The organism is Bacillus sp. FSL M8-0063, from assembly GCF_038005545.1.
GTDB classification, from domain to species: Bacteria; Bacillota; Bacilli; order Bacillales; family Bacillaceae_G; genus Bacillus_A; species Bacillus_A wiedmannii.
Genome location: NZ_JBBOTJ010000001.1, coordinates 766,964 through 824,634 on the forward strand (window position 1 = coordinate 766,964; position 57,671 = coordinate 824,634).

The following is a 57,671-nucleotide window of genomic DNA, read 5'->3' on the forward strand; positions in this document are numbered from 1 at the left end:
GCGATCATTGTAGTAGCGATGTTGTTTGCGTTGCTACATGTTGATTTCCTAGGCGCAGTTGTATTTAGCGTTGTACTATCGATCGTATATATTCGTACGAATAGTTTACTCATGCCAATTGCTATTCACATGTTAAACAATGCATTTGTAATCGGTGCTTCTTTTCTAATAAATAAAGAAGAGATAATGAGTTTTGCAGATTTCTCAAATTATACGACGTTCTTTCCAGGACTAATTATTTTTATAACGGGATTAAACTTAGTACTCATCTTTTTATTTGTTAACCGCAAATATTGGAGTAAAGAAATGCCAGCTATATATGTAGAGCAAGAAAAGAGTTTTTCAGATGTAGTGGGGGATAAAGTGAAACTATAATTAGCCATCATCAATCTGGCGTTTACGGACAGCTCGACTCTGACCTAACTTCTTTGCTCCAACTGAATTTTGATGTGGGAGTTTTACTGCCCGCAAATAGCGGGATAAATGAGATGAATAAGGCAATTGAAAGGGATGTATAAAATTATATGAATGAAACAATATCATCAAATAAGTTTTTTTATTTGATTTTGCTTAGTATTGTGCTGATAACGACAGTCAATGTTATTCTTCGCTGGGAGGAAGCTTATTTCTTTATGTATTTAGCACTCCATTTGTTAGGAATATTATGTATAAGCGGCGGAATAGTTGCTGAAAAAAAGAGTGAAGAAAGCATTAATTATATGTGTGTGACCGGTCTAATTTTACTTTTAGCTGTACAAGGTATTATGAAATATAGTTCTTTTTCTTTACAAGATTTTAGTCTATTGATGGATGTACTTCCTTAAGGGGGCACGTTATGTTATGTAAGAAGCAAATAGGATACGTACTAGTTTTAATTGGATTTTTTACGCTTATTGTAACGACGTTATTTTTTCAGGACTATGAATATATACGCTATATAAAAGGCGCTGGTTTCATATGTTGGGTTGTAAGTATATTTCTTATCCCAGATTATGAACCGAAGAAAGTGTCTAAAGGTAGGTAAAACTCTTCTTTTTGTAGAAGAGTTTTTTTATATAACTAGAAGGCTCTCGAGCAATTCGCGTAATAAGCTTGTTCTAATTTAGCATGTACGAACTTACAATAATAATAGACAGGCAGCATAGAGGAGGGAATAGCGTGAGGAAGGTTATTGGGTGGTCGCTTTTTTTGTACGTTGGGTTTGCATTGCTTATATATTGGTATTTATTTGGATGGAATCATGAACTTATTCCGGACATGTATAAAGGAACGAGTGCAGATCCAGAAACGTTTATGAATGCAAGAGAGCTTACGCTAAGCCAAGATTATTCGCGCGTGAAAAATTTACTGTACTTTTTAGCGACGCCTCTTGAATGGATTATTTTATTATTTGTACTTGTGCTCGGTGTTTCAAGAAAGTTTGAGAAATGGTCGAAGGAAACGACGAAAATAAGTGTCCTGCAAGTTGCGATTTATTTCTTTTATTTATCACTACTCACAACAGTTCTTGCCCTGCCGATGCAATGGATTAGCCGAAAAGTGTCCGTTGATTATGGCATTTCAACGCAAAGTACACAAAGCTGGATAAAAGATCACGTTATCGGTTTTTGGGAAAGTTATGCGACGATGTTAATTGTAGTTGCCGTTCTTCTATGGCTTATCCGTAAATTTCCGAAGAGATGGTGGCTAGCAGGATGGGCACTCTCTGTTCCATTTACAATCTTTTTAACATTCATACAGCCTGTCGTTATTGATCCACTGTATAACGACTTCTCGACGCTGCAAAATAAAGAATTAGAAACGAAAATTTTAGCGATAGCAGATAAAGCTGATATTCCAGCTAAACATGTATATGAAGTAAATATGTCGGAAAAAACGAATGCGTTAAATGCATATGTAACAGGAATTGGCCCTAACGCCCGTATTGTAATGTGGGATACAACGCTTAAGCAATTAAAAGATAAAGAGATTTTATTTATAATGGCCCATGAAATGGGACATTATGTTATGAAACATATATATTGGGGCGTAGCGAGTTATATGTTGCTATCGTTTATAGGGATGTATCTCATTAGCCGTATTATAAATATGTGTATTCGAAAATGGGGAGGTACGCTGCAAATTTCAAAAGTAGCATGTTTTTCAATTTTACCTTTATTTTTCTTAATTTCTTCTGTATTCTCTTTTGCATCACAACCAGCAACAAACTACGTTTCACGAATAGAAGAACGAGCGGCAGATCAATATGCTTTAAATATGACGAAAGATGGAAAATCTGGTGTGAGAACGTTTCAATATTTATCAAAAACAAGCTTAAGCCAAGTGAATCCACCTGCGTTAGTAAAATTTTTCTTATACACACATCCACCGATTTTCGAAAGAATTCATACGTTTGAACAATATGAGAAACAAAAAAAAAAGAAGTAGCGATTATGCTACTTCTTTTTTATAGAAATATAAGTTTGGTATTGGGAATATTTATCATTGCTTTTTATTGTGATTTTGTAAATAATAAGCTATAAAATTCTAAAAATCTATATATAAAGGAATAAAGGTGAAAAAATGTATTTTTTAAAAAATTTAAAAGTGAAATATAAATTATTATCGCTTATTTCATTAGCAGTATTGAGCATGGTAATTATGAGCTGCGTAGCAATTAATTCTATTAACAAGATTAAGCATGATACAGAGGTTGTAGTAGATGATTATCAACATTCTGTAGTTTTATTAGAAGGAATGCTTCGTACACAAAATTCACTAGAGTATAACTTACTAGAATTAATTACAGCGTCACCAAATGAGGGGACAAATAAAGAGGGGATTATTGGTAATATTGAAAAGGATCTTGAAAAATATGATTCTTTATTAAAAGAATATGATGATGGCTTCAATTTAAGTAAGCAAGAGGATGAACTGTTTCAGAAGATGAAGAAATCTTTGCCAAGTTATATGGAGACATATAAGAAGTTGTTTGACAAAGCGAAGGGAACAAATGAATCTCAAATGGTAAACGAATTTCATAAGGAATTAAAACCGAAGGGAGTAGAGTTAGCTAGTTATGCTGTAGATCTAGAAGCGTATGTTTCAAATTTAGCTGACCAAGTATTTAAAGATTCTCAAAAAATGATAGATCGGTCCGTTATTACTTTTATCATTCTTGTAGTAGTTACTACAATCATTATATGTATAGTAAGCTATATTATTAGCAAGCTTATAGTTGCTCCTTTACAAACGGTTAGTCGTATGATGGAAAGAGCAAAAGAAGGAGATTTAACTGTACATGGTGAGTATAATGCTAAAGATGAATTAGGTGTATTAGTAAGTGATTTTAACGAAATGATTGCAGGGCTAAGAACGAATATGCAAGAAATAGAGAATAATATTCAGCTTTTATTCCAACATGCAGACGGAGTAGTATCTGCATCGGAAGTATCTAGTGGTGCAGCGAAGAAAATCACTATAGATATTGAAGAAGTTGCAAATGGCGCAGAGAGTCAAATGCAAGCAATGGAGCAAACTGCGGGTGCGATGGAAGAGTTGACACAAGGAATGCAGAGCATAGTGAATACATCATCCTCTGTAAATGAATTGTCTGCTCAATCAGCATTAGATGCAGAGAGTGGTAACAAATTAATGAAACAAATGATTCAACAGATGGATACAATCCAAAATTCAGTACATAGCGGTGTGAAACAAGTAGAGACTATGAAAGAACAATCAGAAGAAATTGTTAAAATCATTGATGTTATGCAAGGTATTACCTCTCAGATTAACTTATTAGCATTAAACGCCGCAATTGAGGCTGCACGTGCTGGGGAAAGTGGTAGAGGATTTGCAATTGTGGCAGATGAAGTAAGAAAATTAGCAGAACAATCTAGTGATTCTGCAAAACAAATTGAGAAGCTTATTACTCAAGTTATGGGAACAACGAACCATACGGTACATATGATGGGGAAAGTAGATAATGAGGTACAGGCAGGTACACAAGTAGTAATGCATACAGAAAAAGTATTTGGAAAAATTACAGAAAAAGTACAGCAAGTATCTGAGCAAATTCAAACGGTATCTATGTCTACAGATGAAATTGCAGCGAGTAGTGAAGAGATTTCGGCTTCTGCAGAAGACATGGCTCAAATTTCCCAAAGATCATCTGACCGAACTGATAGGGTAAAAGAGTCTATTCAACAGCAAGAAAAATCTGTTCAAGAGATCTCGGTTTCAATTGAACATATGCATAATGCAGCCGGAGGATTAAAACAAATAGTTGCCCAATTTACTCTTCAAAAGTAGTAGTATATTTAAGTTTTAATATGGAAAAATTCTTCTCAATGAATAAAAAGATCATCCTATGTAAAAAAGGATGATTTTTTTATGGGAATTTTGTGCGGGTACTATTTTGTATATTCTAATTTTTTACAATTTTCAAATTCTAATATATAATAATACGTAATGTTTTGGAGATTTTTCGTTTGTAAAAGGTAGGTTATAGGAGGAGAGAAAGGGTGTTCAATAAAAAATCAATGCCGGCTATAAAAATGATCCTTTCGATGTCTATTTTCGGATCAATTGGATTTTTTTCTGTTCAAACAGGTTTACCGTCTTTTGAATTAGTATTCGTTCGTTGCATTTGTGCGACTATATTTTTAGCATTATGTTGGCTCGTAACAGGACAGTATAAAAGTGAGAAATGGAATAAAAAAGAAGTAATGCAAATATTAGCATGCGGTGTATTTCTCGTTTTTAACTGGGTATTTTTATTTAAAGCGTTTGAAGTGATGTCGATTACAATTGCGATTTCAGTTTATCATCTTGCACCCATTATCGTATTAATGATTGGTAGTATTGTATTTAAAGAAAGGCTTACAGTGTTTGCGGTTATGTCCATTGTCATTTGTTTTATCGGTACCGTTTTAGTAGCTGGAATAGATGGAAGTCTATCGCTCGAAAAACTGATGTCGTCTGGAATGGTATGGGCACTTCTTGCAGCTTTATTTTATGCTTTTACTACTTTATTAGGAAAAGGAATTCAGCATACGAGCGCATATGCAATGACCTTTTTACAAACATTTTTAGGTATATTTTTATTGCTACCATTCGTAGATTTTGGCAAGTTTCAAGGGTTAACAGAGATGAACTGGATGATGATCACAGCGACAGGACTTATACATACGGGATTTGTATATTACTTATTTTTTGACAGTTTAAGAGGTTTATCGACGAGATTAATTTCTGTATTGGTGTTTTTAGATCCTGCGGTTGCAATCCTATTAGATACAGTGTTTACAGGATTTAGACCAACTAGTATGCAAGTAGTAGGGATTGTTCTTATATTTGTAGGAATGGCATTTACTTTTCGAAAAACAAAGGACGAAAAAATAGCGGTAAAAGAAAGTTTGTATTCTTAATTGTAAATAATTAGGTGTATTCTATTGGAAATTTTTTTATTTTTTGTACAATATAAAAGATAGGAAAATAAAGGAAAAGGTAGATGAGAGAGATGAAAAAGCTAGTAAAGGTAGCGACATCGTTAACTTTAATGGGAGGAATATTTGTAGGTGCAAATGGCGTGTCTGCAAATACAGATGTTATCGAAAAATCTGGTCCTAATATTATGATAGAGTTTGATGATGTAACAACAGGTCATTGGGCATATGATGAAATTACGAATTTAGTATATCATCGCATTATGTATGGGTATGGAAATGGTAAGTTTGGGACAGAAGATAATATAACACGCGAACAGGCGGCGGCAGTATTACATCGTGCACTTCATTTAAAGCGTAGTGTGTTTAATGAAAATCCATATGGAGATATTAGTGGGAAATCGACAATGTTTCCTTACGAAATTTTACATTTAACGAATATTGGTATTTTTAAAGGAGATGAAAATGGAAATTTCCGTCCGAAAGATACACTGACTCGTGCAGAATTAGCACAAATTTTAACGAAAGCATATGAGTTGAAAACAAAGAGTCCACATACATTTACAGATATACCAGAAAACCATTGGGCAAGAGATGCAATTAGCGCATTACAGTCTAATAATGTAGCGGTAGGAACGGGAAATGGCAAGTTCGAGCCTGAAATGCTCGTTACACGCGGGCAATTTGCGAAGTTTTTACAACGATCAATTGATAATTCTCCAGGGAAAATGGAATAGATAAAGAGAAAGCTCATAATTTGTAGAGGAGACATCCTTCGCTCATTATGGGCTTTTATTAATAGATAGGTTCTTATTTTCGTATGTTGTAGTCCAGTGGATATTCTTTGTCGAAACGTCGATATATAAGGAGTAACAACATATATTTGCGTTTTTTGTCTAGAAAATGAACTTTTAAAATGTGAAGGATTTCTTTTTTAGAAAGTAGAATATTTAATGTATAGAAACACCTTTAAATGACCATAGGAAAGGGAAATGATTTGCGTACAATTCGGTATAAAAATTGAAATTGAGAGCGAATTGGCTCTCCTTTAGTAGTGATTTTCACAATAATAGATTTTTTAAATGTAATATATTGCATAATGGGTGCGAAGGCAACATATGTAATATTGGAAAGGATTGCAGTCTATTATTTTCCGTTTTTTCAAATGGAGATAAAGGGGAGAGGGCAATGAAGAAGAACATGTTACGTATAATGGCAACGGTAACTATTATGGGCGGCTTGTTTGTAAGTACAAATGTTCCAAACGTAAAAGCAGAAGAATATCCAGAAATGATTGTTTTTGATGATGTTCCAGTAAACCACTGGGCATATGACGATATAATGGACGTAGTATACAATAAAGTAATGTTAGGCTATGGAAATGGTAAGTTTGGTGTAGGAGATAATGTAACACGAGAACAAGTAGCAGCAGTACTCTATCGTACATTGAATTTGAAAAAAGAAGGACCTTTAAAAAATCCATACAAAGATATTTCTGAGAGGGCAACAATGTTTTTAGATGAAATTTTAGTATTAACAAAGCATGGTATTTTTGAAGGTGATGAAAAAGGAAACTTTAGACCAGCCGCACCTGTGACACGTGCAGAAATGGCGCAAATTCTTACGAAGGCATTTACATTTGAGGTAAAGAAAAACCATACATTTAAAGATGTACCAAATAATCATTGGGCAAAAAATGCGATTAGTGCACTGCAGTCTAATCATGTCATAGTAGGAACAGGAAATGGGAAATTTGAACCGAATACAGTTGTAACACGTGAGCAATATGCAACGTTTTTAAATAAAGCTGTTTTTTATTTTCCTGTAAAAGATGAAGATTATGAATAAAAGTTAAAATATATCAATATAATATAAAACAAGAAAAAAGCGCGGAAATCCCACGCTTTTTTCTTGTTTTATATTATTTATAAGTATATCGATTTTCTGTTCATAATTTATTTGTTGGAATTTAGTGGATAAGAAGAGATAGAATAAAGTAACTTTTTCTTGCTTAAATATACGATTTAGTAACTTTATTATTAATAGAGTGTAAATAAAAGTATATGAAATATAGTTCATAAATTAGACAAAAATCACATGGGAATTGTATTGTTACGCTTTCGTTAATTCTTTATATTAGAAAAAAATATGTTTTTAGGGAGAGAATACTTTGAAGAAAAAAATTTTAAAAGTAGCAACAGCTTTAACAATTATGGGTGGAGTAGCATTTAGTGCTGAGGGGAATACAGCAAAAGCTGAATTAGCTGCAAAGCCACAACAAGCAAGTCCAGTTATCTTTAAAGATGTACCAGCAGGACATTGGTCTTATAAAGCAATTCAAACTTTAGCAGAACATGAAATTATGCTTGGTTACGGAAATGGTGTGTTCGGTTTTGGACATAACGTAAATCGTGAACAAGTAGCCGCTTTAATTTATCGCGCACTAGATCTTGATGAAGAATTTGGTGAAGATGAGGTATTAGAAAGCCCATATAATGATATTGTTGATGATAACTCAACGATGTTTCCTTTTGAAGTGTTAGCAGTAACAGAATTAGGTATCTTTACAGGTGACGAGAATGGAAACTTCAGACCAAAAGCTACGTTAACACGTGCAGAAATGGCGCAAGTTCTTACAAGAGCATTTGGATTACAAGTACAAGGAACAGCAACATTTAAAGATGTACCAAAGGGACATTGGGCAGAAAATGCGATTAATGCAGTAGGTTCAAATGGTATTTCAGTAGGAGATGGAAAGGGTAACTTCGCTCCGAACATGAAAGTAACACGTGAACAATATGCGCAGTTCTTATTTAATTCAATGTTTAAATAAATAATAAAGAAGGAGCTAGTGTTGTATAACATTGGCTTCTTTTTTTATGTGTAATACCGGTAAAAGAATACAGTTTTATAAAAAAACGATTAAATTTTCAAAAAAAACTTCCTTTTCTGAAGATTTGTTATATAATATAAAACATAAAATCAAATCTGTTATAAAACAGTTTAAGAAGGGGATGCTAATATGTCGACGCAAACTTCACGGGTTACATTGCCCGGAGGAATGTTACCAGCGTACAATGAAATATTGACACCTGAGGCGCTTAGTTTTTTGAAGGAACTACATGAAAATTTCAATGAGCGCCGCATAGAACTTTTACAAAAGCGTGCGGAGAAACAAAAGAGAATTGATGCAGGAAAGTTTCCGAAGTTTTTAGAAGAAACAAAGCACATTCGTGAAGCGGACTGGACAATTGCCAAATTGCCAAAAGATTTAGAGGATCGCCGCGTAGAGATTACTGGACCAGTGGATAGAAAGATGGTTATTAACGCTTTAAATTCAGGAGCGCATCTTTTTATGGCAGATTTCGAAGATTCGAATTCACCAACTTGGGAAAATGCGATTGAAGGTCAAATAAATTTACGAGATGCAGTGCGGGGAACGATTTCACATAAAAATGAAAACGGAAAAGAATATCGTTTAAATAGTAAAACAGCAGTATTAATTGTGCGTCCAAGAGGATGGCATTTAGAAGAAAAACATATGCAAGTTGATGGGAAGAATATGTCTGGTAGCTTAGTAGATTTCGGACTTTATTTTTTCCATAATGCAAAGGCTCTTTTAGCAAAAGGAAGCGGTCCATACTTTTACTTACCGAAAATGGAAAGCCATTTAGAAGCAAGGTTATGGAATGATGTTTTCGTATTTGCTCAAAAATATATCGGTATTCCAAACGGAACGATTAAAGCGACGGTGTTACTGGAAACGATTCACGCTTCGTTTGAAATGGATGAAATTTTGTATGAGCTTAAAGATCATTCTGCTGGGTTAAATTGCGGAAGATGGGATTATATTTTCAGCTTTCTAAAGAGTTTCCGTAATCATAATGAATTTTTGCTTCCAGATAGAGCGCAAGTCACGATGACGGCGCCATTTATGCGCGCGTATTCTTTGAAAGTCATTCAAACGTGTCACCGTCGTAATGCACCAGCTATTGGAGGAATGGCAGCACAAATTCCGATTAAAAACAATCCAGAAGCGAATGAAGCAGCTTTTGAAAAAGTGCGTGCAGATAAGGAGCGCGAAGCTTTAGACGGTCATGATGGGACATGGGTTGCCCACCCGGGACTTGTACCAGTCGCGATGGAAGTATTTAATCACATTATGAAAACACCGAATCAAATTTTTAGAAAACGTGAAGAAATACATGTTACAGAAAAGGATTTATTAGAAGTACCAGTGGGAACGATTACAGAAAATGGGCTTCGCCTAAATATTAGCGTAGGTATTCAATATATTGCATCTTGGTTAAGCGGACGGGGAGCAGCACCCATTTATAACTTAATGGAAGATGCTGCAACAGCGGAAATTTCTAGGGCACAAGTATGGCAATGGATTCGTCATGAAGGTGGAAAGCTAAATGATGGTCGTAATATTACGTTTGAATTGATGGAAGAGCTAAAAGAAGAAGAATTAGCAAAAATAGAAAGAGAGATTGGTAAAGAAGCCTTTAAGAAAGGGAGATTCCAAGAGGCGACAACGTTGTTTACAAATCTCGTTCGGAATGATGAATTCGTACCATTTTTAACATTACCGGGTTATGAAATTTTATAAAAAACAAAAAGGGGATGGAACAAATGAAAAACGAAAGAATCGAGAAATTACAAGAGAGCTGGGAACTAGATACGCGCTGGAAAGGGATTACACGTCCATATTCGGCAGAAGATGTAATTCGCTTGCGCGGGTCAATTGATATTGAACATACATTAGCGCGCCGCGGTGCTGAAAAGCTTTGGTCATCGCTTCATACGGAAGATTATATTAACGCACTTGGCGCATTAACAGGAAACCAAGCGATGCAACAAGTGAAAGCTGGGCTAAAAGCAATTTATTTAAGTGGATGGCAAGTCGCTGCGGATGCGAACCTTTCTGGACATATGTATCCAGACCAAAGTTTATATCCAGCGAACAGCGTACCTGCTGTAGTAAAACGAATTAATCAAACACTTCAACGTGCGGATCAAATTCAGCATATGGAAGGAAGTGGTGATACAGATTATTTCGTACCGATTGTAGCAGATGCAGAAGCTGGATTTGGCGGACAATTAAACGTATTTGAACTGATGAAAGGTATGATTGAAGCGGGTGCATCAGGTGTGCACTTTGAAGATCAATTATCTTCAGAGAAAAAATGCGGCCATTTAGGCGGAAAAGTATTACTACCAACGCAAACAGCGGTGCGTAATTTAATCTCGGCACGCCTTGCAGCAGACGTAATGGGAGTGCCGACAATTATCGTTGCAAGAACAGATGCGGATGCAGCAGATTTAATTACGAGCGATATCGATCCGGTTGATAAAGCATTTATTACAGGAGAAAGAACTCCAGAAGGATTTTACCGTACGAAAGCAGGTCTTGATCAAGCAATTGCACGTGGTTTAGCATATGCTCCTTATGCAGATCTCGTTTGGTGTGAAACATCTGAACCAAATTTAGAAGATGCAAAACGATTTGCGGACACAATTCATAAAGAGCATCCAGGGAAATTACTTGCATATAACTGTTCACCTTCATTCAACTGGAAACAAAAATTAGATGAAAAAACAATTGCAAGCTTCCAAAAAGAAATCGCATCTTACGGTTATAAGTTCCAGTTCGTAACACTAGCTGGATTCCACTCATTAAACTACGGCATGTTTGAATTAGCACGTGGCTATAAAGAGCGCGGCATGGCAGCGTACTCTGAACTACAACAAGCAGAATTCGCAGCAGAAAAACACGGCTACTCTGCAACTCGTCACCAACGCGAAGTAGGAACAGGTTACTTTGATGAAGTAGCACAAGTTATTACAGGTGGTACTTCATCGACGACAGCGCTAAAAGGATCTACAGAAGAAGCACAGTTTACGAAATAAAAGGAAGGGGCCCCTTTTTGAAGGGTGCCCCTTTTTATTTTCGGAACGATTTTTCACATATATCGACTTACAGACAAAAAAGACGATATTATTAAATCCACTCAGCTCTATGATCGCGAATAAACTTCATATCTTTCTCATAATGCTCTAAATGTCCTTCATCAATCATTCTTTTGAAATTCAAGTCGCCTTCTTGTGCTTTTCTTTTCATATATGTACATAATGCTTCTAATCGTAGTAACACTATTCCTAAGTAGTCTTCGTCCATACTTTTACCGTAGGACTGGACAAACAATTTCACTCTTTCTTTCATACGGCTAGCATGTTGTACCGATTCATAATGAACTGCCTCACCCGATTCTGTATAATACACTCTACTTAAAGGTACACAAGTATAAAGCGTATAAGCGATATCCCAAATTCTTGGACCAGGAGCAGCAACATCGAAATCAATAATACCTACTGGTTTCTCGTCATTAAAAATAATGTTATATATAGCAAAATCGTTATGGCAAATAACCTCAATGTTATTTGGAGTAAGATCCATCGGTTGCCATTCATCTGATAAGGGAAAGTCACTTACCGCATCATGATAAAGGCGGAGCATCTTTGCTATTTCCTTTAAAGCATCATTAGATCGCATATGTTCTTTTAAAGGATAATTCCCAACGTCTCCCTCAATAAAGGATAAAATCTCTCTATCTTTTTCATCTACACCTAAAAACTTTGGAGCATGATGAAACCCTTTGTTTTCTAAGTGCTGTAATAATGTATGAATTTTTGCACTGCCTGGCTTTAATTCTCGCCGAACAGTATTTTCAGAACGATACATATTTGATACATTTCCACCTGTAAGCTTTTCTTCGTTGGTGTAGTTTGACATATAATCCCCTCCAATATAACGACTGTACGATTATATTGTAACACTTCAGAACAAGGGATGTAATCGCGTTCAAATGATGTTTGTGTTCACTTTATATTGAAATCCACACATACTAAAATCAATTATTTACGAATGTATAATCAATTTAATTTGTCAGTTATTTTCAAAAAAGATTGTACATTTCATTTTAAGTATGCTATGATGAAGTCAGTTGAATAGTTAAATTAAGCAATCCATATATTATCAAGTGCCGAAAAACGAACGAGAAAAAGTATGTGAGAACTAGTTTATGTTTCGTGTTTGATAATGTGTGGATTCTTTTTTTATACAGGAAGACTAAAATAAATTGTGTTTTCTTTAGGAGGAAATAATTATGGCAGTAACAGGACAAGTAAAATGGTTTAACAACGAAAAAGGATTCGGTTTCATCGAAGTTCCAGGCGAAAACGATGTATTCGTACATTTCTCTGCAATCGAAACTGAAGGTTTCAAATCTCTAGAAGAAGGTCAAAAAGTTAGCTTCGAAATCGAAGATGGTAACCGTGGACCTCAAGCTAAAAACGTAATCAAACTATAATTTTATAGTTTATTATGGAAAAAAGGGATGGCTGCTGCCATCCCTTTTTTGTTGTAATATACGAGCATAATGATTATAGTTTGGGGAAAAGTATACAAATGAAGTCATACTCGATGTTCGTAGCGGGAATAAAGAAGATCTACACAATACGATTGAAGAAATCTTATTCGCCCGTTTTAGATGAATAAGAAAAAATAGTCATTTTTTTTGAGGACGAAGAAGAGTAAAAGGCTTTCCAAAATGGAAGGCCTTTTACTCTTCTTTTCCAATCTTTTTCTTCTCGCGTTTCTTACATTCAGAGCATTTCGATTTACGAAAAGGCTTTGCGAAGAATAGTAGAATGAAAAACAAACCGAATATAATACTAGCTGAATTTTTCACGATTACAATGCTACTATTTTTCATTTGAATCGTTGGTTGCATTTCTTTTTCTTCCATAGTGGACCTCCATATATTGGATTTTCCTTTTAATTATAGCAAAGTTAATTGTCGTAATGATGCGAAATGAGGAAGTAGTTGTAAATATTTATAGGTATTATAAATACATTTTATATAGGCTTTTTATTATGAAATCACTATAGTGTTAATTTATAATTTAAAAGATATTTGATAAATGATAAATTATTGTAAAAAATCGGAATCTGTAAACCATTTCCTTTTCATAGATGCTAAAATTATATATGCAGCTGCTAATATAAATGTAAAAAAGGAGACAGTAGAATATGGAAAGTAAAGTAGAACGCTATGTCGAAAACTATGTGGTAAATAAAAATACAATGGCCTTACTTCCTGTTATTCTAAGTGAAAAGAAAATTGTTACACGAGTTGTTGAGATGGAAGATTCTTTTTTCGTGTTTCAAAAGCCCCTAGATATTATAGAAAGAAGTTGCCGCAAGCATGGCTCTAGTTTCTTAGGCAGAAAAGAAGGAACGAAAGAGTTAACTCATATTACACATAAAGCACCGATTGCGATTAGTCCGGCAGATCAATTTTATTTTTTCCCTACGTATTCTTACTCTAGAAAAGAGTGCGCTTGGTTGTCTCATTTTTATATTGAAAGTAATAAAGAGTTAAAAGATGGAAATGTTATTGTTAGATTTATAAATGGCTTTGCTGTGAAATTAGAAATATCAAAAAGTAGTTTTGAAAATCAACAAAATCGTACAGCGAAATTGCGTACTGAATATGAAGATCGTAGAAAAAAACAAGGAAATCCTTCCTTTAAATTAATTGATAAAAATGAGGAATCTAGATTAAAACCAGCATATGAGAAAGTGTATTTTGTTAAGGAAGGCGAAATGTGAGAGGATGGGGGAACCCCCATCTTTTTTTATTTGTCAGCTTTTGTCGGTAAGTCGATATATTCGAAAAATCGCTGATAAAAATCGAGTTGTGGTTGATATATTTGAAAAATCGCTGATAAAATGCGAGTTACAATCGATATATTCAGAAAACCGCCGATATAATTTCAGTTACGGAGGAATTTGCAATTAAAACAAAAGGATTATTTCCAAAATTGCAAAACATTCTGTCGAATATTGATAGATTATCATAGCGTAATAATGAAGGAATTCTAATGAGAGATATGGAAACTTAATAATTACATCTCCATATGACGTATCTACCATTTCCTCTTTCATATAAGCGATGATACAGTAGAGGTAGTACTTAGAGTAAAGGGGTAAAGTGTAGAATGGATTTTCAGACAATCAAAGAGTATTTTTCACCAGAAAATATGGATCATATTGTTGAAAGCTATAAAGCGTTCGGACCACTTCTTGGTATTGGTTTACCGATGATAGAAGCGTTGATTCCGGCATTGCCGCTCATCGTATTTGTACTGGCGAATGCTGTTGCATTTGGATTTTGGCTCGGTTTTCTTTATTCTTGGCTTGGATCAGTAATGGGCGCCTTACTTGTCTTTTTCATAATCCGCCATTTTGGCCGAAGTCGTTTCTTTTCTTTTGTAAATAAGCATGAGAGAGTACGAAAGGCAATGGGGTGGATTGAAAGGAAAGGGTTTGCTCCAATTTTCGTCATATTTTGTTTTCCGTTTACACCGTCTGCGCTTATAAATGTTGTCGCTGGTTTATCTCGCATTAGTGTAAAGCAGTTTGGACTTGCGCTCGCGTTCGGAAAGCTTGTGATGATTTTTATTTTAACGTATATCGGTCATGATTTAATGTCATTTATTCATAATCCGGTGAAATCCGTCATTGTAGCAATTGGTATTTTTATTTTATGGTATGTCGGTAAGAAAATCGAAGTAAAGTTAGAACTACATTAAGAATAGTCTTCTTTATAAATGCAGGCTTCATTATTAAAGGGTAAGGGGAGAAGCGGATGAAGAAAACTTTGAAAAAAGAAGGCATAGAGTGGATACGAACAATTTTAATTGGTGTATTATTAGCTGTATTTTTTCGAACGTTTTTCTTTTCAACGTACGTTGTAGAGGGAAAGTCAATGATGCCAACATTGCAAGATGGCAATATGCTCGTTGTAAATAAGGTGAGTTATCAAGTAGGGGACTTGAACAGGTTTGATGTTGTTGTGTTTCATGCGAATAAAAAAGAGGACTACGTAAAACGAATTATCGGTCTACCTGGGGATCAAATTGAATATAAGCATGATAAACTGTATATAAACGGACAATTCGTAGATGAACCTTATTTAGAGACGTATAAGAAAGAGGTAAATGGACGACAACTAACGGGTGATTTTAAACTAGAAGAGTTAACGAAAGAAAATTCGGTGCCGCCTGGATATATTTTTGTAGTAGGTGATAATCGCCTCGGGAGCTGGGATAGTAGACATTTTGGATTTGTAAAAGCTGATACAGTTGTCGGTAAAGTTGATTTACGATATTGGCCAATTCAAGAGGTGCAAACGAATTTTTCAAAAGGTTGATATAATAGGTAGAAGTATAGAAAAAGACAAACTACTCTGTTTGTCTTTTTTCGTGTCCTATAATACAATTATAGTAGCAAACTAACGTTCGTTATGTAAGTGAAAGGTGGGGTTACATGTCACTTCGATTTGTGATTGGTAGAGCGGGAAGTGGAAAAAGTACACTTTGTTTACACGAAGTGCAGGAAGAGTTAAAGCAACGCCCAAGAGGGGAAACAATATTATATCTTGTGCCAGAACAGATGACATTCCAAACGCAGCAGGCGTTAATCGGGAGTGAGGATGTAAGAGGTTCTATTCGGGCACAAGTTTTTAGTTTTTCACGATTAGCGTGGAAGGTGCTGCAAGAAGTTGGCGGAGCGAGTCGTCTTCACATTGATGAAGCGGGCGTACATATGTTGCTTCGTAAAATTGTTGAGTCTCGTAAAGAGGGATTATCGGTGTTCCAAAAAGCAGCGGAGCAAAACGGTTTCTTTGAACATCTTGGTAGTATGATTGCGGAGTTTAAACGTTACAATGTGACGCCATCTAACGTATATGAAATGTGGCAACAATTAGACGCACATAGTAGCAGTGCAGAACAAAAGCTATTAGCGAATAAAATGTATGATTTACAACTATTATATGATGATTTTGAACGTGCTTTAATCGGAAAATATTTGGATTCAGAAGACTACCTACAATTGCTAGTCGAAAAGCTTCCACAGTCTGAATATGTAAATGGGGCTGAAATTTATATAGATGGATTTCATTCATTTTCACCGCAAGAACTAGAAATTTTAAGACAGCTTATGATTTGCGGAGCGAGAGTTACGATCACGTTAACGATAGATGAAAAAACGTTAGCGCAGCCAGTAAATGAACTAGATTTATTTTATGAAACGACGTTAACGTATGAAAAAATAAAGCAAGTGGCGCGTGAAGAGAAGATAGAAATTGAAAAAACGATTCCACTTATGGAACAACCGCGTTTTCATTCGCAAGCATTAGCGCATTTAGAAACGCATTATGAAGCACGTCCAAATGAAAAGTTTCACGGAGAAGCAAGTGTAACGATTAGTACAGCAGCGAATTTACGGGCTGAAGTAGAAGGTGTTGCTCGTGAAATTCGTAGACTTGTGGCGGATGAAGACTATCGTTACCGAGATATTGCAGTTCTTCTTCGTAACGGGGAAAGTTATTACGATGTGATGCGAACGCTATTTACAGATTATAATATCCCGCATTTCATCGATGAAAAACGCCCGATGTCACATCATCCGCTAGTAGAATGCATTCGTTCTGCACTCGAGATTATTAGCGGAAATTGGCGTTATGATGCAGTGTTCCGCTGCGTGAAAACAGAGCTTTTATATCCACTAGACGTAAGAAAAGAAACGATGCGCGAAGAGATGGATGAGTTTGAAAACTACTGTTTAGCGTACGGTGTACAAGGGAAGAGATGGACTTCTGAGGATCCGTGGATGTATCGCCGCTATCGTTCTCTTGACGATACGGACGGGATGATTACAGACAGTGAACGGGAAATGGAAGAGAGAATAAATCGACTGCGCGATGTTGTAAGAACGCCTGTTATTCGTATGCAAAAAAGGCTGAAGCGTGCGGGAACAGTTATACAAATGTGCGAAGCGGTTTACTTATTTTTAGAAGAGCTAGACGTTCCGAAAAAACTAGAAGCATTACGTATTCGCGCAGAAGAGAGCGGAGATTTCTTATTTGCGACAGATCATGAGCAAGTATGGGAAGAAGTAATGAGTCTTCTTGATACGTTCGTTGAGATGCTTGGCGAAGAGAAAATGTCACTTTCTATGTTCACAGATGTTATGTCGACAGGTCTTGAGGCGCTTCAATTCGCAAACATTCCGCCGTCATTAGACCAAGTGTTAATTGCTAATATTGATCGTTCAAGATTATCAAATGTGAAAGCAACATTTGTCATTGGCGTGAATGAAGGAGTTATTCCGGCAGCACCAATGGATGAAGGGATGCTTTCTGATGAGGAAAGAGATGTTCTTAGCGTTGCAGGTATCGAATTAGCACCAACGACGAGACAAACCTTATTAGAAGAACAGTTCGTTATGTATCAAATGGTAACGAGAGCAACTGAGAAATTATATATTTCATGCCCTCTTGCAGATGAAGAAGGGAAGACGTTACTTGCGTCTAGCTTTATTAAGAAAATAAAAAGAATGTTCCCTGATGTGAAAGATACATTTATTACAAATGACGTAAATGATTTATCACGTTCGGAACAAATTTCATACGTAGCAACGCCAGAAGTAACGTTGTCATATGTTATGCAGCAACTTCAAACGTGGAAGCGATATGGATTTGAAGGGAATTTAGATTTTTGGTGGGATGTATATAACTTCTACGTAACTTCAGATGAATGGAAACAAAAAAGTAGCCGCGTATTATCAAGTTTATTCTACCGAAATCGTGCGCAAAAGCTAAGTACAGTTGTAAGTAGAGATTTATACGGGGATAAAATAAAAGGAAGCGTATCTCGTATGGAACTATTTAACCGTTGCGCATATGCTCATTTCGCGCAGCACGGTTTATCCTTAAGAGAGCGTGATATTTTCAAACTGGATGCACCCGATATCGGGGAACTATTCCATGCAGCGCTGAAGAGAATTGCGGACAGGCTATTACGTGAAAACCGTACTTGGGCGGATTTATCAATAAAAGAGTGTGAGCATCTTTCTACTGTAGTAATAGAAGAGATTGCACCGTTATTACAAAGACAAATTTTATTAAGTTCAAATCGTCATTTCTATTTAAAACAAAAACTACAACAAATCATTTTCCGTACATCAATCATTCTTCGTGAACATGCGAAGTCAAGCGGTTTCGTACCAGTTGATTTAGAAGTGCCATTCGGTATGGGCGGTACAGGGTCGCTTCCGCCGATGGAGTTCTCATTACCAAATGGTGTGAAGATGGAAGTAGTTGGTCGTATTGACCGTGTTGATAAGGCGGAAGATGAAAACGGAACGTTCCTACGCATTATTGACTATAAATCAAGCTCAAAAGCGTTAGATTTAACGGAAGTGTATTACGGATTAGCACTTCAAATGTTAACGTATTTAGATGTTGTTACTTCAAATGCACATACGTGGATGAAAAAAGGCGGCACGGCATCACCGGCTGGTGTACTGTACTTCCATATTCATAACCCGATCGTTGAGATGAAAGGTGACGCATCTGAAGCAGAAATTGAGAAAGAAATTTTAAAGAAATTTAAAATGAAAGGGCTCGTACTAGGAGACGCTGATGTTGTTCGTTTAATGGATAACAAACTTTCAACAGGAAGTTCTGATATTATTTCTGCTGGTTTGAAAAAAGACGGTAGCTTTAGTGCGCGTTCAAGTATTGCAAGTGAACAAGAGTTTAACGTACTTCAAAAATACGTACACCATACGTTTGAAAATATCGGAAAAGACATTACAGAAGGCGTTATTGATATTGCTCCTTATAAGAAGGGGAATAAAGCGGCGTGTACGTTCTGTAACTTCAAATCTGTTTGTCAGTTCGATGAATCACTTGAAGATAACCAGTTCCGTACGCTAAAAGATATGAAAGATAGCGAAGCGATGGAGAAAATTAGAGAGGAGGTTGGCGGAGAATGATTGGAAATTGGCCTAAAAAACCAGTAGGTAGTCAGTGGACAGATGACCAGTGGAAAGCGGTTGTAGCGAACGGACGTGATATATTAGTCGCGGCAGCAGCTGGATCAGGGAAAACAGCAGTATTAGTTGAACGTATTATTAAAAAGATTATAAGTGAAGAAAACCCAGTCGATGTCGACCGCCTGCTCGTTGTAACATTTACGAATGCAGCGGCGCAAGAGATGAAAAACAGAATTGGGGAAGCGCTAGAAAAAGTATTAATTGATGAGCCAGGCTCGCAGCACGTAAGAAAGCAGCTTAGCTTATTAAATAAAGCTTCTATTTCGACAATCCATTCATTTTGTTTACAAGTAATTAGAGGATACTATTACATGCTTGATGTGGATCCTCGTTTCCGCATTGCGAATCAAACGGAAAATGAACTGTTAAAAGAAGAAGTATTAGATGACATATTAGAAGAAGAGTACGGAATTGAAGATAATGGTATTTTCTTTGAACTCGTTGATCGTTATACGAGTGACCGTAGTGATGATGACTTACAGCGTATGATTTTAGCGCTTCATACAGAATCAAGAGCGCATCCAAATCCGGAAAAATGGCTCGATAAATTAGTAGAAGCATACGACGTGGAAGGAAAGACAATTGAAGATTTAGTGTATGCTTCTTACTTATTAGAAGATGTGAAATTCCAGCTTGAAACAGCAGAGGCACATATTCGTAAAGCGACGGAACTTGCAATGCTTCCTGACGGTCCGGCGCCCCGCGTTGAAACCCTGCAAGCAGATGCAGTTTTACTTGGAACGTTATCATCATCAGCTTGTGAGTCATGGACAAGTGTATATGAAGCGATGCAAAATGTATCGTGGAAAACGTTAAAGCGCATTAAGAAAAGTGATTACAACGAGGATGTTGTAAAACAAGTAGACTCACTTCGTAATAAAGCGAAAGATGAAGTGAAGAAATTACAAGAAGAGTTATTTAGCCGTAGACCTGAAAGTTTCTTACGAGATTTTCAAGATATGCATCCTGTATTAGAAAAACTCGTACAGCTTGTAAAAGTATTTACAGAGCGTTTTCAAACGATGAAGCGAGATAAAGGAATGGTTGATTTCACAGATTTAGAGCATTTCTGTTTACAAATTTTAAGTGAACAAAATGAAAACGGTGAAATGAATCCATCAGCAGTAGCGCTTCAATATCGTAATAAATTTGCTGAAGTACTAGTTGATGAATATCAAGATACGAACTTTGTGCAGGAATCCATTATTAAATTTGTAACGAAAGATTCTGAGAGTGAAGGAAACTTATTCATGGTAGGTGACGTGAAGCAGTCGATTTATCGTTTCCGACTAGCAGAACCAGGCCTGTTCCTAGGGAAGTATAAACGCTTCACACAAGAAGGATTAGACGGTGGAATGAAGATAGACTTAGCGAAAAACTTCCGTAGTCGTCATGAAGTGTTAGCGGGTACGAACTTTATCTTCAAACAAATTATGGGCGAAGAAGTCGGAGAAATCGATTATGATGCTGATGCTGAATTAAAGCTAGGTGCTAGCTATCCAGAAGGTGAAGATGTAGCGGCTGAACTACTATGTATTCAGCAAACAGAAGAAGAAGTGCCAGAAGGTGAAGAAGGTGCAGAAGTAGAAAAAGCACAACTTGAAGCTCGTCTTATGGCGCAGCGTATTAAAGCGATGGTTGATTCAGGTTATGAAGTGTATGATCGTAAAACGGATAGTATGCGCCCTGTACAATACCGTGACTTCGTTATTTTACTTCGCTCTATGCCGTGGGCGCCGCAAATTATGGAAGAGTTAAAGCTGCAAGGAATTCCAGTATACGCTGATCTTGCGACTGGTTACTTTGAAGCGACAGAAGTAAATATTATGATGAACGTATTCCGCGTGATCGATAATCCGATGCAAGATATCCCGCTTGCCGCCGTACTTCGTTCACCAATCGTTGGACTAAATGATGAAGAACTTGCGACACTTCGTGCTCACGGAAAGAAAGGTTCGTTTTATGAAGTAATGAGCTCATTCTTAAAAGGGGCACCGCTTGAAGAGGAACAAGAATTACATGATAAATTACAGTGGTTTTATAACTTACTGCAAGGATGGCGTGAATTCGCGCGTCAACAGTCACTTTCTGATTTAATTTGGAAAGTGTACGGTGAGACAGGTTATTACGACTTTGTCGGCGGTTTACCAGCCGGAAAGCAAAGGCAAGCAAACTTACGTGTACTTTATGACCGTGCAAGACAATATGAAGCAACATCGTTTAGAGGATTATTCCGTTTCTTACGCTTTATTGAGCGTATTTTAGAACGCGGTGATGATATGGGAACAGCGAGAGCTTTAGGTGAACAAGAAGATGTGGTTCGTATTATGACGATTCATAAAAATAAAGGACTTGAGTTCCCAGTCGTATTTGTAGCGGGACTAGGTCGTCGTTTTAATACACAAGATTTAATGAAACGTTTCTTACTGCATAAAGACTTCGGTTTCGGTTCACAATTTATCGATCCTCGTAAACGAATTAAATATACGACATTATCGCAACTAGCAATTAAGCGTAAAATGAAAATGGAATTAATCGCGGAAGAAATGCGCGTGTTATACGTAGCGTTAACGCGTGCGAAAGAGAAGTTAATTTTAATTGGAACGGTTAAAGATGCCAATAAAGAAATGGAAAAATGGCTCGATGCAAGGGAGCATAGTGAATGGTTATTACCAGACCATATACGTGCCGGAGCGTCTTGTTATTTAGACTGGATTGCACCTTCATTATATAGACATCGTGATAGTGAAATGCTTCTTGAATTAGGACAAGGAAGCATTCCGGGTGAAATTTATGGATATGACACGAGCTGGAAAGTAGAAGTTGTTGACGGCAAAACGTTACTTGCACCGGAACCGGTTCAAGAAGAGAAACAAGAATTGTTAGAAGCACTTCGTGAAAAAAAAGCTGTTCCGCTACAAAGTGAACGGAAAGAAGAAGTGTACGACAGATTGATGTGGAAGTACGGATATGAGGAAGCAACGTCTCACCGTGCGAAACAGTCTGTTACAGAAATAAAGAGAAACTACCAATCAGAAGAAGGTAGCGATAATGCCCTTATTAAAAAACTGCGTGCACCAATTAAAACACGCCCTCGTTTTATGGAGAAAAAAGGATTAACGTATGCTGAAAGAGGTACGGCAGTTCACGCTGTTATGCAGCATGTTGATTTGAAGAAGCCGATTACAGAAGAAGTGATTCGAGAGCAAATTGCCGGAATGGTAAATAAGGAGTTATTAACATTCGAACAAGCTGAAGAAATAGCAATTGAAAAAGTCATTTCATTCTTTGACAGTGACCTAGGTAAAAGGGTATTAGCGGCGAAAAGTGTTGAGCGTGAAGTACCATTTACGATGATGCTTGCAGCAGAAGAGGCGTATCAAGATTGGCAAGGTAAGAATGACGAAACAATACTTGTCCAAGGGGTTATCGACTGCATGATTGAAGAGGAAGACGGTATCACTTTAATTGATTTTAAAACGGATACGATTGAAGGAAAGTTCCCAGGTGGATTCGATCAAGCAAAACCAATTTTAGAAGATCGATACAAAGTGCAGCTTTCGTTATATGCAAAGGCACTTGAAAAAAGCTTGCAACATCCCGTGAAAGAGAAATGCTTATACTTCTTTGATGGCAATCATGTTGTGAAAATTGAAGAATAGAGGGACTTGAAAATGGCAACGGAAAAAACGTTAAGAACGTGTGAAAAAGGACATGAATACTATAAAAGTAGCGATTGTCCAACTTGCCCAGCTTGTGAGAAAGAAAAGAAACCAACAACAGGGTTTCTTTCACTTCTTTCATCACCAGCACGAAATGCGTTGCAACATCATGGCATTCACACGATAGAAGAACTCTCAAAGTATAGTGAAAAAGAAATTTTAAAACTACATGGTATGGGACCAGCATCTTTGCCGAAGCTTAGAAAGGCTTTGGAGGAGAGCGGATTATCATTTAAATAAAATGAAACAGTAAACAGTGTTTTTTTGATAATCTTGAATGAGATAAAAGAAAAAAGTAGGAGAATATCTCCTACTTTTTTTATGCTGTTCCGATCTGATCTTGATCGGCCACATCAGAATCAAACGTATTTGTTGCACTAACACCGCTAAAAGTGTTCACGACAAATCCAACATTGGAAGCTCCGGATCCATTATAAGCTTTCGTATTTTCTTTTGGAGACACGTTATAAAAATCCCCTAAATTGAACGAACCATTACTGTTTTGAACGACGAGATTTCCAACAACAGAAGGCATACTATCCACCCACTTTACTAAGCTTTTTAATTACTATATGAATTATTGTGCGGAAGGTTCATCCGTAATATATTGGCGAATTTGCATAATACGAGAGTTATTAAAAACATAATCAACATTTCCAATTTGAAAGCAACCAGAATTTAAAAGTGTTCGCAATTCAACATTGTTTACTTCAATAAAAGGGCATTCATTTACAATGTTTAATTTTACATCTGTCGTTCGTTTTGGGATTGTAATGTGTTCATCTGTAAAGATTTCAAATGCGTCTAAGCGGCCTTCGTCTTTTATATAACAAGGAATTTCCCTGTGGACGGCAAGAGCTCTACTTTTTAATTCCATTTGATTTGCATCTCCAACTTGAAATACAGCAGTAATCCCCAAAGAAATAATAGAAACATTTTGGACAACAGACACATGATGTAACATAATTTCTCAGTCTCCTTAACCTGGAGTAGGAGGGACATCTGTGACTAATGGTACAAATGGACCCTCTGTAACAGTTTCAAATGGTGTATCGAGAATAGAAGATAGTATGAGGAAATTTGCATCCCCAATTAAAAAGAGTGCGGATGACGATACACCGTTCATTTTAATCTGTCCGACTTTTAACTCGCGATTTACAACGTTAACATTCATACATACTTACTCCTTTCGGAAATTACCCGGTATGTGTTGAATAAAAGATAGAAAGGCGTTGTCGATATCATGTTTCATTGCTTGGAGAATGATATCGCGTAAATAATCTGGATTTGTTGAAGAATCTTCGTATGATTGTGCTTGTGATAAATAATAAGGAAGCCTATGCTCCATCTGTTTTTTTATGTCATCAACCATCATTTGTCGATACATTTCATCGAGCGGCGTTCTCTCTTCTTGTTCAAAATGGAGAATTCGATTATATGCTTCTTCATCTAAGTAACGATGCATTTCTTGAAGGATACCTTGGTAAAAATCTGGGTTTGTATCTGTTTCAGGATTTACTTTTAACGTTTCTGTATCCACTTGAAAATCTTCAATTTGCTGTCCTTTTGCTGAAAACGGATTTAAACCAATATTTAAAGTGCCATTTAAATTTTCTACTTTTAATTGATCGAATTTGTATTCCACTTTTCCTACAGAAGAGGAGGGGCGATTTTTTAATTCGGTAAGCTCTTCTTGTAATAGGCGCACTTGATCTTCTAGATGAAGGATGGTTGATTGCTGTGCTTGAAGAGCTTGTTGAAGTTGGTGTAAGTAAGTATATATATCTTGATTCATTTTGTGAAACCTCCTTTTCAGTAGGGAGGGTAAAAATATTCCTGCTATATATTTATGACAAGGATGTCTTAAGAAGAACTAGTTGATGGTTTGATAGAAATAATTTGTCCTTTCGCCTGCAATGGGCGAAGGGGCTCTGTAAATCCACCACTATTTGAGAATTTAGATAGAGCTTTAATACTTCCTGCAGTACCAATTTGGAATACAGAAGAGGTTGTAATGCTATCAATTTTAATGCTATTAATGATGATGCTTTGGTTTACATAAAGATTCAATGCAATCGCCTCCTCTAAGTTGAACCAATTATCGCTTGATCAATTACATCTGAATCATTGACAGTCGTTGCGCTTTGATAATTGTAGACAGAAACGTTATCTCCAACATTAAAAGAGCCGGCCCCGGCGAAAGCGCGTGAATAACTAATAGGCCTAATCGCAAATACATCTCCAATATGAAAAATACCACTTGATCCAATATTGACGATACGAATATGTCCGACCATAGCTGGCATACAAAACACCTTTCGTTTTTAAAATTTTCTTTTCTACTATTGTATGGGCGTTTTCAATAAAATGTGTTTTTTTTTTATAAAAGAAACACACACGTTATTGCGTGTGTGTATTGAGTGTTTGATTAGGGTGAAAATCCGTATGTACATGCCAAATTACATTTAAGAGCCTGTCCAGTTCTTGGCTACAATCCACTGTTTTTTGAGAAGTCATTCCGTAGCGTTCAGCAAAGTAAATCATTTTTTCACGTTTTTTTTCAATCGCTTGCTCAAACATTGAAATCGGCTCCATCTCTAAATGAAATTTTTAGTATATATGTAGTACATATTATACAAAAAACCCATAAAAAAGAAATACCTTCGCTAAAAAAAGTAAAATTTCTACATTTTATGCCAAATATAAAGGAGTAACGAATAGGATATGAGAAGAATATTGTAAAAATTAGCGTGCATGAGAAGGTTTTTTTCTTACGGATGCGAATACAATTAAAGGGTATGAGTTTTAGGATGGAGAGTGGAAATATTGCGTTTGGTAACGGCGAAAAAAGATGAAAAGGTATTTGTAGGTATTGTGGATGAAGAGGAAGAAAAGGTATTGCATGTAAGAGAAGCGCAAAGACAAAAAGGGGAAAAGGTTACGATTCCGATTACAATGTTAGAGTGTATTGAAAGAGGAACCGAATGCTTTGAAAAAATATGTGATATTGTAAATTGGGCGAAGGAAAATGAAGGGGCGGCGTATTATCCGTTAACTGAGGTGAAAATATTAGCGCCAATTCCAAGGCCAAGGAAGAATATTCTTTGCGTTGGAAAAAATTATCGTGAGCATGCGATAGAGATGGGCGGAGTAGAATCAATTCCAGAAAATATAATGATCTTTACGAAAGCGCCGACGACAGTTATTGGAATGGATGAAAAAATTAATAGTCATCCCCACGCAACGAATGAACTAGACTATGAAGGAGAACTAGCTATCATCATTGGTAAGCGAGGGAAACAAATAAAAAAAGAAAAAGCGCTTGAGCATGTTTTTGGTTATACCATTATAAATGATATAACTGCTCGCGACATTCAAAGGAAGCATAAACAATTTTTCCTTGGAAAAAGTTTCGATACATTTTGTCCGATGGGACCGTACCTAATTCATAAATCAATGGTTGAAACGCCAAATGCGTTACACATTGAGACGGTAGTAAATGGGGAAATAAGGCAAACTTCAAATACAAATAAAATGATTTTTTCAATAGAAGAAATCATTTCAACGATAAGTAAAGGAATGACGTTAGAGCCAGGCGATATTATCGCAACAGGAACGCCGGCTGGTGTCGGAAAAGGTTTCACACCACCGAAGTTTTTGCATGCTGGTGATGAAGTGGTCATTACAGTAGAAGGAATTGGTACTTTGCGAAATGTAGTGAAATGAAAAAAGAGCTATCTTGTGAAAAGATAGCTCTTTTCTATGGTCTTGGGTGATAGAGGTAATCGATAACCGAAAAAGTGTAAAGACCAACGAATGCAAGTGTACAAATACCAAATAGTATAACCGTAAGTGCGCTTTTTTCTCGTCCAAAACCAATGATAGTAAGGGTAACAGCAGTCCAAAATGATGCTTTCAGTAGTGTGAATGTAGTAGAAGTTGAGTAGTGACTAAGCAATGTTACGGAAAGGAGGAAGCCAAAGAATGTAACTAAAATAAAAGATGTAGCTAAATAGTTAATATGTTTACCATATCGTAATAACATATCGTACCTGCTTTCTAAAATAAAATACAGAAAATTGCAATTTTATTTTAGTATAAATCAATATAAAAAGAAAGAGGTTGTCCCAACATGTAGGACAACCTCTCTATTATTACGATAATACCGCTTTAATTTTTTGGAACGCCCACTCTAAATCTTCTTCAGAGATTACTAGAGGTGGTGCGATACGAATTACATTTTCGTGTGTTTCTTTACATAATAGACCAGCTGCTTTTAGTTGTTCACAGTAAGGACGAGCTGGCTCGTTTAATTCGATACCGATGAATAAGCCTTTACCACGAATGTCAGTAATCATTGGGTTATCAATTTCTTTTAATTGCCCAACTAATTTTTCGCCTAATTGAAGAGAACGCTCTGTTAATTTTTCTTCTTCTAACACTTCAAGAGCTGCGATAGAAACAGCACATGCAAGTGGGTTACCACCGAATGTAGAACCGTGAGAACCTGGCTCGAATACGCCTAAAATGTCGCGGTTTGCTGCTACGCAAGAGATTGGGAATACGCCGCCGCCAAGTGCTTTACCAAGTATGTACATGTCAGGAGTTACATTGTCCCAGTCACAAGCAAATACTTTACCAGTACGGCCTAAACCTGTTTGGATTTCATCTGCTACAAATAAAACGTTTTCTTTTTTACATACTTCAAGAGCTTCTTTTAAGAAACCAGCTGGTGGGATGTTAATTCCTGCTTCACCTTGGATTGGCTCTAAAATGAATGCAGCTGTATTTGGTGTAATTGCAGCTTTTAACGCTTCTAAATCACCGTAAGGAATTACGATAATGCCAGGAAGCATTGGACCGAATCCACGCTTGTACTCTTCGTTTGAAGACATAGAAACAGCACCCATCGTACGGCCGTGGAAGTTATCTTCACAAACGATGATTTCAGCACGGTTTGCTTCTACTTTCTTCACGTCATAAGCCCAGCGGCGTGCTGTTTTAATTGCAGTTTCAACAGCTTCTGCACCTGTATTCATTGGAAGTACCATTTCTTTATTAGTTAGTTTCGCAACTTTTTCGTACCAAGGACCTAATTGATCGCTATGGAAAGCACGAGAAGTTAACGTAACACGATTAGCTTGGTCAATTAAAGCGTTAATAATTTTTGGGTGACGATGACCTTGGTTTACTGCAGAATATGCACTTAATAAGTCCATATAGCGGTTTCCTTCAGGATCTTCTACCCAAACACCTTCTGCTTTAGAAATAACGATTGGAAGTGGGTGATAGTTATTTGCCCCGTATGTGTCTGTAAGTTCGATAATATCCTTAGTTTGAATCATGATTGTTCCCCCTTTTGTTATTACAAGAAGTTTGTAAATACTCTAAATATTATAGCATTTAAATGTAAAAAAGCGAAACATTTCCTGAAAATAAATGAACATGTTATCATATAGAGTGAAAAAGTGTGAAAAGAGGAGGTAGGGGATACGATGGTACATATGCATATTACAGCATGGGCGTTAGGTTTAATTTTATTCTTCGTTGCGTATTCACTTTATTCAGCAGGAAGAAAAGGTAAAGGTGTACATATGGGGCTTCGTCTTATGTACATTATCATTATTGTGACAGGTTTCATGTTGTACATGGGTATTATGAAGACTGCAACAAGTAACATGCACATGTGGTATGGTTTAAAAATGATAGCTGGTATTTTAGTTATCGGTGGAATGGAAATGGTTCTTGTGAAAATGAGCAAGAACAAAGCAACAGGGGCAGTTTGGGGATTATTTATTGTTGCACTAGTAGCAGTATTTTACCTTGGACTGAAATTACCAATTGGTTGGCAAGTATTCTAATAAAAAATAAAACCACCTTATAATCTCAAATGTTTGGGAGATAAGGTGGTTTTTTATTTTAGGTCGCATCGATATGCAACTCTTCTCCGTTTACTTTCGTAAAACGAAACATGTTTTTATTTGACGTAGCGTGACGAACGAAATGGTGCTGCAGCGCACAAATCATCTCTTCGTTATCGAACAAAAGAATATTTACTCCTTCGCAAGCTTCCTCTTTCGGTAAGAAAGATAAATAATTATGACAATACATGCAATCATATAAAGAGTAGTGAAGCGATTGCAATGATTCGGTTAATAACGTAAAGACAGAGTCAGGTAATTCCTCGAGCCATTCCGTATAGCTAAGAAGTAATCTTTTTCGAATTCGTATCATTTCTCCGTTTTGCAAATGATGCTGTTCATTGGCGATTTGTAATACATCTTGTTCATAGAAACGAGCTGGTAGCCAGTTGTTGTTATATAAAATCTCAAAGCCATCTTCGGCAATATCTTCTAATAAAAATGCTTCATCATTTTCATCATCAAAGAACACCCATTCATTGTTTATATATTCTACATTACCGACTGTATGAGCGCGAGGCTGGTTATATAAAATATGGTTACGTTTTATCATACATGATTTCTCCTTTATGAAAAGTAGTTATTTCTGTTATAGACAGTTCGTGCATTCTTTATAACTAGACACACCTAGACATAGGTGGGCATACAATAAAACACGTTTTACTGAGTGAAAATGCTATTCCGTATGTGGATGGTAGGTTATCGTCAAGTTTTTCATTTTTTGATCCGCACCTCTAAGGGTGGGGATTACTGCTCGTTTAGGAAAAGAAATAAGATGGAAGGATGATTCGTATGTGCGGAATTACAGGATGGGTGGATTATAAACGCTCATTAGAAGGAGAACGGGACGTCGTTACGAAGATGGCTGAGACGTTAGCGAAACGTGGCCCAGATGATAATAAAGTTTGGATTAAAGGCAATGTCGCATTTGGGCATAAACGGTTAATCGTTGTTGATCCTGAGGGTGGTAAACAACCGATGACTTGTTTAAAAGATGAGACGAATTATGCAATTTGCTATAACGGTGAATTGTATAATACAGAAGATATTCGAAAGGAATTATTAAGAAGAGGATATACGTTCAAAGGTCATTCTGATACGGAGGTGCTATTAGCGTCGTATATTGAATGGAAAGAAGAATGTGTCGATCATTTAAACGGTATATATGCGTTTGCTGTATGGGATGAACAGAAAGAACAAGTATTTATTGCGCGAGATCGATTAGGTGTAAAACCGCTATTTTATAAATATGATAGTGGACGATTACTATTCGGTTCAGAGTTAAAAGCGATACTAGCGCATCCAGATGTGAAGGCGGAAGTAACGTTAGAAGGGTTATCTGAAATATTCGGTCTTGGGCCGTCTAGAACACCTGGTCATGGCATTTATGCTGGTATAAAAGAATTACGCCCAGGTCATGCGATGACATTTTCAAAGAACGGTTTATGTATATGGAGATATTGGAATGTAGAAAGCAAAAAACATGAAGACTCCTTTGAAGAAACAGTAGAGAAAACACGCTTTTTATTACAAGATGCGATTACAAGGCAGCTCGTTTCTGATGTACCACTATGTACTTTTCTATCAGGCGGTGTAGATTCGAGTGCAATTACAGCAATTGCTGCGAAAGAATACGCAAGGTCAGGAAAAGGGCAATTACACACATACTCTGTTGATTATGAAGATAATGACAAATACTTTAAAGCGAATGCGTTTCAGCCGAATTCAGATGCGCCATTTATTCATTTGATGACTGAGACGTTTCAAACAAACCATCATCGCTGCGTCATTTCAAATGAACAATTAGCACAGTATTTAACAGAAGCGGTACTCGTTCGTGATTTGCCTGGTATGGCAGATATCGATTCCTCATTATTATGGTTTTGCCGCGAAATTAAACAAGATTTTGTCGTCGGTTTATCTGGGGAATGTGCAGACGAAATATTTGGTGGTTATCCGTGGTTTTATAGAGAAGATGATTTACAATCGAGTGCATTTCCGTGGATGCGCTCTACAGAAGCGCGTGAACAACTGCTAAAGAAAGAATGGAGAAATAAATTAAACTTACAACAATATGTACAGCAGCGTTATGAAGAATCTATTCAAGAAGTTCCTGTTTTAGAGGGAGAAAGCCCAATTGAAGCAAAGAGACGACAATTATTTTACTTGAACATGGTATGGTTTATGACAACATTATTAGACAGAAAAGACCGTATGAGTATGGGGGCAAGCTTAGAAGTACGTGTTCCATTTGCGGATCACCGACTTGTCGAATATGCGTGGAATATTCCTTGGGAAATGAAAATGTATAAAAACCGCGAAAAAGGTCTATTGCGTAAAGCATTAGAAGGGTTACTTCCAAATGACATCTTATATAGAAAGAAGAGCCCATATCCGAAAACGCATAATCCGCACTATACGAAAGTGGTAACAGTATGGCTACAAGATTTATTAACGGATAAAGGATCAATTTTACACGAACTATTTGATAAAGAACAGCTGCGCGGATTAATTGAGTCAGGTGGTAGTGCATTTCAATCCCCTTGGTTCGGTCAATTAATGACTGGTCCGCAGCTTTTAGCTCATTTAGCGCAAATTCATGTTTGGTTTAAAGAGTATGGGGTAAATATTAAAGAATAGAAGAAAAGCGACTTACATAAAAGTAAGTCGCTTTTCTATTAAATAAATTGTCAAATAAAATTCAAAATCATATTAGAAAGAATACTTATTTAGAATAATTATTTTGACGTACTTATTATTAGTTGTTATAATTGGAAACAAATGTTCTTGAAAAAGATTCTCATTTATAAAATTGAGGTGTTATATAGATGACAAAGAAAAAAATAGGTTTACTCGTAATGGCGTATGGAACGCCAGAATCATTAGATGATGTAGAAGCATACTACACACATATTCGCCACGGGCGTAAACCTTCAGAAGAAGCGCTCCAAGACTTAATCGGGCGCTATAAAGCGATTGGCGGAATTTCACCACTTGCAAAAATTACGAAAGAGCAAGCGCATAAATTAACAGATGCAATGAATAATATGTTTACAGAGTATGAATTTACTTGTTATGTAGGCTTAAAACATATCGCTCCATTTATAGAAGATGCAGTAGAAGAGATGAAAGAAGATGGAATTGAGCAAGCGATTAGTATCGTATTAGCGCCGCATTATTCTACATTTAGCATTAAAGCGTATAATGACCGTGCTATTCGTCTTTCAAAAGAAATCGGTGGCCCTGTTATTGAACCAATTGAACAATGGTACGATGAACCGAAATTTATTTCCTATTGGGCAGATCAAATAAAAGAAACATTTACAAAGATTGAAGATAAAGAGAAAGCAGTCGTAATTTTTTCAGCACATAGTTTGCCAGAGAAAATTATTTCAGCAGGGGACCCTTATGTGAAGCAATTGCAGCATACAGCAGATTTAATTGCGGGGGCTGCCAATATTCAAAACTATACAACGGGTTGGCAAAGTGCCGGAAATACGCCTGATCCATGGATTGGTCCAGATGTGCAAGATTTAACGAGAGATTTATATGAAGAGCATGGATATGAATCTTTCATATATTGCCCAGTTGGCTTTGTCGCAGCGCATTTAGAAGTTTTATATGACAATGATTACGAATGTAAAGTTGTAACTGATGAGTTGAATTTGGCATATTTTAGACCAAATATGCCAAATTCACAACCTGTATTTATCGATTGTTTAGCTGAAGTTGTTTCCAAAAAAATGAAGGAAATAGTTGACAAGAATTTAGTTTTGAATAATAATTAGTTTATAATAATTTTAAATAAATAATAATTACTATGAAAGAAAGAGGAGGATCCCCCTAGATGAATCCAAATAATCGCTTAACAACAAACCAAGGTGCTCCAGTTGGAGACAACCAAAATTCTCGTACAGCAGGTCGCCGTGGACCGGTATTATTAGAAGACTATCATTTAGTAGAAAAACTGGCTCACTTTGATCGTGAACGTATTCCAGAGCGTGTTGTGCATGCACGTGGTGCAGGTGCTCACGGTGTATTCGTAACGAAAAACAGCATGAAGCAATATACGAAAGCAGCATTTTTACAAAATGAAGGAACTGAAACGCCTGTATTTGTTCGTTTCTCAACGGTTATTCATGGTCAAGGTTCTCCGGAAACAGCTCGTGATCCACGCGGGTTCGCTGTTAAATTTTATACAGAGGAAGGAAATTACGATATCGTAGGGAACCATCTACCGGTCTTTTTCATTCGTGATGCAATTAAATTCCCTGATATGGTGCATTCTTTAAAACCAGCACCTGATACAAATGTTCAAACACCAGATCGTTACTGGGACTTCATGACGTTAAGTCCGGAATCTACACATATGATGACGTGGGTATTTTCTGATTACGGTACACCAGCAAGCTATCGCGAAATGGAAGGTTTCGGTGTCCATTCATTTAAATGGATTAATGCAGAAGGTAAAATCGTCTATATTAAATATCACTGGAAACCACAGCAAAGTGTACGTAACTTAAGTGCAAAAGAAGTGCAAGAAGTACAAGGAAAAGACTTCAACCATGCAACTCGTGACTTGTTCGATGCAATCGAAAAAGGAAACTATCCGAAGTGGGATTTACACGTACAAGTGATGCAACTAGAGGAAACGGATTCTTTAGATTTCGATCCATTAGATCCGACGAAAGTATGGCCAGAAGATCGCTTCCCATTAATGGAAGTAGGGACGATGACGTTAAATCGTAACCCGAAAAACTTCTTCACAGAAGTAGAACAAGTGGCATTTTCTCCAAGTGCAACTGTAAATGGTATTGAACCATCTGAAGATAAATTATTACAAGGTCGTTTATTCTCTTATCCAGATACACAGCGTTACCGTCTTGGTGCGAACTACTTACAAATTCCTGTAAACTGCCCGTACGCAGCTGTTCATAACCAACAACGTGATGGTGCGATGCAAATAAATCAAAATCCATCTACAATTAACTACGAACCGAGCCGTCATACTGAAAATCCAGTTGAAGACCCGACTTACCGCGATTCAACTATGAAAGTAGAAGGTTATGTATCTCGTGAAAAAATTGATAAACCAAATGATTTCAAACAAGCAGGTGAGCGTTATCGTTCATTCTCTAAAGAAGAGCAAGACAATTTAATTGCAAACTTAACAAATGACTTAAAAGACGTAAATGAGCGCACGAAATTACTAGCTATTTGTAACTTCTTCCGTGCAGATCACGATTACGGAATGCGTTTAGCACAATCTTTAAATGTTGATATTACGCAATATGTGGGAAATGCTCCGAAATAAATAGGAAAAGACGACTGTTAAGCGGTCGTCTTTTTATTTGTAGTGTTTGCTATTATAAAAATGTTTATAGCGATTGGGAAACAAGGTGATGAGCGCGCTGCGTTTATAAAAAATAAAGCGATGGCTGAGACGTTTCAAATTGCGATGGGGCTAATGGTACTTGAGGTGATTCCTTTTATTTATCATCGTTTTAATGAAACGGTAGGAATACTGTTTAATCCAGTTCGCTTTTTAGCTGTAATAGCGATTGCGTTTCTTATTATATTAAGTTTGAATAAAAGTAAGTATGGTGATTCGTAAGTTATACCGGAGTATTCTTCAGTTTCGTCATGTAGGAATTTATTGGTAAATCGATATATTTAAAAAATCGTCGATATATTCACTGGAATACTAGGTGGGGTATCTAACGCTGACAAGTACAATAAAAAGAGATGCAATCTACTACTAATAGACTGCATCTCTTTTTTAGTTCACCCGCTCAGTGTACTCGTAAGCTTTCTCTCCGTGCATCGAAATATCAAGTCCCATATGTTCTTCGTGTTCATCTACCCGAACAGGGAGGAAGAAGTTAATTATTTTAATAATGGCATACGTCATGATGATCGTGAATGCATATGTTGCGCCGATTGCTACCAGTTGTTTGAACAGTAAAGCGGCGTTTCCGTAAAATAATCCGTTCGCGCCATCACTGTTTACAGCAGTAGTTGCAAATAGTCCTGTTGCAATACCGCCCCAAGTTCCGCCGATACCGTGGCATCCGAATGCATCAAGTGTATCGTCGTATCCGCATTTCATTTTTAAGAAGAAGACTGCGCCGAAGCATAATACGCCGCCAATTGCTCCGATAAGAAGAGCGGAGAAAGGTGTAACGAACCCGCAAGCTGGTGTAATAGCGACTAGACCGGAAACTACACCACAAGCAGCTCCCATCGCAGTCGGTTTTGATTGGAAGAACCATTCTGAAAGCATCCAAGTTAATGCAGAGGCAGCAGCGGCTATATTTGTATTAATAAATGCAGTTAAAGCTACGTCGTTTAAAGATAATGCACTTCCGACGTTAAAACCGAACCAGCCGAACCATAGTAAGCCTGCGCCTAACATTGTGAATGGTAAATGGTGAGGAGAAGTACCGTTTATATTTTTTCGTTTTCCAAGAAAAATGGCTAATACAAGGCCGGCCACGCCAGATGTAATATGAACGACGTTACCACCAGCGAAGTCTAACGCGCCAAGTTCTCTTAGCCATCCACCAACGCCCCATACCCAATGAGCGACAGGATTGTAAACGATTGTTGTCCATAGAAGGATGAAAATAAGGAAAGCAGAAAATCGCATTCTTTCGGCGAATGCACCTGAAATTAAAGCGGGAGTTAAAATAGCGAACATGAGTTGGAACATCATAAATAAATTGTGAGGAATAGTAGATGAGTAGTCTGGATTTGGTGCGTAGGTAACGCCGTTTAAACCGAACCAATCGAGTGTACCGATAAGTCCGTGCCAGTCTGGTCCGAATGATAAAGAATAGCCGATCACAATCCACTGAATCGAAACGATAGCCATTGCGCTATAGCTATGCATTGTCGTACTGAGTACGTTTTTACTGCGAACCATGCCCCCGTAAAAAAGTGCCAATCCTGGTGTCATTAACATGACCATTACTGTCGTTACAAACATAAAAACCGTATCTCCCATATTCATTCTCTCTCCTCCTGTAATGTTAGAAATAATAACATCAACTTGTTATGTTTTATATCATATTCGAAATGAAATGAAAAATCAACTAAAAATTCAGAAAATTTATACTTCATGTTAGAAAATCTAACATGAAGTATTTTGAGGAGAAAGAAATCAACATATGCGATTTGTTCGGAAAATTGGTATAATATTCTTATAATTAAAAAACATGGGGGATGCGTGTGGGAAAAATACGGACTAGGAAACTATTCATTTGTTTTTGTTTAGCTGTCGTCTTATTTGTACCAATACATACGTTTGCAGACGGAAAAAGAGAGTGGAGAGACGAAGTTATATATTCCATTATGATTGATCGCTTTAATAATGGAGAACCGAAAAATGACAAGCAGTTAGAAGTTGGTAATTTAGAAGGATATCAGGGCGGAGATATAAGAGGGACTATAAAAAGACTGGATTACATAAAAGAAATGGGCTTTACCGCTGTTATGCTTTCTCCACTTTTTGAAAGTGGAAAGTACGATGGGTTAGACGTGCACAATTTTCAAAAGGTAAATGAACATTTTGGAACAGAAAATGATGTGAAAGAATTTGTACAAGAAGCGCACGCAAAAGGAATAAAAGTTGTACTTCAATTTCCGCTTGGAGAAAACGAACAACAAGTCATTGACGCGATGAAATGGTGGATCAAAGAAGTTGATTTAGATGGAAGCTATGTGATGCATAGTGAAAAAATGTCGCGTTCTTTCTGGGATGACGTGCAAAAAGATATGCAAGCGATAAAGAAAGATTTTCGTATTATGACAGAGGAAGATAGTGAATATAACGAAAAAATAGTAGAATCTTTTTCTAAAGTGGATGTATCGGTGAAACCTTTATATGATGTGAGTAAAAAAGAAGGGGAATCCGTTACATTTTTAGATAATCAAGATACAAAAAGGTTTGCCCGTATTGCAAAAGAGAATATGAATTATCCGCCATCTCGTTTGAAACTAGCTCTTACATATTTATTAACAGCACCAGGCATTCCGAATTTTTATTACGGGACTGAAATTGCATTAGATGGAGGAGATACACCGGATAATAGACGATTAATGGATTTCAAATCAGATGAGAAATTTATGCAACACATAACGAAACTCGGTGAACTGAGACAAACGAGACCGTCTTTACGACGCGGTACGTTTGAGCTTTTGTATGATAAAGATGGAATGAGTGTACTAAAACGAAAGTATAAAGATGAAGTGACAGTAGTAGCGATTAATAATACGAAAGAAACACAAAAAGTTGCTTTACCTGTAAGTGTGATTGGTGAAAAACAAGAGTTAAAAGGATTGTTAGAAGATGAAATTATAAGAGAAGAAAAAGGAAAGTTTTATCTCGTTCTAAAGCGCGAAGAATCAAATGTGTATAAAGTTAATGGAGAAACAGGTGTGAATTGGTTATTTATCTCTTTAATCGTCGGTGTGAACGTATTGTTTATTGCGTTTTTAACATATATCCGAAAGAAGTCTCCTTCCTCAGGCGCGTGAAAGACGATAGTCTAGCGGCAGGTGGGAGATGAATTTCGGTTTGGCGTAGCCAAACATTTGGTTTTCCTATTTATTTTGCCTCTGATATAATCAGTCTTATAAGAGGGGAATTTTGGTATAACAATGAAAGTAGATAATAATCTTGTAGTGTTCAGGTTGTGTGATCACCGTCATAGCTTATGGAAAATGAGGTGAATGGATATGCCAAAGCAGAATAAGGCGTATAAATTTCGTCTGTACCCAACAGAAGAACAAGCACATCTCATACGAAAAACATTCGGGTGTGTACGTTTTGTGTATAACAAAATGCTGGCTGAACGAATAGAAGTATATGAAAAATATAAAGAGGACAAGGAAGAACTAAAGAAAAAAATCCCTACTCCTGCAAAATATAAGACAGAATATGAATGGTTGAAAGAAGTTGATTCATTGGCATTGGCCAACGCGCAATTAAACTTGCAAACTGCGTATAAGAATTTTTTTAGTGGTCAAAGTGATTTTCCTACATTCAAAAGTAAAAAGAGTAGAAAATCCTATACAACGAATCGAGTAAACGGAAATATTATGTTATTTCATGGTTATATCAAATTACCAAAGTTGAAAATGGTGAAACTGAAGCAACATAGAGAAATCCCGCCAAAACATATCATCAAATCGTGTACGATTTCGATGACACCTACTGGTAAATACTATGTGTCCATCTTGACTGAATATGAAAAAGAGATTGTACAAAAAGAAGTACAAAGTGTAGTTGGATTAGACTTCGCAATGGCTGAATTGTATGTGAGTAGCGAAGATGAGAAAGCCAATTATCCTCGCTTTTATCGTCAGAGGTTAGAGAAATTAGCGAAGACACAACGAGTATTAGCAAGACGTGTGAAAGGTTCAGAGCGCTGGAAGAAACAACGCATTCATGTAGTGAAATTGCATGAAAAGGTCGCCAATCAACGTAAAAATTTTCTTCATCATAAGTCTAAGGAATTAGCTACGAGTTTTGACGTTGTAGCAATCGAAGACTTACATATGAAAGGAATGTCACGAGCATTTAGATTTGGTAAGAGTGTAGCGGACAACGGTTGGAGGATGTTCACGACATTTTTAGCATATAAGCTACAAGAACAAGGGAAACAGCTTGTAAAAATAGATAAATGGTTTCCTTCTACAAAGATGTGTAGTAATTGTGGAAATAAAAAAGAAATGCCATTATGTGAACGCATGTATGCGTGTTTGTGTGGACTCACAATTGGCCGTGATTATAATGCAGCGATCAATATCAAAAAGGAAGCCATTCGCTTATTAGTGTTGGCATAAATAGTAACAAAATAACCTTTGGAACAAGGGAGTTAGCTCGGCTGTCCTAGGACAAATTCGTTAGCTATCAAAAGTAGCGATGAACCGAGAAGCCCCCACTCGGGGTAAGCTCGTAAGAGGTATTAAGTGGTGGGTAGTTCACTTGCGGTTAAAAAGAGACGGAAATGAGTCGCGTTGTTCTTTAGTAGCTCGTCTTCAGTTTAAGGTAAGGCGTTGCTTTTAAGGAGTATGAAAAGGCCTCTAATGAGAGGTATTCCCAGGCTAGGGAGAAAACTTTCTCCCTAGCCTGTTTTTGTGTGGAGTGCTATCGCCTTGAAATGCAGCTGAGCAAAGAAGTGAAAAGACCTATAGAACAAACAACAATTGCAACTATACTAATTTTACATTACATTAAAGGGTGAAAAATATTCTGATACTCATTGAGAGCTATATTTGAGGAGGAAAAATGGAATTTTACGATTTGGGTATTACCATTAAAGAACTTAGAATGAAAAAAAATATATCACAATCCGAATTATGTCATGGAATATGTTCACAAAGTCAAATTAGCAAGATCGAAAAAGGTGTGATTTATCCATCTAGCATATTGTTATATCAATTATCAGAAAGACTTGGTATTGATCCAAATAATATATTTGCACTAACTCAAAACAAAAAATTTAAATATATAGAAAATGTAAAATGCGTAATGAAGGATTGCATAAGACAACATCAATATAAAGAGCTTTATGAAATAGTAACAAAAGAAAAAAACTTAAATAATTTTCGAATAAAAGAAGATAAACAATTTCTAATATGGCATGAAGCAATTGCTATATATCGTGTGAATAACTCAATAAAAACGGCTTTAACTCTTTTAAATAATGCATTAAAAATAACTGTAACGAATATTGATTTTTTAACAGAGAGAGAAATAGATATTATGCAGACAATGGCTATATTTCATGCAGAAAATAAAGAATATAAAGAGAGTATTAATATATTAAAAAGATGTTTAAATAATTTTAATAAGCTAGATTTTCCTAGAGATAAAGAAATTAAATTAAAAATCATTTATAATTTAGCAAAATGTTTAAGTTACACATATCAATACGAAGAAGCAAAAAAATACATTGATAAGGGTATCAAATTAGCTATTAATCTAAATACTTTATACTTATTGGGTGAACTATACTATGAAAAAGGTTCGAATTTATTAAAGCTTAAACAATCTAATAAAGAAAAAGTTGCTAATAACATGAAAAAAGCGTTATTTATATTTGAATTAACAAAAAACGAAAAAAAATTACAAATAATTAAAGAAGAATATTTCGAAAAACATAATTGCTAAATAAATACTTATAGTACAATAAAACCCACAGGAAAAGTTCCCGTAGGTTTTACACTTATAAACCTCTTAATATTTTTTATAAACTTGATTCTAAAATATTATTACTTAATATGAATTTTTGAATGAAAGTTTACTTAACGTACTTTTTATTTTGAAATCTGCATCCTTATTAACACCTTATACTTCTTTTCCTTCCATATTACAATTAAGATGGTTCAAGTAAGAGGAAGGCAACTTAAAGTGTTTTTTTATGACCTTTATCATCAACTATTTAGTGCTTCTTTAAATTATTACATAACATAGGTTTTTTGTACCAAGCTTTGTGAATGCAATTAGATTTATCCTTTAGTGTAGTCATATTATTAGAACATCCTTTAATATTTAGAGAGAATATAGCCAATAAAAAACATATTATTAATTTCTTCAAATAACCACTTCTAACTCTTTTATAATTAACTTTTTTTCACAAAATAAGATCCCTTATTAATTTTACATTACATTGAAGGGTGGAAAATATTCTTATACTCATAAATTGTTACGCTTGATTAGGGAGAGAGATTTTGGTTTATGGAGGTAGTTGTGGTGACTTTGGTTTGGGATTCAATTGATAAGGAAAGTGATTCAAGTTGAAGGGAAACGTCCTAAGAAGTCTTTTCCTTATTTTTAAAAGGGCATGCTCAATTCCATGTATAAAAAAATTCTACAATGAGACCTAGTCTAACTACGCGGTCACCTGTAAGGTATTCGTATGAATAGACTCTGTTCGCTCAGTAATTTTCACCGTAAATACCCTCTTGTCCTTGTCATATTGTTCCTATATGACAAAAAGAAAAACTCCTCTAATTAGAGGAGTTTTTCTTTTTAGCGGTAGTTAATAAATTGTACGTCAATCGGTAAGTCAGCGCTGCGAACTGCTGCGATAACTGCTTGTAAGTCATCACGGCTTTTCGCTGTAACACGTACTTGGTCATCTTGTACTTGTGTTTTTACTTTTAATTTCATTTCTTTAATGATGTTGTTAATTTTTTTCGCGTTATCTTTATCGATACCTTGTTGAAGTGTTGCGCGTTGGCGAACAGTGTTACCAGTCGCTGCTTCAACTTTTCCGTAATCCAAGTTTTTAATTGGAACGTTACGTTTTACAAGTTTAGCAATTAGAACGTCTTTTACTTGGTCTAATTTGAACTCATCGTCAGAAGTTAAAACTAGTACTTCTTTTTCTAATTTAATATCACTTTTACTTCCTTTAAAGTCATATCGGTTTTGGATTTCCTTTAATGCGATGTTAATTGCGTTTGTTACTTCAGGTAATTCTACTTTCGAAACGATGTCAAAAGAACTCTCTTTTGCCATAGTTAGCACCTCCAAATAAATTTCTAATCTTTTTATGTACTGTACATACTAAAGTATAGCTGAAAACGAGTCTGGACTTAAGTGTTTTCATACTTATATTTATGTAACCTCATTTTATTATAGTGAATTTTGGGCAGTTGGACAAATAAAGGAAAAATCGTGTTATAATTAACTTTTGTTTGGAATGATAAAAATATAAAAAGTTAATTTTATATATATAGAAGGGAATTAAAAAATATGTATTTACAATTAGGAGCGATTGAACAGGTAACTGTTTTACGCGAAACGGAAATCGGATATATGGTTGGGAATGAAGAAGAAGAAATTTTCCTACATAAAAACGAATTAGTTGGGGAAATTGAAGAAGGCGATACGATTGATGTATTCTTATACCTTGATCATCAAAATCGTGTTTCAGCAACAATGAAGGAGCCACTTATTACAACTTTTGATTGGAACTGGGTAAAAGTTGTAGAAGTTATCCCTAGTTTAGGTGTGTTTGTTGATATTGGTGTATCAAAAGATATACTAATCCCAGCTGACGAGTTCCCAATTTATATGCCAGTATGGCCTGAAGTTGGAGACGAATTATATTGCACGTTAAAATTAACGAATCGTGATCGACTTATCGCTCTTCCGGCAAGAGACAGTGATATGCAAGAGATTATCGTAGATGCGACACCATCTATGCGTAATAAAAACGTAAATGGACGTGTGTATCGTTCACTTCAAGTTGGTTCATTCATACTAACTGATGAGCATTTCCGTGCTTTCTTACACCATACTGAAAGAAAAGAACAAGTCCGCATCGGTGAACGTGTAACGGGCCGTATTATTGACGTGAAAGATGACGGTACAATTAACATTTCACTTCTTCCTCGTAAAGAAGAAGGAATGGAAGATGATGCTGCTGTAATTTATGCATATATGGAAGAACGAGGCGGAGCAATGCCGTTTTGGGATAAGAGCCACCCAGAAGACATTAAAGAACGCTTCAACATGAGTAAAGCTGCATTTAAGCGCGCGCTTGGTAAGTTGATGAAAGAAGAAAAGATTTATCAAGAAGAAGGTTGGACGTATTTTAAGAAGTAAATTAAATAAAAAGCACCGCCTTATTTTGCTGTAAAAATAAGGCGGTGCTTTTTTAATTCTCTTGCTCATGCGCAAGAGTAAACGTATCTTTCAAGTCACTATCATTTATTTTAATATTTGCCTTTTTTAATTCTTTTTGTAGTAATTTGTGACTAAATGTAGGATCGGCAATACGTTCTTCTTCTAAGTTTTTACGAATAGAGTCTTTCACTTCATCATAGGGCTTTAACTCTTTTTTATCAGTTAATTTAATAATATGATAACCGTTTGTTGATTTAACGGGATTGCTAATTTGTCCGACTTTTAGTTTATAGGCCGCTGTTTCAAATTCAGGCGCCATTCTGCCTGAATTGAAGTATCCAAGGTCTCCGTCTTTTTCTTTTGATAGTAGATCTTGCGATTCTTGTTTTGCTAGTTCTTCAAATGAAGCACCAGCATCTAATTTTTTCTTTATTTCTTTCGCTTCATTTTCGTCACTTACTAAAATGTGACTCGCTTTAATTTCTGGTTTATAGTGATCTTTCACGTCTTTTTCTGTAACACTTTTCTTAATCGCTTCATTCATAGCAAGTTTGAACTTAATTTGATTTTTGAAATCAGCTTCATCTTTTAAACGATTGTTTTCTAGTACTGCTGTGAATTGATCTCCGTATTGATTTTTCGCTTTTTGTACTTCTTTATCTACATCATCGTCAGATACTTTATATTTTTTCGTGATAACGTCTTGTGCCATCATTTCGTATAGCATGTCTTTTCCGTAACGATCTTTCAACTGTTTTTCGAAGTCGCTCTTCGTAATGGTTGAGTCTGTTGCCGTAGCGACTGTAGCTGAGCTATTTTTTTGTCCGCAAGCAGCTAGCATTAATATACTTATTAGTGCAGTAATAATGAAAATGTGTTTCCCTCTCATGCCAACACCTCATCCGAATATGTTATCGCTATTGTAGAATATAGAAGTGAACATGAAGTGAATTTTTAATGTTTTTTCCTGTGAAATGTAAAAAAAGTACATCAACAATACTGTTGATGTACGATGGAATCAAAGGTGATCGGTCTTTTTAGAATAGGCACGTTTCCCTTGCTGAATATTTTTTTGTTCTTGCTCATTTTTTTGCGTACGCTTTGCGTTATTATCGCGTGCCTTTTTGTCGTTATCACTCGTATGTGGCATATGTATCAACTCCATTTCTAAACGTTGTACGTTTATCATTTCCTTTTTCGTAAAGACTATGTATAGCAGTGCATTCATGAATAATAAAGGTGGATTAGAAATGGATTTGAAGTTGAATTATACCGAACTTATAAAGAAGTTAATCGTTGTAATCGTCGCTGGTTTGTTAAACGCGATTGGAATGAATTTATTTTTAACGCCAGCGAAAGTGTACGCGAGTGGCTTTGCGGGATTATCTCAATTGTTATCACAAATATTAGGTGACTTTTTATCTATTCACATATCAACGGGGGTGTTGTTTAGTTTGTTTAATATTCCCGTCGTTATTTTAGCGTGGAAAAAGGTTGGAAAGGCCTTTACTTTCTTTAGTTTTCTTTGCGTTATATTTATGACTTTGTTTCTAGAAATTATCCCGGTTAGGGCGGTTTCGAACGATATCATATTGAATGCGATTTTTGGCGGGATTATTTCAGCGATTGGAGTAGGAATTGCGTTGAAGTGGGGGGCTTCTACAGGTGGTTTAGATATTATCGCCATGATTTTATCAAAGATTAAAGACAAGCCTGTCGGTACGTACTTTTTCTTCTTTAATGCACTGATCATTATCGCCGCTGGCTATGTGTATGGATGGGAAAAAGCATTATATACTTTGGTGACTTTGTATGTTTCAACTCGAATTATCGATGCGATTCATACGCGGCATGTGAAGATTACAGCATTAATCGTTACGAAGAATGGGACAGATGTACGAAAGGCGATTCATTCACGCTTAGTGAGGGGGATTACAACTATCCCAGCAACAGGTGCTTATACAAATGAAAATAAGGAAATGTTAATGATTGTTATTACTCGTTATGAACTGTATGAATTAGAGAGGGTTATTAAACAAGTGGACCCAGGTGCATTTACAAACGTACTGCAAACGGTCGGGGTGTTTGGATTATTTCGAAAAGATTAAAGAGGACCAAAGCTGGTCCTCTTTTTTAATGTAAATTCGTAATGTTTTGCAACTGCTCTTGCATTTCGCGTAGCTGAACTTTTTCAGCTGTTGAAGAGTTTGCATAAGCAGAGTGCAAAGCATTTTTTGCCCTATATACGAGATCTTGTTGCTCAGTACCGCTTGAACAAGATACGGCATTTGCAACGGCATCTCTAGCTTGTTGGAATAGTAAGTTCCCCATTTAAACCCCTCCAAAAGAAGAGTTACTTCTCGCTTTTTCTGCCTCAGCTAATGTACCTCTGTACGGGAATCTTGCATCATGCTTCATAACAGCATCGGCTCCTTGTTGGATAAAACGTTTTGATTTGTTCTTTTTACCCATTCGAAAAACCCCCTTTATTTAGCTGAAAACAATCGACGCGCTGACTTTTGCGTCTAATAATAGTATGAGCGTTTGGCGAGAAACTATAAGCAGGGAATTTTTAGATTATAATCCAAGAACCTCTTCTAAATATAGCGCAATACCATCTTCTTCATTCGTTAATGTCGTATGATTTGCGAGTGATTTTAATTCAGGAATTGCATTACCCATTGCGATGCCATGACCAGCAAATTCAATCATTTCAAAATCGTTATCTTCATCACCGAAAGCGATAATTCGTTCTTGTGGAATGTTGTAATGACTAGAAATTTTTTGTAATCCGACAGCTTTATTTAACCCGCTTTTCACAATTTCAATAATTGGCCAAGGTGCGCCCCATTTTCTATGGTCGATTACTTCAGCGTGCATATCAGTTAAATGTTGACGAATTGCACTAGAATGCTCATCATGTGCGTCAATTAATAAGCAAGTTGGATGATCGTTTAAAGTATTTAATAAGTCTCCTGTAAAAATCTTTGGAGAACCGAATTCGAAAATATGTTTTTTATCTTCATCAATTTCACGAACATACACATCATCCATTACTTCAGCGTATATATTTTTCACGCCAAAATCAAAGCAAGCTCGGACAATTTCTTGGGCTGTTGCTAGCTCAAGGGGAGAGTGATGTGTTCCCCACTTTGAATCAAGAGGATGATGTACGTAAGCGCCGTTAAAGTTTACGATTGGTGTATTCAGACCAAGTTCTTTATAGTAATCAAAACTAGCACGGAATGGACGCCCTGTTGAAATAACGACAATATGTCCTTGTTCCTTTGCTTTTGCAATTGTATGTTTCGTTCGAGTGGAAATTATTTTGTTGTCTGTCAATAAAGTGCCGTCTAAGTCTAATGCGATTAAATGCTGTTTATTCATAATTTCACCTCTTATAATAATTTTTTTGTTTCTATCTGTATTTCCGTTTTTAATATGCAGAAATAAGAGGTTAAACTGGGTGAGAACACCAAAGATGGAAAGTTCACTATATATCCATCTTACGTCGCAAAGTGCTACGGTGTCTACTATTTCTCGCTGGAAATTAGGGAAAGTCAACATCTTTTTAGAAAGTTCAAACAATGTTTCTTTCATTATGTACAAATTGTGAAAAGGGTTACATTGCTCGTATGATGAGGCTTATAATGAACATGTAATCTTCTCGTATATGTTTGACTCTCCTTTGAAGCTGGCCTATAGTAGGTTGGTTTCTTTTTTTCTACAAATAGGAAAGAAATCCCTTCCTAAGCTTGTGTCATTCATGTATATGTACAAGAACGAAATGTAGTACTTGTTTCCTAAACATGACAGAAAAGCTTTCTTTTAAAATGGATATACTAATGAGGCAAAGACGTCATGGAAGGAGAATGGAAATGGGACAAAATCGCAGGTTTCGTTCTGGACAAAAAGCGCCAAACGATGGTATTTACGTAGAAATTGGTGAAACAGGAAGTATGGTAAAAGATCCGCAAATGGTGAAATTAACTGCTGGTGAAAAGTTTCCAGATAACGCGAATCATAACCGTCAGTGGACATATAAAAGAAAACCGTAACAGAAGCCGCAATCATTATTGCGGCTTTTTTGTCGTTACAAATTATAATTTCATTTACCGTATATTTTTCAACTGTATAATGAATGTTCCTTTTTTCTTTTTCCAATAATAAGTTTGAAAATACATAAGCAAAATTATTGTATAAAAAAGTCAGTTGGCGTATAATCAAATCAAAGGTCAAAGAAAGTCAAACATTTGGAGGACTGTAAAGATGGACTTAAATCAAATGACAACAAAAACACAAGAGGCGATTATGAGTGCTCAATCTTTAGCGGTATCTCATCATCATCAAGAAGTAGATACTGTTCATCTCTTGTTTACATTATTAGAAGAGCAAGATGGGTTAGCAGTACGTATTTTTCAAAAAATGAATGTCGATATAGAAGCGTTAAAGCAAGGCGCTGAAAGTTTAATTAAGAAAAAACCTTCTGTAACGGGAAGCGGTGCAGAAGCAGGGAAATTATATATAACAGGTGCTCTGCAACAACTACTTGTAAGAGCAGGAAAAGAAGCAGAGAAATTGCAGGATGACTACATTTCAGTTGAACATGTACTGCTTGCTTTTTCTGAAGAAAAAGGCGATATAAATCAATTACTTACAAGATTTCATATTACGAAAGATAACTTATTACAGTCTTTAATGACAGTTCGGGGGAATCAAAGAGTGACTAGTCAAAATCCAGAAGCAACTTATGAAGCGTTAGAAAAATATGGTCGTGATTTAGTGGCGGAAGTGAGAGCAGGGAAAATTGATCCTGTTATCGGTCGAGATAGTGAGATTCGACGTGTAATCCGCATTCTTTCACGTAAAACGAAAAACAACCCGGTTTTAATTGGTGAACCCGGTGTTGGTAAAACAGCAATCGTTGAAGGATTAGCACAGCGTATTGTGAAGAAGGATGTACCAGAAGGATTAAAAGATAGAACAATCTTCGCATTAGATATGAGTGCGCTTGTAGCTGGAGCGAAATTCCGTGGTGAGTTTGAAGAGCGTCTGCAAGCTGTATTAAATGAGATTAAAAAGAGCGAAGGACGCATTTTATTATTCATTGATGAACTTCACACAATCGTCGGCGCTGGTAAAACAGAAGGTGCGATGGACGCAGGAAATATGTTAAAACCGATGCTTGCGCGTGGTGAACTGCATTGTATCGGGGCGACAACGTTAGATGAGTATCGTAAATATATTGAGAAAGATCCAGCGCTAGAAAGACGTTTCCAACAAGTATTAGCAGAAGAACCAACTGTTGAAGATACAATTTCGATTTTACGTGGTTTAAAAGAGCGTTTTGAAATTTATCACGGTGTAAATATTCATGACCGCGCGATTGTAGCAGCATCCGTTTTATCAGATCGATATATTTCGGATCGTTTCTTACCAGATAAAGCGATCGATCTTGTTGACGAAGCGTGCGCAACGATTCGAACAGAAATTGATTCTATGCCAACAGAATTAGATGAAGTAACGCGTCGTATTATGCAGCTAGAAATTGAAGAAGCGGCTCTTGGAAAAGAGAAGGACTTTGGTAGCCAAGAACGCCTGAAAACGTTGCAACGTGAATTATCGGATTTAAAAGAAGTTGCAAGTGGTATGAGAGCGAAATGGGAGAAAGAAAAAGAAGACATTCATAAAGTGCGTGACTTACGTGAACATTTGGAGCGTCTGCGCCGTGAGTTAGAAGAAGCAGAAGGAAATTACGATTTAAATAAAGCAGCAGAACTTCGTCACGGGAAAATTCCAGCTATCGAAAAAGAATTAAAAGAAGTAGAAGAAATGGGCGCACATAATAAACAGGAAAATCGTTTATTACGTGAGGAAGTAAGTGAAGAAGAGATTGCGGATATTGTTTCACGATGGACTGGTATTCCTGTCGCAAAACTCGTTGAAGGGGAACGCGAGAAATTACTACGCTTAGAGCAAATTTTATCAGAGCGTGTTATCGGTCAAGAAGAAGCGGTAAGCCTTGTATCAGACGCAGTTCTTCGTGCGCGCGCTGGTATTAAAGATCCGAATCGTCCAATTGGTTCATTTATTTTCTTAGGACCGACAGGTGTTGGTAAAACTGAGCTTGCAAAAACATTAGCACAAACGTTATTTGACAGTGAAGAGCAAATGATTCGTATCGACATGTCTGAGTATATGGAGAAACACGCTGTGTCACGCTTAATTGGTGCGCCTCCTGGATATGTTGGATATGAAGAGGGCGGTCAATTAACAGAAGTGGTAAGACGTAAACCGTATTCAGTTATTTTGTTAGATGAAATCGAAAAAGCACATCCAGAAGTATTCAACATTTTATTACAAATGTTAGATGATGGACGCATTACAGATTCTCAAGGACGTACAGTAGACTTTAAAAACACGGTTATTATTATGACTTCAAATATAGGATCTGCTCATTTGTTAGATGGATTAGAAGCAGATGGCTCCATTAAAGAGGAATCAAGAGAACTTGTAATGGGGCAATTAAGAGGACATTTCCGACCAGAGTTTTTAAACCGTGTCGATGAAATTATTTTATTCAAACCTCTTACAACGAATGAAATTAAAGGTATTGTTGATAAAATTGTAAAAGAATTACAAGGTCGTTTAGCTGACCGTCATATTACGGTAGAATTAACAGACGCAGCGAGAGAGTTTGTTGTAGAAGCTGGCTTTGATCCGATGTACGGAGCTCGTCCATTAAAACGATATGTACAGCGTCAAGTTGAGACGAAATTAGCACGAGAATTAATTGCAGGAACGATTACTGATAACAGTCACGTAGTTGTTGATGTAGAAAATAACGAATTAGTCGTTCATGTCAAGTAAAATAAAAAAGAGTTCGGATAAAATCCGGACTCTTTTTTTAGTGTTGTTCTACTGGCTCGTTTGGAATTGTAGCTGAAATTGCTAGTACTAATACCGCAAGAACAACTGAGAAAATAGACGCTTGGTTAAAATCGTATGTACCGCCAGTCATAGAGCCGATTACGTAGCTCATCATATGTACAAGCGCGAACGACCAAATTAATGCCCAAATGAAACGCATATTTTACACCTCTATTCGTTCAATCTGTCCTTATTGTAACACAATTGAAAAAAGAATATAGAAAAATATTTGTAGATTTTTCAACGCAAATTTGCATTCCGTTCATACATTATAGAAGAGTACTTTTATACGTTTAGAAAATAAGGCGGGGGAAAAATGAGTATTACGGAACGTTTTTTTTATTTAGAAAAAGAACCATGTGTCATTTATTTACCGGAGAAGCCAAATGGGTTTTCTGTTATGCTTCTCGGTGATTACAACTACTTTATTGAGAATGGTACAAGTTTATGGACACAGCATGCAGGAAGGTCTTATTTTTTACATGGCCTTATTGCGGAAGGCTATACGGTCTTTTCCTCTAATTTATATGGAAGACATTGGGGAAACGACCAATCTATTCGTCTAGCAAAACGCTTATATGACGTTGTTTTGAGAAAAGAGACATTAAATGCGAAAATGCACATTATGGCAGATGGTATGGGTGCACTTGTAGCACTTGAAATGATGAACAAATACCCTGAATGTATACGCTCTGTCATTATGTTAAATCCGTGTTTAGATTTACCAGAATATGTGGAGTTTGAAAAAGAGCATAAGTTTTTTTACAAAAGATTAGTGAAGGAGTTAAGTTTGGCGTATGATTCCAAAGAAGAAGAATTAGAATCTAAAATAAATAAGAAATCATTTACGCTTCTTCCGTCTTGTGTACCTGTTAAAGTTTTCGTATCAACACAAGAAAAAAGAGGAAGAAAACAGTTGTTACGTAAATATGAGAAAATGAGGCAATTCAATCAATGCGATACTTCTGTCTTATTCCATCTGCAAGATGTGAAATATAAAATGGTTAGGCAAACGACTGATTTCTTTAAAAAATATGAAGAAGAATTGTGAAGCTCCCATATACATAAATGAGGAGCTATTTGTTTCAAGGAGAAAGGGTTGGTGGTATGGAGCGCGTGCTAATTATTGGTGCACTTACGTTTGTAGGTTATCACCTTGTGAATAAAATGATTGCAGAAGAAGTAGAAGTGTACGGTCTTGATTTTGATGAATTCGAGAACATGACAAAAATTAATGAAGAGAAGTTATTGTTGATTGGACGAAATGCGTTATTTACGTATTATTCGATAAGAGATGAAGATGGATGGAGATCAGTAGAAGGAGAGAAGTTCGATACGGTTTACTTTTGCTTGTATGAGCCAAATCAACAAAGTGGCTTTCGGAATGAAAGAGTTATATTACAGTATTTAAAGCGGATTATAAGACTGTGTGCAGAACAGAAAGTAAAGTTAAATCTAATTTCTTCTATTGAAGTAGGAAACGCAGATGAATCTGAAAGTAAACGTTTATTTTCGAAAGTGGAAGAAGGATTGAAAAAAGGAGAGGCACCATATAGTGTATTTCGAGTTCCTACATTATATGGGCCATGGCAACCATCTTTTATGATGTATCATCAGCTCATTTTATCAGAACTGGATGAGAAAGAGTGCTATTATGCGAGTGAGGAAAATGGAAGTGATCTATTGTACGTGGAAGATGTATGTGAATACTTATGGGAAAATGGAATGAACGAGGAGCATCTCGGCATATACAATTTACTTAGTGGTAAAAAGTCATTATGGAAAAAAGGTATGAACCTTTTACGTGCAGCGGATAAAGTGCATAAAAAGAGCGAGGAAGAAAGAGATGATACTGTCGAGGTTATTTCGATAAAAAGAAATACTCCGTTAGAATACGGTTTAAATAAACAATTGGCACATATGAAAAAATATAAAGAGTTATACGAAGGATAGCGAGCGTGTTACACTATGTATGTGAAAGTTTTAATGGAGAGGAAGAACATAATATGAATGAGAAAAGCATGCAATTTTTACAAATCGCAATGAAGCATTTACCAGAAGCAAAGGCCATTTTAGATGATAATGGAATTGCGCTTGATATGGAGAAAGCACAACCAGTATTAGAGTTATTGATGAAAGTTATGAACGAAGCATATGAGCTTGGGAAAGCAGATAAAGAATAAAACCTTCTTTTTTGGAAGGGAAGAGAGGCTCGAACCGCGGATAGAAGCGGTTCGGGCCTTTTTATATTTCAAAAGAAACAGGAAAGGTATGTTTCTGTTTCTTTTAATAAACAATAAAGTGAATAATGCTGGATTTATGTTTGAGCTGAAATATATTCTAGACAAAAATACATTTATGTTTTAAAATTAGTACCAAGTCATAATAATTGATATAAAACGGAGGGCTGCGATGTGAACGTGGGCATTTTAGGAATCGGAAGATATGTGCCAGAAAAAGTAGTCACAAATCACGATTTAGAGAAAATCGTAGATACATCTGATGAATGGATTCGTACGAGAACGGGAATTGCAGAAAGACGCATTGCCGATGATACAATAGATACTTCATATATGGCGGTAGAGGCTTCTAAAAAAGCACTTGAAGATGCCGGGATTAGCGGAGAGGATATCGATCTGATTTTAGTGGCAACAGTAACACCAGATCGGGCATTCCCAGCAGTAGCTTGTGTCATTCAAGAAGCCATTGGCGCAAAACACGCAGCCGCAATGGATTTAAGTGCAGCGTGTGCTGGTTTTATGTACGGAATGATTACAGCGCAGCAATTTATTCAAACGGGAACTTATAAAAATGTATTAGTAGTTGGTAGTGATAAACTATCTAAAATTGTAGACTGGAATGATCGAAATACAGCAGTACTATTTGGAGATGGAGCCGGTGCTATCGTAATGGGGGCTGTTTCAGAAGGAAGAGGCGTTCTATCTTTCGAATTAGGAGCAGACGGAAGTGGCGGTAAGCATCTTTATCAAGACGAGTATGTTATGATGAACGGCAGAGAAGTCTTTAAATTTGCTGTTCGCCAACTTGGTGATTCCTGTCTTCGCGTGTTAGAAAAAGCGGGACTTACGAAAGAGGATGTGGATTTTTTAGTACCACATCAAGCGAATATTCGTATTATGGAATCTGCAAGAGAGAGATTAAATTTACCACAAGAAAAAATGAGTATGACAATTGAAAAGTTTGGTAATACATCAGCTTCTTCAATTCCAATTGCAATGGTAGAGGAATTGCAAAATGGACGTATTCAAGATGGTGATTTAATTATACTTGTTGGTTTCGGTGGCGGATTAACATGGGGAGCAGTTGCTCTTCGTTGGGGTAAATAAGGACTGAGAGAAAAAAAGGAGTGTATTTTGTATGGAGAAAAAGAGGGTCGTAATTACAGGACTAGGAGCTGTTACACCGATCGGAACAGATGTTGAAACAGCGTGGGAAAACATTAAAAAGGGTGTATCTGGAATCGGACGACTTACAAGAATTGATCCGGAACTATTTCCAGCAAAAGTAGCAGCAGAAATTAACGACTTTGAAGTCGAGAAATATATTGATAAAAAAGAAGCGCGCCGTATGGATCGCTTTACACAATATGCAGTAGCAGCAGCGAAAATGGCAGTTGCAGATGCAAAGCTTGAAATTACAGAAGAAAACGGACCTCGAATTGGTGTATGGATTGGTTCTGGTATTGGCGGTATGGAAACATACGAAGAACAATTTAAGATTTTTACTGAGAAAGGTCCGCGCCGCGTGAGTCCATTCTTCGTACCGATGATGATTCCAGATATGGCAGCAGGTCAAGTATCGATCGCAACAGGAGCAAAAGGAATTAACACTTGCTCTGTAACAGCTTGTGCATCTGGTGCAAACTCAATTGGTGATGCATTTAAAGCAATTCAGCGTGGTGATGCTGATGCAATGATAACAGGTGGAGCTGAAGCGCCGTTAACAAGTATGGCATTTGCAGGATTTAGTTCAGCGAAAGCATTAACATTTAATGAAGATCCAGCAACAGCTTGCCGTCCATTTGATAAAAACCGTAGCGGTTTCGTAATGGGTGAAGGTTCAGGTATTTTAATTCTTGAAGAATTAGAGCATGCATTAGCTCGTGGTGCTCACATTTATGCGGAAATCGCTGGTTACGGTGCAACTGGTGATGCATTCCATATTACAATGCCGGCTCCTGGTGGTGAAGGCGGCGTGCGTGCAATGCGTCAAGCTTTAGCAGATGCAGGTCTACAGCCAGAAGATATTGATTACATTAATGCGCACGGTACAAGTACGGATGCGAATGAAAAGTATGAAACGATGGCAATTAAAGAAACGTTCGGTGAGCATGCGTACAAAGTAGCAATTAGCTCAACGAAATCAATGACAGGTCACTTATTAGGAGCAGCTGGTGCTGTTGAAGCGATCTTCTCAATTAAATCAATTACAGACGGAGTAATCCCTCCAACAATTAACTATGAAACACCAGATCCAGAATGTGACTTAGATTACGTACCAAATAAAGCGAGACAACAAGAAGTAAATGCAGTATTAAGTAACTCACTAGGATTCGGTGGTCATAACGCAGTATTAGTATTTAAATCGTATAAATAATAGATGAAATAAGGAGTTTTTTCGTAGCATATTACGAAAAAACTCCTTATTTATTTTTACGCCTTTTTCTCCTTTTGCATATACATAAGAAAAAGGAGGGATAAAGATGGGGATTATTGAAACTGCTGAGTGGTTACATCTATATTATGGACGGCCAGAAAAGCTGTGTGAAAAGTTTACGAAGTATATCCCGTTGCCAAAAGAAAGGTTGTATCGCTTTTTAATTTCTAAAGGTATGTACCGCCCAGTTATACGAGGAGAACAAGAAGTTAAAGAGTTAGAGAAAAAGGAAGTTTGGAAAGAGTTACGTACGGAGTATGAGAAACTGAAAACCTGGTTAAACGGTCCAGATGTCCCTGTCTTTATTTTATTATCAGATTCCTATAATCGAACTGTACAAGAAGAGTATAACGGTAGGGCTGGATTATCTATGCGTCACGTTATTTTCTTATTCGTATGTGGACGGAATTCGGTGGAAGAATTAAAGGTGTTATTGGCGCATGAATATCATCACATATGCAGGTTACATCAAATTGAGACGAAAGAAACAGAATATACATTACTTGATACGATGATTATGGAAGGGCTAGCTGAGCAAGCGGTAACGGAAAGATATTCAGAAAAAAACAATGCACCGTGGACGATGTATCTTTCAAAAGAAGAGGCTATTTATTATTGGAAAAATGTTGTACATGAAAGAATAAGTATAAAACGAGGAACAAGGGAGCACGACATCTTATTAAATGGATTTCACTCTTATCCAAAGATGCTTGGCTATGCGCTTGGATTTCATATTGTTAAAGATTGTGTAACATTGGAAGGAGAAGATACACTTTCTTTATTATCTATAGATGCAAAAGAAATATTGAATAAAGCAAATACATTTCATATATAAAAAACAGGAGCTCTATTTCCTGTTTTTTTAGTATTAATAGAAGAAAAAATAATAATTAGAATATATTTCCTTAGGTGGAATAAAGTTAAGAAAAATTGAACATAATGATTGATACAAACAGTAGTGAAGTGAGGGGTAGTGAATGTTATATCTACATGATGTATGGGTAAATTGGTTTGAAGGTGAAGAGAATGGGTATAACGTTTGTCATTTTTACGAATGGCGGAAAGATGATACGATTGAGCTATTAGATCAAGTGCCATTATTAAAAGTAGATGCCACATTATATCATTACATCGAGGACGAATTGTTAGAGCTTCCGCAAAAATTGTTGGAAGACGTACATCATAAGGCATATATTCGTAAAAATCATGAACGTTTGCAGCAAGAGTATTGCTTTGTTGTTACAGATGGAAAAGGAATTATTGCGATTGACACAATTGGTTACAATGTACCAATTCGAAAGAGCAGACTTATACCGCGCCAAGAGCAGATGGTATATGAGATGGTAGAAAACGTACAAGCAGAAAAGTATGAGTTCCAAGTAGAAGAAATGGAAAAAGAACATCATATTTTATCACCATCACCTTTCATTATGAATGGCTTAACTCGTAAAGAAAGACAGCTTAAACAATTATTATTTATGGCGTTAGATCAATTACATACAACGAAAAACACAGCAGAAATTCGCTATTGGTTCACAGAGTGGGATCCATCAGCATACGGAATGGTTCAACATATGGAATTTGAAGATATTTGGGCTAAACTGTATGATGAAGCGAAAACAGGCTGGTCTGAGAAGCACGAACAATTATGCGAGCGTCTCGTAAAAGGACAGCCATTTTTTGAAAAGTTATGGGAAATGGAAAACGAGCAAAAGGTAAATTAAAAAACCGCCAATTGGCGGTTTTTTAATTTGTTGTAACTTAGATCCAGCGAACATTCTGAACGAGCTGCCTCCGCTTTTGGTAGTAATCCAGCTCCGGCTCCTAGCCCTTCGCGTCTAAGAACCTTCCCCACGAGAAGGTAAAAAGCACCTTCTGTGGGAAAGAACCTTAGCCTTCAGGGATAAACAGTCGCCTCCGCTTTATACATTACCTACGTTTTCTACTTAACCCCATTGCATTTTCTACTTTGCGTAGTTGTTTGAATGCAACACGGTTTGCTTTTTCTGCACCTTTGTCTAGAATTTCGTCTAGTTCGGGTGAGTTGATTAGTTCGTTATATTTGTCTTGAATTGGACGAATTGCTTCTACGACTACTTGTGCTAGGTCGCCTTTGAAGTCTCCGTATCCTTTTCCTTCATACATTGCTTCTATTTCTTCAACTGTTTTTCCAGAGAATGAAGAGTAGATTGTTAATAAGTTAGAGATTCCAGGTTTGTTTTCTTTATCAAATTTCACGATACCTTCAGAATCAGTTACAGCACTTTTAATTTTCTTTTCAATTGTTTTTGGTTCATCAAGCATACTGATCATTGCCTTTGGATTCGGATCAGATTTACTCATTTTTTTCGTAGGTTCTGTTAATGACATAACGCGAGCTCCTACTTTTGGAATACGAATTTCAGGAACAGTGAACACTTCACGGAAGCGTTTGTTGAAACGCTCTGCTAGATCGCGTGTTAATTCCATATGTTGCTTTTGATCATCACCAACAGGTACGATTTCAGTGTTGTAAAGTAAAATATCAGCAGCCATTAATGGTGGATACGTTAGTAATCCAGCTGGAACTGAATCTCTACCAGAAGATTTATCTTTATATTGCGTCATACGCTCTAATTCTCCAACGTAAGCAACTGATTGCATAATCCATCCTAGTTGAGCGTGTGCTGGTACTTCTGATTGTACAAATAAAGTAGCTTTTTCAGGATCGATGCCGCATGCTACATAAAGTGCAGCAAGACTGCGAATGTTTTTACGAAGTTGTACGGGATCTTGAGGTACTGTAATCGCATGTTGATTTACAATACAGAAATAACAGTCGTGTTCATTTTGAAGCTCTGTAAATTGCTTCATAGCTCCTAAATAGTTTCCAAGTGTAATCGTTCCACTCGGCTGAATACCAGAAAAGATAACTGACATAAGTAATTCCTCCTAAATTTGAATGCGTGATGGGGAAGAGAAGGCAAACAAAAAAGCCCATTCATCCCAAAAACTATAGGGACGAATGGACCGCGGTACCACCCTAATTATTTCACTACTGTGAAATCTCTCTAATCCATAATAACGTTTGGATATAACGCCAAAGCCTACTACTTTCGGTTCGGTTTGGTGCTCAAAAGCCCATTCCATACTGCGCAATTACTTGTTCACACCAGCCACAAGCTCTCTGAAATTGCCTCAATATGTACTCTTCTTTATCATCGCATACATATAAATGTATTTATTGTTACCTAAGCTCCTTTAATATGAAAGAACTAAAGTTTTATAACAAAATGTTTTGCTGATTATTATATCATATGGGATAGTGTTTGCAAACTACATCAAAATAGTAAAGCTAATGAGGGTCGAGAACAACCCAAGAACGATACCGGTAATGCAAAT

General features: G+C 36.5%; 60 protein-coding genes, 1 pseudogene and 1 other annotated feature (2 of these 62 running past the window's edge). Of the genes and pseudogenes, 39 read left to right on the forward strand and 22 right to left on the reverse strand.

Features of this window, described 5'->3' with window-relative positions; translation table 11 throughout:
• From MKX31_RS03880 to aceA, 12 genes and pseudogenes are all read left to right on the forward strand, one after another.
• On the forward strand, positions 1–375 hold the 3' portion of the coding sequence (locus MKX31_RS03880; protein ID WP_081257412.1) for a CPBP family intramembrane glutamic endopeptidase. Its footprint begins 489 nt before the window's first position; 375 of the gene's 864 nt are visible here — the last part of the coding sequence; its start codon lies beyond the left edge, outside the window; its stop codon occupies positions 373–375.
• A gap of 149 nt (positions 376–524) precedes the next feature.
• Positions 525–824 carry a hypothetical protein gene (locus MKX31_RS03885; RefSeq protein ID WP_064476854.1) on the forward strand — a complete coding sequence of 100 codons (300 nt, stop codon included), beginning with the start codon at positions 525–527 and terminating at the stop codon, positions 822–824.
• Positions 825–835: 11 nt separating this feature from the next.
• A complete protein-coding gene (locus tag MKX31_RS03890; RefSeq protein ID WP_064476853.1) occupies positions 836–1,024 on the forward strand; it encodes a hypothetical protein in 189 nt (62 codons plus the stop codon).
• A 134-nt stretch (positions 1,025–1,158) separates the two neighbouring features.
• Entirely contained in the window at positions 1,159–2,427 is a 1,269-nt protein-coding gene (locus tag MKX31_RS03895; RefSeq protein ID WP_340980057.1) for a M48 family metallopeptidase, read from the forward strand.
• Positions 2,428–2,562: 135 nt separating this feature from the next.
• Positions 2,563–3,342, forward strand: a pseudogene (locus tag MKX31_RS29215) (MCP four helix bundle domain-containing protein); the annotation flags it as partial.
• Between the two features lie 156 nt (positions 3,343–3,498).
• Entirely contained in the window at positions 3,499–4,290 is a 792-nt protein-coding gene (locus MKX31_RS29220) for a methyl-accepting chemotaxis protein (RefSeq protein WP_423060166.1), read from the forward strand.
• 212 nt (positions 4,291–4,502) lie between these two features.
• Positions 4,503–5,405 carry a DMT family transporter gene (locus MKX31_RS03905; protein ID WP_064476850.1) on the forward strand — a complete coding sequence of 301 codons (903 nt, stop codon included), beginning with the start codon at positions 4,503–4,505 and terminating at the stop codon, positions 5,403–5,405.
• An 83-nt stretch (positions 5,406–5,488) separates the two neighbouring features.
• A complete protein-coding gene (locus MKX31_RS03910) occupies positions 5,489–6,160 on the forward strand; it encodes an S-layer homology domain-containing protein (RefSeq protein ID WP_064476849.1) in 672 nt (223 codons plus the stop codon).
• Positions 6,161–6,611: 451 nt separating this feature from the next.
• On the forward strand, positions 6,612–7,271 hold the full coding sequence (locus tag MKX31_RS03915) for an S-layer homology domain-containing protein (protein WP_064476848.1): 660 nt from the start codon (positions 6,612–6,614) through the stop codon (positions 7,269–7,271).
• 322 nt (positions 7,272–7,593) lie between these two features.
• Positions 7,594–8,256: an S-layer homology domain-containing protein gene (locus MKX31_RS03920; RefSeq protein WP_064476847.1), complete on the forward strand. Its 663-nt coding sequence runs from the start codon at positions 7,594–7,596 to the stop codon at positions 8,254–8,256.
• Positions 8,257–8,445: 189 nt separating this feature from the next.
• Positions 8,446–10,035, forward strand: a complete 1,590-nt coding sequence (gene aceB / locus MKX31_RS03925) for a malate synthase A (RefSeq protein ID WP_064476846.1) — start codon at positions 8,446–8,448, stop codon at positions 10,033–10,035.
• A 23-nt stretch (positions 10,036–10,058) separates the two neighbouring features.
• Entirely contained in the window at positions 10,059–11,336 is a 1,278-nt protein-coding gene (aceA, locus tag MKX31_RS03930; RefSeq protein ID WP_103655894.1) for an isocitrate lyase, read from the forward strand.
• A gap of 91 nt (positions 11,337–11,427) precedes the next feature.
• On the opposite strand, the gene MKX31_RS03935 is transcribed toward aceA, so the two are convergent.
• Positions 11,428–12,219 (reverse strand): phosphotransferase, encoded by a 792-nt coding sequence (locus MKX31_RS03935; RefSeq protein ID WP_340980062.1) that lies wholly within the window; start codon positions 12,217–12,219, stop codon positions 11,428–11,430.
• 373 nt (positions 12,220–12,592) lie between these two features.
• Between MKX31_RS03935 and cspA the strand changes: the two genes are divergently transcribed.
• Positions 12,593–12,796: an RNA chaperone/antiterminator CspA gene (cspA, locus tag MKX31_RS03940; protein WP_000301521.1), complete on the forward strand. Its 204-nt coding sequence runs from the start codon at positions 12,593–12,595 to the stop codon at positions 12,794–12,796.
• Positions 12,797–13,048: 252 nt separating this feature from the next.
• On the opposite strand, the gene MKX31_RS03945 is transcribed toward cspA, so the two are convergent.
• Complete coding sequence (locus MKX31_RS03945) at positions 13,049–13,234, reverse strand: hypothetical protein (protein ID WP_000391438.1); 186 nt, start codon at positions 13,232–13,234, stop codon at positions 13,049–13,051.
• 284 nt (positions 13,235–13,518) lie between these two features.
• Here MKX31_RS03945 and MKX31_RS03950 point away from each other — a divergent pair, with 284 nt between their 5' ends.
• The 6 genes from MKX31_RS03950 (at position 13,519) to MKX31_RS03975 (ending at position 23,357) form a co-directional block, all read left to right on the forward strand.
• The gene (locus MKX31_RS03950) at positions 13,519–14,100 is read left to right on the forward strand and encodes a competence protein ComK (RefSeq protein ID WP_064476843.1); all 582 of its coding nucleotides are present in this window, start codon (positions 13,519–13,521) and stop codon (positions 14,098–14,100) included.
• Between the two features lie 389 nt (positions 14,101–14,489).
• A complete protein-coding gene (locus MKX31_RS03955; RefSeq protein ID WP_000347517.1) occupies positions 14,490–15,083 on the forward strand; it encodes a TVP38/TMEM64 family protein in 594 nt (197 codons plus the stop codon).
• A 56-nt stretch (positions 15,084–15,139) separates the two neighbouring features.
• Positions 15,140–15,703 carry a signal peptidase I gene (gene lepB / locus MKX31_RS03960; RefSeq protein ID WP_064476841.1) on the forward strand — a complete coding sequence of 188 codons (564 nt, stop codon included), beginning with the start codon at positions 15,140–15,142 and terminating at the stop codon, positions 15,701–15,703.
• A 116-nt stretch (positions 15,704–15,819) separates the two neighbouring features.
• A complete protein-coding gene (gene addB, locus MKX31_RS03965) occupies positions 15,820–19,335 on the forward strand; it encodes a helicase-exonuclease AddAB subunit AddB (protein WP_340980067.1) in 3,516 nt (1,171 codons plus the stop codon).
• Entirely contained in the window at positions 19,332–23,057 is a 3,726-nt protein-coding gene (gene addA / locus MKX31_RS03970) for a helicase-exonuclease AddAB subunit AddA (protein WP_340980069.1), read from the forward strand. Before addB ends, addA begins: the two co-directional genes overlap by 4 nt.
• 12 nt (positions 23,058–23,069) lie before the next feature.
• Complete coding sequence (locus tag MKX31_RS03975) at positions 23,070–23,357, forward strand: RNA polymerase alpha subunit C-terminal domain-containing protein (protein WP_064476838.1); 288 nt, start codon at positions 23,070–23,072, stop codon at positions 23,355–23,357.
• Positions 23,358–23,436: 79 nt separating this feature from the next.
• Here the strand turns inward: MKX31_RS03975 and gerPF are convergent, their stop codons facing one another.
• From gerPF to MKX31_RS04010, 7 genes are all read right to left on the reverse strand, one after another.
• On the reverse strand, positions 23,437–23,652 hold the full coding sequence (gene gerPF, locus MKX31_RS03980) for a spore germination protein GerPF (protein WP_001141570.1): 216 nt from the start codon (positions 23,650–23,652) through the stop codon (positions 23,437–23,439).
• A gap of 42 nt (positions 23,653–23,694) precedes the next feature.
• Positions 23,695–24,081 (reverse strand): spore germination protein GerPE, encoded by a 387-nt coding sequence (locus MKX31_RS03985; RefSeq protein WP_000902339.1) that lies wholly within the window; start codon positions 24,079–24,081, stop codon positions 23,695–23,697.
• A gap of 15 nt (positions 24,082–24,096) precedes the next feature.
• Positions 24,097–24,291: a spore germination protein GerPD gene (gerPD, locus tag MKX31_RS03990; RefSeq protein WP_001102341.1), complete on the reverse strand. Its 195-nt coding sequence runs from the start codon at positions 24,289–24,291 to the stop codon at positions 24,097–24,099.
• A 6-nt stretch (positions 24,292–24,297) separates the two neighbouring features.
• Positions 24,298–24,912 carry a spore germination protein GerPC gene (locus MKX31_RS03995; protein WP_149173343.1) on the reverse strand — a complete coding sequence of 205 codons (615 nt, stop codon included), beginning with the start codon at positions 24,910–24,912 and terminating at the stop codon, positions 24,298–24,300.
• A gap of 68 nt (positions 24,913–24,980) precedes the next feature.
• A complete protein-coding gene (gerPB, locus tag MKX31_RS04000; RefSeq protein WP_048559586.1) occupies positions 24,981–25,187 on the reverse strand; it encodes a spore germination protein GerPB in 207 nt (68 codons plus the stop codon).
• Positions 25,188–25,201: 14 nt separating this feature from the next.
• Complete coding sequence (gene gerPA, locus MKX31_RS04005; protein WP_001111187.1) at positions 25,202–25,423, reverse strand: spore germination protein GerPA; 222 nt, start codon at positions 25,421–25,423, stop codon at positions 25,202–25,204.
• 94 nt (positions 25,424–25,517) lie between these two features.
• A complete protein-coding gene (locus tag MKX31_RS04010; protein WP_000462847.1) occupies positions 25,518–25,697 on the reverse strand; it encodes an aspartyl-phosphate phosphatase Spo0E family protein in 180 nt (59 codons plus the stop codon).
• A 246-nt stretch (positions 25,698–25,943) separates the two neighbouring features.
• On the opposite strand from MKX31_RS04010, the gene MKX31_RS04015 reads away from it, so the two are divergent.
• Positions 25,944–26,843, forward strand: a complete 900-nt coding sequence (locus MKX31_RS04015; protein WP_154131398.1) for a fumarylacetoacetate hydrolase family protein — start codon at positions 25,944–25,946, stop codon at positions 26,841–26,843.
• Between the two features lie 34 nt (positions 26,844–26,877).
• Here the strand turns inward: MKX31_RS04015 and MKX31_RS04020 are convergent, their stop codons facing one another.
• Complete coding sequence (locus tag MKX31_RS04020; protein WP_046956998.1) at positions 26,878–27,162, reverse strand: hypothetical protein; 285 nt, start codon at positions 27,160–27,162, stop codon at positions 26,878–26,880.
• A gap of 109 nt (positions 27,163–27,271) precedes the next feature.
• Positions 27,272–28,462: an ornithine aminotransferase gene (gene rocD, locus MKX31_RS04025; protein ID WP_000616651.1), complete on the reverse strand. Its 1,191-nt coding sequence runs from the start codon at positions 28,460–28,462 to the stop codon at positions 27,272–27,274.
• Positions 28,463–28,612: 150 nt separating this feature from the next.
• On the opposite strand from rocD, the gene MKX31_RS04030 reads away from it, so the two are divergent.
• A complete protein-coding gene (locus MKX31_RS04030) occupies positions 28,613–28,978 on the forward strand; it encodes a YisL family protein (RefSeq protein WP_000233490.1) in 366 nt (121 codons plus the stop codon).
• Positions 28,979–29,036: 58 nt separating this feature from the next.
• Here MKX31_RS04030 and MKX31_RS04035 read toward each other — a convergent pair whose 3' ends face one another.
• Positions 29,037–29,591 carry a DUF2777 domain-containing protein gene (locus tag MKX31_RS04035; RefSeq protein ID WP_088047844.1) on the reverse strand — a complete coding sequence of 185 codons (555 nt, stop codon included), beginning with the start codon at positions 29,589–29,591 and terminating at the stop codon, positions 29,037–29,039.
• 239 nt (positions 29,592–29,830) lie between these two features.
• Between MKX31_RS04035 and asnB the strand changes: the two genes are divergently transcribed.
• From asnB to MKX31_RS04055, 4 genes are all read left to right on the forward strand, one after another.
• Positions 29,831–31,678, forward strand: coding sequence for an asparagine synthase (glutamine-hydrolyzing) (gene asnB / locus MKX31_RS04040; protein WP_149173342.1), 1,848 nt, complete (start codon positions 29,831–29,833; stop codon positions 31,676–31,678).
• A gap of 188 nt (positions 31,679–31,866) precedes the next feature.
• A complete protein-coding gene (gene hemH / locus MKX31_RS04045; protein ID WP_064476831.1) occupies positions 31,867–32,826 on the forward strand; it encodes a ferrochelatase in 960 nt (319 codons plus the stop codon).
• A gap of 59 nt (positions 32,827–32,885) precedes the next feature.
• Positions 32,886–34,352, forward strand: a complete 1,467-nt coding sequence (katB, locus tag MKX31_RS04050; protein ID WP_340980079.1) for a catalase KatB — start codon at positions 32,886–32,888, stop codon at positions 34,350–34,352.
• 60 nt (positions 34,353–34,412) lie between these two features.
• Complete coding sequence (locus MKX31_RS04055; protein ID WP_240368429.1) at positions 34,413–34,652, forward strand: hypothetical protein; 240 nt, start codon at positions 34,413–34,415, stop codon at positions 34,650–34,652.
• A 165-nt stretch (positions 34,653–34,817) separates the two neighbouring features.
• On the opposite strand, the gene MKX31_RS04060 is transcribed toward MKX31_RS04055, so the two are convergent.
• Positions 34,818–36,050 carry an ammonium transporter gene (locus MKX31_RS04060; RefSeq protein ID WP_064476828.1) on the reverse strand — a complete coding sequence of 411 codons (1,233 nt, stop codon included), beginning with the start codon at positions 36,048–36,050 and terminating at the stop codon, positions 34,818–34,820.
• A 212-nt stretch (positions 36,051–36,262) separates the two neighbouring features.
• On the opposite strand from MKX31_RS04060, the gene MKX31_RS04065 reads away from it, so the two are divergent.
• From MKX31_RS04065 to MKX31_RS04075, 3 genes are all read left to right on the forward strand, one after another.
• Entirely contained in the window at positions 36,263–37,576 is a 1,314-nt protein-coding gene (locus MKX31_RS04065) for an alpha-amylase family glycosyl hydrolase (protein WP_149173340.1), read from the forward strand.
• Between the two features lie 201 nt (positions 37,577–37,777).
• Positions 37,778–38,887: an RNA-guided endonuclease TnpB family protein gene (locus MKX31_RS04070; protein ID WP_445661302.1), complete on the forward strand. Its 1,110-nt coding sequence runs from the start codon at positions 37,778–37,780 to the stop codon at positions 38,885–38,887.
• Positions 38,888–39,332: 445 nt separating this feature from the next.
• Positions 39,333–40,217, forward strand: a complete 885-nt coding sequence (locus MKX31_RS04075; RefSeq protein ID WP_088048320.1) for a helix-turn-helix domain-containing protein — start codon at positions 39,333–39,335, stop codon at positions 40,215–40,217.
• An 861-nt stretch (positions 40,218–41,078) separates the two neighbouring features.
• Here MKX31_RS04075 and MKX31_RS04080 read toward each other — a convergent pair.
• On the reverse strand, positions 41,079–41,570 hold the full coding sequence (locus MKX31_RS04080; protein WP_061678717.1) for a YajQ family cyclic di-GMP-binding protein: 492 nt from the start codon (positions 41,568–41,570) through the stop codon (positions 41,079–41,081).
• A 237-nt stretch (positions 41,571–41,807) separates the two neighbouring features.
• Here MKX31_RS04080 and MKX31_RS04085 point away from each other — a divergent pair, with 237 nt between their 5' ends.
• Positions 41,808–42,662: a CvfB family protein gene (locus MKX31_RS04085; protein WP_064476825.1), complete on the forward strand. Its 855-nt coding sequence runs from the start codon at positions 41,808–41,810 to the stop codon at positions 42,660–42,662.
• Between the two features lie 52 nt (positions 42,663–42,714).
• Here MKX31_RS04085 and prsA read toward each other — a convergent pair whose 3' ends face one another.
• Positions 42,715–43,572 (reverse strand): peptidylprolyl isomerase PrsA, encoded by an 858-nt coding sequence (gene prsA / locus MKX31_RS04090; protein WP_064476824.1) that lies wholly within the window; start codon positions 43,570–43,572, stop codon positions 42,715–42,717.
• 129 nt (positions 43,573–43,701) lie between these two features.
• Positions 43,702–43,833, reverse strand: a complete 132-nt coding sequence (locus tag MKX31_RS04095; RefSeq protein WP_001120851.1) for a DUF3941 domain-containing protein — start codon at positions 43,831–43,833, stop codon at positions 43,702–43,704.
• A gap of 100 nt (positions 43,834–43,933) precedes the next feature.
• Here MKX31_RS04095 and MKX31_RS04100 point away from each other — a divergent pair, with 100 nt between their 5' ends.
• Positions 43,934–44,791 (forward strand): YitT family protein, encoded by an 858-nt coding sequence (locus MKX31_RS04100; RefSeq protein ID WP_064476823.1) that lies wholly within the window; start codon positions 43,934–43,936, stop codon positions 44,789–44,791.
• Positions 44,792–44,816: 25 nt separating this feature from the next.
• Here MKX31_RS04100 and MKX31_RS04105 read toward each other — a convergent pair whose 3' ends face one another.
• From MKX31_RS04105 to MKX31_RS04115, 3 genes are all read right to left on the reverse strand, one after another.
• Positions 44,817–45,014 carry a DUF3813 domain-containing protein gene (locus MKX31_RS04105; protein ID WP_000527398.1) on the reverse strand — a complete coding sequence of 66 codons (198 nt, stop codon included), beginning with the start codon at positions 45,012–45,014 and terminating at the stop codon, positions 44,817–44,819.
• The gene (locus MKX31_RS04110; RefSeq protein ID WP_000516816.1) at positions 45,015–45,155 is read right to left on the reverse strand and encodes a hypothetical protein; all 141 of its coding nucleotides are present in this window, start codon (positions 45,153–45,155) and stop codon (positions 45,015–45,017) included. It abuts the gene before it with no gap.
• A gap of 105 nt (positions 45,156–45,260) precedes the next feature.
• Positions 45,261–46,070, reverse strand: coding sequence for a Cof-type HAD-IIB family hydrolase (locus MKX31_RS04115; RefSeq protein WP_071721617.1), 810 nt, complete (start codon positions 46,068–46,070; stop codon positions 45,261–45,263).
• Between the two features lie 491 nt (positions 46,071–46,561).
• On the opposite strand from MKX31_RS04115, the gene MKX31_RS04120 reads away from it, so the two are divergent.
• Entirely contained in the window at positions 46,562–46,741 is a 180-nt protein-coding gene (locus tag MKX31_RS04120; protein WP_000531420.1) for a YjzC family protein, read from the forward strand.
• Positions 46,742–46,952: 211 nt separating this feature from the next.
• On the forward strand, positions 46,953–49,553 hold the full coding sequence (gene clpB / locus MKX31_RS04125; RefSeq protein WP_064476821.1) for an ATP-dependent chaperone ClpB: 2,601 nt from the start codon (positions 46,953–46,955) through the stop codon (positions 49,551–49,553).
• Positions 49,554–49,590: 37 nt separating this feature from the next.
• Here clpB and MKX31_RS04130 read toward each other — a convergent pair whose 3' ends face one another.
• Complete coding sequence (locus MKX31_RS04130; protein WP_001211113.1) at positions 49,591–49,773, reverse strand: YjzD family protein; 183 nt, start codon at positions 49,771–49,773, stop codon at positions 49,591–49,593.
• A 156-nt stretch (positions 49,774–49,929) separates the two neighbouring features.
• Here MKX31_RS04130 and MKX31_RS04135 point away from each other — a divergent pair, with 156 nt between their 5' ends.
• The 7 genes from MKX31_RS04135 to MKX31_RS04165 all read left to right on the forward strand — a co-directional run bounded on the left by MKX31_RS04135 (position 49,930) and on the right by MKX31_RS04165 (position 56,014).
• Entirely contained in the window at positions 49,930–50,664 is a 735-nt protein-coding gene (locus MKX31_RS04135; protein WP_064476820.1) for a hypothetical protein, read from the forward strand.
• 29 nt (positions 50,665–50,693) lie between these two features.
• Positions 50,694–51,566, forward strand: coding sequence for an NAD-dependent epimerase/dehydratase family protein (locus MKX31_RS04140; RefSeq protein ID WP_141556093.1), 873 nt, complete (start codon positions 50,694–50,696; stop codon positions 51,564–51,566).
• 53 nt (positions 51,567–51,619) lie between these two features.
• Positions 51,620–51,796, forward strand: a complete 177-nt coding sequence (locus MKX31_RS04145) for a ComZ family protein (RefSeq protein ID WP_001986215.1) — start codon at positions 51,620–51,622, stop codon at positions 51,794–51,796.
• Between the two features lie 231 nt (positions 51,797–52,027).
• Positions 52,028–52,960 carry a beta-ketoacyl-ACP synthase III gene (fabH, locus tag MKX31_RS04150; RefSeq protein ID WP_001100551.1) on the forward strand — a complete coding sequence of 311 codons (933 nt, stop codon included), beginning with the start codon at positions 52,028–52,030 and terminating at the stop codon, positions 52,958–52,960.
• A 31-nt stretch (positions 52,961–52,991) separates the two neighbouring features.
• Complete coding sequence (fabF, locus tag MKX31_RS04155) at positions 52,992–54,230, forward strand: beta-ketoacyl-ACP synthase II (protein WP_000412643.1); 1,239 nt, start codon at positions 52,992–52,994, stop codon at positions 54,228–54,230.
• 106 nt (positions 54,231–54,336) lie between these two features.
• Positions 54,337–55,125, forward strand: coding sequence for a DUF2268 domain-containing protein (locus tag MKX31_RS04160; RefSeq protein ID WP_064476818.1), 789 nt, complete (start codon positions 54,337–54,339; stop codon positions 55,123–55,125).
• Positions 55,126–55,267: 142 nt separating this feature from the next.
• Positions 55,268–56,014 (forward strand): YjbA family protein, encoded by a 747-nt coding sequence (locus MKX31_RS04165; protein ID WP_000966116.1) that lies wholly within the window; start codon positions 55,268–55,270, stop codon positions 56,012–56,014.
• 205 nt (positions 56,015–56,219) lie between these two features.
• On the opposite strand, the gene trpS is transcribed toward MKX31_RS04165, so the two are convergent.
• Both trpS and MKX31_RS04175 read right to left on the reverse strand, forming a co-directional pair.
• On the reverse strand, positions 56,220–57,209 hold the full coding sequence (trpS, locus tag MKX31_RS04170) for a tryptophan--tRNA ligase (protein WP_000110999.1): 990 nt from the start codon (positions 57,207–57,209) through the stop codon (positions 56,220–56,222).
• A 74-nt stretch (positions 57,210–57,283) separates the two neighbouring features.
• Positions 57,284–57,500: a binding site (T-box leader), on the reverse strand.
• A gap of 105 nt (positions 57,501–57,605) precedes the next feature.
• Positions 57,606–57,671: the final stretch of a DUF3899 domain-containing protein gene (locus MKX31_RS04175; protein ID WP_001044992.1), read on the reverse strand. The gene runs 315 nt beyond the window's last position; only the last 66 of its 381 coding nucleotides appear in the window; its start codon lies off the right edge, out of view; the stop codon is at positions 57,606–57,608.

Excerpts from the sequence above, each read along its gene's own strand:
- MKX31_RS04085 (WP_064476825.1), top strand. The coding sequence starts at position 41,808 with ATGTATTTACAATTAGGAGCGATTGAACAGGTAACTGTTTTACGCGAA.
- MKX31_RS04135 (WP_064476820.1), top strand. The coding sequence starts at position 49,930 with ATGAGTATTACGGAACGTTTTTTTTATTTAGAAAAAGAACCATGTGTC.
- MKX31_RS03950 (WP_064476843.1), top strand. The coding sequence starts at position 13,519 with ATGGAAAGTAAAGTAGAACGCTATGTCGAAAACTATGTGGTAAATAAA.
- MKX31_RS03935 (WP_340980062.1), bottom strand. The coding sequence starts at position 12,219 with ATGTCAAACTACACCAACGAAGAAAAGCTTACAGGTGGAAATGTATCA.
- MKX31_RS04120 (WP_000531420.1), top strand. The coding sequence starts at position 46,562 with ATGGGACAAAATCGCAGGTTTCGTTCTGGACAAAAAGCGCCAAACGAT.
- clpB (WP_064476821.1), top strand. The coding sequence starts at position 46,953 with ATGGACTTAAATCAAATGACAACAAAAACACAAGAGGCGATTATGAGT.
- MKX31_RS04035 (WP_088047844.1), bottom strand. The coding sequence starts at position 29,591 with ATGATAAAACGTAACCATATTTTATATAACCAGCCTCGCGCTCATACA.
- aceB (WP_064476846.1), top strand. The coding sequence starts at position 8,446 with ATGTCGACGCAAACTTCACGGGTTACATTGCCCGGAGGAATGTTACCA.
- cspA (WP_000301521.1), top strand. The coding sequence starts at position 12,593 with ATGGCAGTAACAGGACAAGTAAAATGGTTTAACAACGAAAAAGGATTC.
- lepB (WP_064476841.1), top strand. The coding sequence starts at position 15,140 with ATGAAGAAAACTTTGAAAAAAGAAGGCATAGAGTGGATACGAACAATT.
- MKX31_RS04115 (WP_071721617.1), bottom strand. The coding sequence starts at position 46,070 with ATGAATAAACAGCATTTAATCGCATTAGACTTAGACGGCACTTTATTG.
- MKX31_RS04075 (WP_088048320.1), top strand. The coding sequence starts at position 39,333 with ATGGAATTTTACGATTTGGGTATTACCATTAAAGAACTTAGAATGAAA.
- MKX31_RS04160 (WP_064476818.1), top strand. The coding sequence starts at position 54,337 with ATGGGGATTATTGAAACTGCTGAGTGGTTACATCTATATTATGGACGG.
- katB (WP_340980079.1), top strand. The coding sequence starts at position 32,886 with ATGAATCCAAATAATCGCTTAACAACAAACCAAGGTGCTCCAGTTGGA.
- MKX31_RS03915 (WP_064476848.1), top strand. The coding sequence starts at position 6,612 with ATGAAGAAGAACATGTTACGTATAATGGCAACGGTAACTATTATGGGC.
- fabF (WP_000412643.1), top strand. The coding sequence starts at position 52,992 with ATGGAGAAAAAGAGGGTCGTAATTACAGGACTAGGAGCTGTTACACCG.
- MKX31_RS04055 (WP_240368429.1), top strand. The coding sequence starts at position 34,413 with ATGTTTATAGCGATTGGGAAACAAGGTGATGAGCGCGCTGCGTTTATA.
- gerPD (WP_001102341.1), bottom strand. The coding sequence starts at position 24,291 with ATGAATGTTAACGTTGTAAATCGCGAGTTAAAAGTCGGACAGATTAAA.
- asnB (WP_149173342.1), top strand. The coding sequence starts at position 29,831 with ATGTGCGGAATTACAGGATGGGTGGATTATAAACGCTCATTAGAAGGA.
- MKX31_RS03910 (WP_064476849.1), top strand. The coding sequence starts at position 5,489 with ATGAGAGAGATGAAAAAGCTAGTAAAGGTAGCGACATCGTTAACTTTA.
- MKX31_RS03955 (WP_000347517.1), top strand. The coding sequence starts at position 14,490 with ATGGATTTTCAGACAATCAAAGAGTATTTTTCACCAGAAAATATGGAT.
- MKX31_RS04145 (WP_001986215.1), top strand. The coding sequence starts at position 51,620 with ATGAATGAGAAAAGCATGCAATTTTTACAAATCGCAATGAAGCATTTA.
- MKX31_RS04010 (WP_000462847.1), bottom strand. The coding sequence starts at position 25,697 with ATGTTTGAGCAAGCGATTGAAAAAAAACGTGAAAAAATGATTTACTTT.
- rocD (WP_000616651.1), bottom strand. The coding sequence starts at position 28,462 with ATGATTCAAACTAAGGATATTATCGAACTTACAGACACATACGGGGCA.
- MKX31_RS03975 (WP_064476838.1), top strand. The coding sequence starts at position 23,070 with ATGGCAACGGAAAAAACGTTAAGAACGTGTGAAAAAGGACATGAATAC.
- MKX31_RS04060 (WP_064476828.1), bottom strand. The coding sequence starts at position 36,050 with ATGAATATGGGAGATACGGTTTTTATGTTTGTAACGACAGTAATGGTC.
- MKX31_RS04065 (WP_149173340.1), top strand. The coding sequence starts at position 36,263 with ATGCGTGTGGGAAAAATACGGACTAGGAAACTATTCATTTGTTTTTGT.
- MKX31_RS03885 (WP_064476854.1), top strand. The coding sequence starts at position 525 with ATGAATGAAACAATATCATCAAATAAGTTTTTTTATTTGATTTTGCTT.
- gerPA (WP_001111187.1), bottom strand. The coding sequence starts at position 25,423 with ATGCCAGCTATGGTCGGACATATTCGTATCGTCAATATTGGATCAAGT.
- hemH (WP_064476831.1), top strand. The coding sequence starts at position 31,867 with ATGACAAAGAAAAAAATAGGTTTACTCGTAATGGCGTATGGAACGCCA.
- MKX31_RS03890 (WP_064476853.1), top strand. The coding sequence starts at position 836 with ATGTTATGTAAGAAGCAAATAGGATACGTACTAGTTTTAATTGGATTT.
- MKX31_RS03995 (WP_149173343.1), bottom strand. The coding sequence starts at position 24,912 with ATGAATCAAGATATATATACTTACTTACACCAACTTCAACAAGCTCTT.
- MKX31_RS04080 (WP_061678717.1), bottom strand. The coding sequence starts at position 41,570 with ATGGCAAAAGAGAGTTCTTTTGACATCGTTTCGAAAGTAGAATTACCT.
- MKX31_RS03985 (WP_000902339.1), bottom strand. The coding sequence starts at position 24,081 with ATGTTACATCATGTGTCTGTTGTCCAAAATGTTTCTATTATTTCTTTG.
- MKX31_RS04020 (WP_046956998.1), bottom strand. The coding sequence starts at position 27,162 with ATGTTATTACGATATGGTAAACATATTAACTATTTAGCTACATCTTTT.
- trpS (WP_000110999.1), bottom strand. The coding sequence starts at position 57,209 with ATGTCAGTTATCTTTTCTGGTATTCAGCCGAGTGGAACGATTACACTT.
- MKX31_RS03945 (WP_000391438.1), bottom strand. The coding sequence starts at position 13,234 with ATGGAAGAAAAAGAAATGCAACCAACGATTCAAATGAAAAATAGTAGC.
- MKX31_RS29220 (WP_423060166.1), top strand. The coding sequence starts at position 3,499 with ATGCAAGCAATGGAGCAAACTGCGGGTGCGATGGAAGAGTTGACACAA.
- MKX31_RS04130 (WP_001211113.1), bottom strand. The coding sequence starts at position 49,773 with ATGCGTTTCATTTGGGCATTAATTTGGTCGTTCGCGCTTGTACATATG.
- MKX31_RS04105 (WP_000527398.1), bottom strand. The coding sequence starts at position 45,014 with ATGGGGAACTTACTATTCCAACAAGCTAGAGATGCCGTTGCAAATGCC.
- gerPF (WP_001141570.1), bottom strand. The coding sequence starts at position 23,652 with ATGCCTTCTGTTGTTGGAAATCTCGTCGTTCAAAACAGTAATGGTTCG.
- MKX31_RS04165 (WP_000966116.1), top strand. The coding sequence starts at position 55,268 with ATGTTATATCTACATGATGTATGGGTAAATTGGTTTGAAGGTGAAGAG.
- MKX31_RS04095 (WP_001120851.1), bottom strand. The coding sequence starts at position 43,833 with ATGCCACATACGAGTGATAACGACAAAAAGGCACGCGATAATAACGCA.
- MKX31_RS04100 (WP_064476823.1), top strand. The coding sequence starts at position 43,934 with ATGGATTTGAAGTTGAATTATACCGAACTTATAAAGAAGTTAATCGTT.
- MKX31_RS04070 (WP_445661302.1), top strand. The coding sequence starts at position 37,778 with ATGCCAAAGCAGAATAAGGCGTATAAATTTCGTCTGTACCCAACAGAA.
- MKX31_RS04110 (WP_000516816.1), bottom strand. The coding sequence starts at position 45,155 with ATGGGTAAAAAGAACAAATCAAAACGTTTTATCCAACAAGGAGCCGAT.
- prsA (WP_064476824.1), bottom strand. The coding sequence starts at position 43,572 with ATGAGAGGGAAACACATTTTCATTATTACTGCACTAATAAGTATATTA.
- MKX31_RS04030 (WP_000233490.1), top strand. The coding sequence starts at position 28,613 with ATGGTACATATGCATATTACAGCATGGGCGTTAGGTTTAATTTTATTC.
- addA (WP_340980069.1), top strand. The coding sequence starts at position 19,332 with ATGATTGGAAATTGGCCTAAAAAACCAGTAGGTAGTCAGTGGACAGAT.
- aceA (WP_103655894.1), top strand. The coding sequence starts at position 10,059 with ATGAAAAACGAAAGAATCGAGAAATTACAAGAGAGCTGGGAACTAGAT.
- addB (WP_340980067.1), top strand. The coding sequence starts at position 15,820 with ATGTCACTTCGATTTGTGATTGGTAGAGCGGGAAGTGGAAAAAGTACA.